Source organism: Polaromonas sp. YR568 (assembly GCF_943371715.1).
Lineage (GTDB): Bacteria > Pseudomonadota > Gammaproteobacteria > Burkholderiales > Burkholderiaceae_C > Polaromonas.
The window spans coordinates 1-49,232 of sequence record NZ_CALRVW010000028.1 but is presented as its reverse complement, the minus strand read 5'-3'; the positions used below and the strand labels follow the sequence as shown (position 1 = coordinate 49,232).

Here is a 49,232-nt window from a genome sequence, read left to right as displayed (position 1 = left end):
TGTAGCCGCCGGATTTTTGCCAATGTTCCCACTTTGATCACTCCTTGATCCCCCTGCCTAAAAGTTAAGCAGGGAACTGTATTCAAGGGGTCAAAATTCGATGAAAAAACTCAGATCAAAGGGGTCAAAATTACTCGAAAATCAACAGTCAATGACTTCTCCTACTGCTAAATACGCACCGATTCCCGCCATCCATGTGCCTGCCAGCAAGCAAAAGGCAGCCAGCCAACCCGGACCGGGCTGACGCAGAAGCTGGAAGAAAACCTCCAGGCTCATGATTGCCCGGGGACTCCGATAGAAGGCCTTCCGATACTCATTGAGTAGCGCCAAGCCCGCTCCTGCAACCGCGAAGCCAGCCAAGAGGAACAAGAGCGCCCGAAACATGCTGGTTAACGTTGAAGGCAACCGGACCACAACAATTGCGGCACCGCCGCCCTGTGCGATTGTGGGTCCGTGTTGGCCGACCAGTTAGAAGGCGATTTCCGCCAATCCCGCTTCATCATGGTTTTGAGTAGGTCATTATTTGCTTGTACATGACGTAGCCATTTTGGTTAAACGGCTCAGGACGGCATTGTGTCGAACCCCCAAGAAGGGTCCGTCGGACGATGCCACCTTTAAAGGAATAAGACGTCCATTCCGCAAGAATTCGTTCAGTCTTTGGAGCAACAAATTGACTATGCATGAAGTCTACTGGGCTAAGCGGATGGATCGGCTCGTATACACCATGGTGGTCCCATCGGACCAGAGAGTCAGCCAAGCGTACCAGTGCAAGGTGCTCTCTCCAACGCTCACCTGGGTAGTTCATTCCCAGTCGCCACGCTCCGTCTTCGGAATAAAGTTCGTTTCCTACGGGAAGTGTCCCGTGAAGTTTGACAGCACTCCTCTGGCAGAGATACGAGTACTGCCCTAGGCCGAACGCCTCATCCAAAAAGGGCAGAAAGAAGATTGCTGCAGCCGTCAGTGCCACTGGAATTGATTTCGGCGAAAGAGCCTTCGCCAGCTTCGCTGACGCAGCGACCCATAACACGATCGCTAGGAGGGCAAGGAGACCAGCCATCGATTGCGTTCTAACGTTGGAGGCAACCGGGCCACAACCATTGCGGCGAAGCCGCAGCCTGCAGTTGTGGGTCCGTGTTGGCCGACCTGTTAAGGCTCACGCCTTGCTCCTACGGCCAGTTCGCTTAAGCGCATAGACCAGCAAGAAGCCAACGCCCACTGCCGCAGCGGGAAACGCAAGCGGAACAACAAAGAAAATAGAGGTCAATCCGCTGCCCTTGCCCGTGATCAGTTCGGCGAGGCCCAGCAAAAGAAATGCTAGGGCGGGAAGGCTGATGAGCGCCAAGCCTGCTCGAAGTAAGCCATTTTCCGGTTTTGTCGGCGGCGGTGCATCCAGCGGCTTCCAACTCCCACTGCCCTCAAAGCTTGCATTGCATTTCGGGCAATCTAGCGCCAGCACATCACATTCCCCTCCGCAACTTGGACAATACGACATTTGAGCCTTAACGCCGGAGCTGAGCCGACTGCAGCGGCCAGCCGTTGCGGGTCGGATCGAGCGACACGTTAGCTCTCATCGCTCCCACTCCACGCGCCTCGCCCAAAGCCGTTCGACTCCCTCACAAGCACCCTTCGGAACATCCTCACGCTTAATCTCCAATTCGCCCTCGCACAAAGAAGAATAGCTGAGATACGCCGCCGTGAGATTGCCGACAACTTCATAACCCGATGCCTCAGCGAATATGACTTTCGAGCGCGCAACACGTTCGCTATAGCGATACTCGCCGACGACAACGATTAGTACCAGTGTCAGAGTGAGAAAGCCCGCCAATAGGTGCGAAGGCCGAACCATGAGAGCTAACGTTGAAAATGTGCGGCGCTCGCGTAGCGAGTGTCCGTACGATTGATTCGTTCTGGCGCGGCTCGCAACACCTCTTGGCGCTTGAACTGTTGCATACCACTACGCCTCTTTTTGGCCATCAGCCCACATAGCTGTGACACTGCGTCCGGACCAAAAGCTCGCTTTTGTCCATGCGCTGTGTTGCAGCTATGCAAGCTACCAGAAAATCGCCGTTTTATACATTCCCATCTCATCTGCTAGCGCCACTATTCCAGCCGTCGATCGGAACGTAATTTAGACCGCAAAACCTGCGGTTTAACTTGGCGTCTGAGGTTTAACTTGGCCATATAAATCTCCCGAAACCCTCTTGTTTATTGGGCTAACGGTAAATATACTGTATTTTCATACAGGTATAAATGCTTCCATAAAACCCGGCAACCCACCGCTGCAATCGACCCGCTTGCTCGACCAGGTCAGGGAGCGAATTCGCTATCTTCACTATAGCTTCAGCACCGAGAAGCTCTATGTGTACTGGGTGCGTTTTTTCATCCGCTGGCATGGTTTGAAGCATCCGCGCGACATGGGGGCGAAGGAGGTTGAGGACTTTCTGACTATGTTGGCCACGGAACGCAAGGTTTCAGCATCCACACACAACCAGGCCTTGAGCGCGTTGCTGTTTTTATATCGGGAGGTGCTTGGCGTCGATCTGCCCTGGCTCGACAACATCAATCGACCGACCCGCGCGCGGCGGATTCCTTCAGTGCTGACCAAGGACGAAGTTGCCGGTTTGCTGGCAGCGATGGATGGAGAGTGCGCCCTGCTGGCGCGCTTGCTCTACGGCACGGGCATGCGGCTGATGGAGAGTATACGTTTGCGCGTCAAGGATGTTGACTTTGAGCGTCATGTGATCATCGTGCGTGAAGCCAAGGGCAACAAGGACCGCGTGGTGATGCTTCCGCGCTCACTGGCCCCTGCGCTGCGGCTACAAATGCTTGCCGCACGCGCCACCTGGGAGGCCGACCGGCAGGCCCAAGGTGCGGGCGTGCAAGTGCCTGACGCATTGAGCGTGAAATACCCCAGACTTGGCCAGAGCTGGGGTTGGTTCTGGATGTTTCCTTCATCCACGCTGTCCACCGACCCGCGCAGCGGGATTGAGCGCCGCCATCATCTGTATGAAGAGCGATTGCAGCACAGCCTGAAGCAGGCGGTCAAGCTTGCCGGCATCGTCAGGCCGGTATCGGTGCACACGCTTCGCCACAGCTTCGCCACCCATCTCCTGCAGTCGGGCACCGACATCCGCACGGTGCAGGAGCTGCTGGGTCACTCTGATGTGAGCACCACCATGATTTACACCCACGTGCTGAAGATTGAGGCCGGGCAGACAATGAGTCCGCTGGATTCGATCACTGGTGAGCAAGGAATGTCTGCTTTGCGGTGAGGTAGACGTTGGTCTGCTTTTGGCCGCACGCTGCCCCATAGTCCAACGTCCGGAGCGGTCATGAGAACTCGCATCAACGCTCATGGCTAGTGTTGGCGCGGTAACTGAGCCAGCCAGCCGTCATTGGCCGGCCGTCGCTCCGGTCCTTGGGATGGCTTCGGCCCTCCGACACAGGCACTTCATCAAAATCAAATGGACTCAGACCAGCAATGCACGCCACGTTCACACCGTATTGGCTCGGGACGGAGCGCCGGGAGTGAAAGGTATAGATGCCGCACACCGAGCAAAAGTAATGCTTCGCCTGTCCGGTATTGAACTGGTAGAGCGTCAGCTTGTCCGCGCCCTGCACGATATGTATATCGTCCAGGTTGGCTGAGACCGCCACGGCGCCACGCATGCTGCAGTACGAGCAGTTGCATCGGCGCACGCTACGCAGTCCATCGGTCAGAACCAGACGAAAGCGTATGGCACCACAGTGGCAAGCCGCTTCTAGTTCGCGGCGTTCGTCAAAGTCAGAGGGGGTCAAAACTTTACTCCTTCTAAAGGGGGTTCCAGCCCATATCCTTCGCAACTCTGCATGGTGTTGTGGCGCCAATCGATCGGCTTCCACCGGATTTCGTAGAGCTCTGAATGTCCGGTTCTGGCCGATTGTTGTTGCTATTTAGCCGTCGGAAGCTCGTACCGCGCAAATGAGGTGGCCCCTTTCTGAACGACGCTGTGCAGAGCGAAGCCGAAGTCCTCATAGAGGTTCCGCAGCCCTTGTCGGTCCGCGACGCAGTCCAGCCGAAGGTAGGCTCGTTCGAGCTGTTGGGCACGAACTCCGGCATAAGTCAGGAGCTCAGTCGATACCCCTTTCTTTACCCACGCTCGACGAATGGCGAGCTTGTGAATGAACGCCGAGGTGCCTGGCAGGACCTCAGGCCAGAAATAGGCGTCCTCCAACTCCAACTTCATGACGCCAACCATCTGCTCGCCGTCATGAGCGACGTGGAAGAGTCCTGCGGTAGTGTCCTGTAAGACACGTCCCTGGCCAATTTCGGCTCCGGACCAAAGCGCTCTCCCACCGTCGGCGAGCCACCGGGCCGCGTCCTGCAGGACGGAAGCAATCATGGGAGCATCTGAGGGGCGCGCTTCCTGGATGTTCATCTTGGCAAAGAGAGGTATATGTCAACGGTTGAGCGACCGAACTGGAGGTCCGATGTTGGCCGGATTTTGCCTCATTGACGAACGTCCGTAAATGGCCGACAGCAGAAGTCTAGCCTCCGGGCACGTGAGCTGACCTCGGCCAATTCGGCGTGGGCTTGCTTGCGGCTTAATGAACCCGCAGCACCTCAAACTGCTGTCGGCTCGGAGCGACCTGTATCCACACCTCATCACCCTCGCATTTACCCAGCATGGCCCTGCCCAAAGGGGCGTCGCTGCTGATGACCTGAACGAGCTGAGCGCCGCTGACCAACTTCATGCTGCCCCCATCCGGCCCGAGAAAGAGCTGTTGCTGCTTGTCGTCGGAATCGACTAGGCAGACCAGCGCGCCGAGCTGTATGCCTTTGCTGGAGTCGTAGGGGCGCGGGCGGAATTGGCGCCAATTGGCCATCGCCTGGCGGATGCTTTCGGCGCGCCGCGCTTGGCCGGTGGCCAGGTATGCGGCTTCGAGTCCCAATGTGTCGTATTTGTTTTCGGCGATGTTTTCTTCGTGAGTCGCCATTTCATGGGCCGCCCGCATTGCCTGTTCTGCCTGCAGCAGGTCTTCGGCGAGCCGTTCCAGCACCTGCTGCTGCAGCAAGAATTTATCCATGATGAAAGGTAGGTATCTCGAAAAAGCGGGGGGGCAGGTCTTGATTATGAAGGGCTCCAGCAGCCTTAGACGCTTCTGTTGGCTGCAGGTTAACTTCAGCTACGCGTTGAATCATGTAGCGCTCATGGTTGCAAATTGGTTTAGGGTTGGCCGAAACGCTCATTGTTCGATAGCTTATCGTTCATCGATTTGTGCGTACCTGCTTCTTGCGATGCGCTCTTGACTCACACTGAATCCGTTATGCGCGTGCCGCGGATGTCTGCTTTCGCCCGAACTGAGCGGCATCGGCGACCGTCCGGCCTTGGCCGCACGCTGCCCCCATAGTCCAACGTCCGGAGCGGTCATGAGAACAACCACCAAAGGCATTGAACGTTTTAGGCCTCCAGCCCATCATTGGTGAGCGCAAGCAGCTATCAAATAAATAGCGACACCCCACACACCGCGAACCAAAAGCCAGCCAACCCTGCCCAGCCCGTTTCATTTTGGCTCCCAGGGTGTCCTCGCCCCTGGCCAATAAACGCTAAATGCCGTAGGGGAGCTTGGAGGCCATCATCTTCCTGCGGTCCAGCTTGCGCCCGTCAACAATGAAGGTTCCGTCGCCCACAGCATGAACCGTGCGCTTCTCCTTGCGCGTGGTATCGATCCAGGCGGCGACTGCCTCCAGGACAACAATGTTGTGCTTTTTGACGATGTCGATGACCTTGCACTCGATGTTGGCGAGGCACTCCTTGATCAGGGGCGCCTTGACGACCTTGCCCGGCACAGCGGTGAGCTTGAATTTGCCAAACTTGTCGGTGTCTTTCCCGGAGCAGGTCCCGATGCCAACCACCTTGTCCAGCATGTCCACCGTGGGAATGGCAATAACGCACTCCCGGTTTTTTCGCAACGCTGCGTAAGAGTGATTCCACTCCCCCGTGGTGATGGCGAATACCGGCGTGAAGTCCATCACCATGGTCCATGAGATGGTCATGATGTTGTCCTTCTGCCCATCATGGGTCGTCACCAGCACCACAGGCCCTGGTTCGATCAGGGTGAAGGTCTTGCCCAGTTCCAGTTCATGCATGAGGCACCTCCTGATATTCGTTTGACCGGCGGTTGGGTAGCGCGCTTGTCGTCATTGAAGACGCGCCCTACTCCGCCGGCACCTGCACCGGCTGGTTCATCTGGTCTTTCAGCGCCACGCCCGAGCGCTGTTGAACACGCATCTGGTTCAGCAGCCAGGCGATCTTGGCCGCTGCGGCCTGTGGGGCCAGGCCCTGGGGCCGGATGTTGGAGACGCAGTTGCGGTCGGCGTCGCTGGTGGCCGCGCCGGGCGCCCAGGTGATGTAGGCGCCCAGGCTGTCGGGTGACGACAGGCCTGGCCGCTCGCCGATCAGCACCAGCACCGCCTCGGCCTGCAGGGCGCGCGCCACCCCGTCGCCGGCGGCGACGCGGCCGTGGTGCAGCACCACCACCGGCGCCAGCGCCCAGCCCTGCGCCTGCAGCAGCGGCAGTAACGCCTCGAGCACCGGCAGGGCATGGCGCTGCGTGGCCTGCGCGGACAGGCCGTCGGCGAACACCACGGCCAGGCCGCCGCGTGACGGGCTGGCTTGCAGCAGCGCCAGCGAGCCGGCATCGAGCTGGCGCCCAAGGTCGGGCCGCATCAGGTAGGTGCGCCGGTCAGGTGCGGCACTGCGGCAGACCAGCGCGGGCTGGGCCAGCAGCAGCGACAGGCCGGCCTGCAAGGCACCGGCATCCAGCGCGGCGCCCACCGCATCGCGCGCCCGGGCGTGGGCCAGGCGAAAGTCCAGCAGTGCCGGGGTGGCCAGCGAGGCGCCAGTGCGCGGCAGGCCGATGCGCGCGGCCGTCAGCGGGCGCAGCGCCGCCCACAGCTCGGCCACGCCGGCAGGCGCATCAAGTTCGGCCGGAAGCTGGGGCTTGTCGTTCATGGCTTGGTGCTGTTGCCCAGCAGTTGCCGGAAAGGCAGCGGCACGCCGCCCGGCCGCACGCGGCCCTGGCCGTCCACCAGGCCCTGCGCGGCCAGCCACTGCTCGAACTCGGGTGCGGGCCGCTTGCCCAGCAAATCGCGCATGGCCAGCGCGTCATGGAAAGAGGTGCTCTGGTAGCCCAGCATGATGTCGTCGGCGCCGGGCACCCCCATGACAAAGTTGACGCCTGAGGCCACCAGCAGCGCCAGCAGCGCGTCCATGTCGTCCTGGTCGGCCTCCGCGTGGTTGGTGTAGCAAACGTCGCAGCCCATGGGCAGGCCCAGCAGCTTGCCGCAGAACTGGTCTTCCAGCGCGGCGCGGGTGATCTGTTTGCCGTCGTACAGGTATTCGGGGCCGATGAAGCCGACCACGGTGTTCACAAGGAAGGGCTTGAAGTGGCGCGCCACGGCGTAGGCGCGCGCCTCCATGGTCTGCTGGTCCGCGCCGTGGTGCTGCCCGGCCGACAGCGCGCTGCCCTGCCCGGTTTCGAAATACATGAGGTTGCTGCCGACCGTGCCGCGCGCCAGCGACTGCGCGGCGTCGTGCGCCTCCTGCAGCAGGGCCAGGTTGATGCCGAAGCTGCGGTTGGCGCCCTCGCTCCCGGCGATGGACTGGAACACCAGGTCCACCGGCGTGCCGCGGGCGATCAGGTCCAGCGTGGTGGTGACATGCGCGAGCACGCAGCTTTGCGTGGGAATGGCGAGCTTGCTGCGCACGTCGTCAAGCAGGCACAGCAGCGCGTGGGCGCTGTCGGGGCTGTCGGTGGCGGGGTTGATGCCGATCATCGCGTCGCCGGCACCCAGCAGCAGGCCGTCGAGGATGCTGGCCGCGATGCCGCGCACGTCGTCGGTCGGGTGGTTCGGCTGCAGCCGCACCGAAAAGCGCCCGGGCAGACCAACGGTGTTGCGAAAACGCGTGACCACGCTGCATTTGGCGGCGACGATCATCAAGTCCTGCAGGCGCATGAGTTTGCTGACGGCGGCCACCATCTCGGGCGTCAGGCCGGGCGCCAGGGCGCTCAAGACGGCGGTATCGGTGCTGTCGGCCAGCAGCCAGTCGCGCAGGCCACCCACGGTGAGGTGCGCGACCGGCGCAAAGGCTGCCGCATCATGCGTGTCGATGATGAGGCGGGTGACCTCGTCGGTTTCATAGGGCACGAGGGCGTGGCTGAGAAAGTCTTTCAGCGGTACATCGGCCAGCGCAAACTGCGCCGCCACCCGCTGCTCGGCCGAGGTGGCCGCCAGCCCGGCCAGCACGTCGCCGCTGCGCAGCGGCGAGGCACACGCCAGCAGCGTGGCGAGGTCGCTGAAGACATGGGTTTCTTGACCAACCGGCATACGGTACATCGCTGTGGGCCCAGGTTGCGGCGCTCGCACCGGTGCGGCCGGTGCGCTTGTCGCCAACCTCTATCGTAGGGGAAGCGGGCCGTGCCGTGCGGCAGAACGCGCGGCTTTGCAGGCCCGCCTCACCGCCCCAACTACGGCGGCGCGAAGTTCATGCATGTTTTATGCTTGTAGCCCTTGTTGTACCTGCGCCAGTAGCTATCAAATACATAGCTATTCAATGCACCCTGTCGGGTGCGAACCCTCAAATCTGCACCCGCGTCCCCAGCTCGATCACGCAGTTGTTGGGCAGGCGGAAGAAGGTGGCCACGCTGCCTGCGTTGCGCGACATGATGGCAAACAGGGCTTCGCGCCAGTGCGCCATGCCGGCGCCCCGGGTCGGCACCACAATTTCCCGGCTCAGGAAGTAGGACGTTTCGAACAGGTTGATGGGCAGCCCCTGGGCCTGGCAGAGTTCCAGCGCCTTGGGGATATCGGGTGTGTTGATGAAACCGTAGTTCACCTGCACCCGCCAGAAGCCCGGCACCAGCGGCGTGACCTGGACCCGCTCCTCGAAAGGAATCCACGGTACATCGTGGAACACCACGGTCAGGATCAGGTTGCGCTCGTGCAGCACCTGGTTGTGCTTGAGGTTGTGCATCAGGGCCTGCGGCACGGTGTCCGGGTTGGCCACGGCATACACCGCCGTGCGCGGGATGCGGCGCCCCTTGTCAGCGGCCAGGGCCGTGATGAAGGGCAGCAGTTCGGGGTCGTCGCGGCGCATGCTTTCCAGCAGCAACTCCCGGCCACGTCGCCAGGTCGCCATGACAACAAAGATGGCCGCGCCCAGCACCAGCGGGAACCAGCCGCCCTGCCAGAACTTGAGCGAGCAGGAAATGACCAGCAGCAGGTCGAGCGCCAGAAACACGCCGGTGGCCGCAAGCGCCACGGGCAGCGGGTAGCCCCAGGCATGGCGCACCACAAAAAAGGTCAGCACGGTGGTGACCAGCATGGTCACCGTCACCGCGATGCCATAGGCCGAGGCCAGCGCCGACGAACTGCCAAAGCCCACGACGGCCAGCAGCACCGCCACCAGCAGCAGCCAGTTGACCTCGGGCATGTAGATCTGGCCCGCCTCTTTGACCGAGGTGTGCTGCACCTGCATGCGCGGCAACAGCCCCAGCTGCATGGCCTGTTTGGTCATGGAATAGGCGCCCGAGATCACCGCCTGGGAGGCGATCACCGTGGCGAGGGTGGCCAGCACCACGGCCGGGATCAGCCAGCTTTGCGGGAACAGGTGATAAAACGGGTTCTCCAGCGCGGATGGGTCGCGCATCAGCAGCGCGCCCTGCCCCATGTAGTTGATGGTCAGGGCCGGCAACACCAGGCCCATCCATGCGAACTGGATGGGCCGCTTGCCGAAGTGCCCCATGTCGGCGTACAGCGCCTCGGCGCCGGTGAAGGCCAGCACGATGGCGCCAAACGCCACAAACATGTGCCAGCCCTGAGCACGCAGGAAAGCGAACGCCTGCAGGGGGTTGAGCGCGGCCAGAATGGCGGGTTGCTGGATGATCTGCAACAGGCCGGTGAAAGCCAGCACACCAAACCACAGGACGATGATGGGCCCGAACAGCTTGCCCACCGTGCCCGTGCCGTAACGCTGCATGGCAAACAGGCTGATCAGCACTGCGATGGAAACGGGCAGCACATAGGGCTTGAGCACCGGCGTCACCACCTCCAGCCCTTCGACTGCGCTGAGCACCGAAATGGCCGGCGTGATCACGCTGTCGCCGTAAAACAGGGCCGCCCCCAACACACCGGCCAGCAGCAGGATCACGCGCCGCCGCGGGGTTTTGCCGGCCGCCTTGGCCGCCAGTGCCGTCAACGCCATGATGCCGCCCTCGCCGCGGTTGTCGGCGCGCAGGATCAGCAGCACGTATTTGAGCGTGACAACCAGCATCAGGCCCCAGAAGATCACCGACGTGGCGCCGATGAGATGCGCCGCGTCCAGCGTTATGCCGGTGGCGGGGCTGAAAATTTCCTTCATGGTATACAGCGGGCTGGTGCCGATGTCGCCGTACACCACACCCATGGCACCCAGGGTGAGTGCCGCCATGCTTTCGCGACCGGAAGTCTTGGTCATAAACCATCCATCAACAGTGAACAAGGCTTCACTGTCACCGCCTTGGCATCAGGAACGCATAAGTGCGCAGCGGGTCAAGCAGTCGCCAGGCGGTAACCCACGCCGGTTTCGGTCAGCAGATGGCGTGGCTCGGCCGAGTCGCGCTCTATCTTGGCCCGAAGCTGGCCCATGTAGAGCCGCAGATAGTGCGTGTGCTCGGTGAACTCGGGCCCCCAGACATCGGCCAGCAACTGCCGGTGCGTGACCACCCGGCCGGCGCTGCGCACCAGCCGCGCCAGCAACTTGTATTCGGTCGGCGTCAGGTGCACGGGCTGGCCGTCGCGCAACGCCACATGCGACTGCAGGTCGATGTGCAGGTCGTCCAGCACATGCTCGGTCACCGCGGCGGCCAGGGCTGTGCCGCGATGCCGCAGTGCCACCCGGATGCGCGCCAGCAGTTCGCCGACGCTGAAGGGTTTGGTCAGGTAGTCGTCGGCGCCGGCATCGAGCAGCTGGATCTTCTGTGCCTCCTGGTGGCGCGCCGACACCACGATGATGGGGATGGCCTTGTGCCTGCGCACCTCACGCACCAACTCGACCCCGTCGCCGTCGGGCAGACCCAGATCCAGCACGATCACATCGGGCGGATGGTGGCGCAGCATGGCCCCTGCCTCGCTCAGTGACACGGCGGTCTGCACCTCGAAGCCCTCCACCGACAGCGACGATTGCATCAGCGCGCGTATTTCACGGTCGTCCTCGACCACCAGCACACGCAGGCTCATGGCTGCCCTCCCTGCGGCGGCTGCGCCTCGATCGGCAGAGCCAGCGAGAAACAGCTGCCGCCCCCCTGGCGGCGCCTGAGCGTCAGGCGCCCGCCATGCGCCTGGGCAATCGCGCGGCACACTGCCAGGCCGAGCCCGGCGCCACGCGGGCCCGCCTGGTCGCCACGGGCATAGGGTTCAAAAATACTGGCCTGCGCGGCATCGGGGATACCTGCACCGCGGTCCTTGACCGAGACCACGAGCTCTCCCCCCTCGACACTCACGGTCAGGTCAATCGCACCCTCGCTGTACTTGAGCGCGTTGTCGAGCAGGTTGCCAAGCAGTTGCGCAAGCAGCACCGGATCGGCCTTGACCAGCGGCAACCCTTCGGGCACCCGGGACCGGATGCGGCGACCCGGGTCGCGCTGGCGCACCCGCGCCAGCACCGCGCCGACAATTTCTTCCATGGACTCCCAGTCGCGCCGGAGTTCCTGCGCCGAACTGCTCAGGCGCACGAGCTGCAGGGTGTTCTCGGTCACCGCGGACAGGTAGGACGCCTCGCCGGCAATGCTGGCCAGCAGGCGGTCCTGCTCGGCCGGGCTGAGCTTGTCGCGTTGCGTCTGCAATGACGAGGCGGCACCCACAATCGCGGCCAGCGGCGTGCGCAAGTCATGCGAGATCGCCGCCAGAAAGGTGCTCTGCAGTTGCTGCTGCTGCGCCTCGCCTTGCGCAGCCAGCATGGACGCGGTCAGGCGCAGGCGCCACACCGCCTGCGCCAGCAGCGAACACAGCGCCTGCGCATGCTGGCGGCCGTCTTCGTCCCTGGCCAGGGCCGGCTGCACGCAGGCGGCACCAATGACGCGGCCTTTTTCGCCCAGCGGCAGGTACCAGGCATTCAGACCCGGCCAGCGCCCGGTGCCCGGCCCCAGCACCGCCGCGTCGGCCATGCATTGCCGCATGCCATCGCGCACGGAAGCACTCAGTCCGTCGGCGTGTTCCAGCTCGTTGCCGGCAGTTGCGAGTACCAGAAAACAGGGTCCGGCAAAGGCGTTGTCCAGGGTCGCCCGACCCACCGCCAGCACTTCTTCCTCGGAGTGGACACTGGCAAGCGCCGTGGCCAGTGCCTGCAACTGGCGTGCGCGGCTTTCGTTCAGGCGGGCGATCTGCGTCTCGCGGCGCAGCCCGGTGGCCAGCCGGCTGATGACCAGGGCGAGCACCAGCATGGTGGCCAGCGCAATCAGGTTCTCCCGGTTGTCGACCACAAACGTCCAGCGCGGCGGCACAAAAAAGAAATTCAGCGCCGTGACCGCGCCCACCGCGCAGACCGCTGATTCGATCCAGCCCAGCCGGTAGGACGCAATCACCACCGCCAGCACATACACCATGGCCAGGCTGGTCAGCGTCACGTAGCGGTCCAGCACCAGCCCGACCGCGGTGGCCGCCGCCAGAAGCAGGACCACGACCAGCCAGCTGCGGCCCGTAGGGCTGCCGTTTTGCGATGTCCCCGAGGTATTCATGCTGCAGCCAGCGTACCACCTGCCGCATCAGGATTGCATCAGGAACGCGCTGCGCGCTGTGCCGTGCAGGTTTGAGGTAACTGGATTTTCTGCAAAACCGGGCCCTGTGTAGGGTCGGCGTGAAGCTACGCGACTACCGCGTCTGGCCGGAAGAAGCACAGCAGCTGTGCTCCAACGTCCAGATCGTCGCGCCGATACAGAGCAACAACCTGACATCGTCTTCGTAGGACAGGCTCGCCTTGTCCAGGCGGTCGATCATGGTCGCAATATGGGAAACCGCATCTTGCGGCGAGGCTGCCCCACCCATGCGGGCCATCTCGACGATCGCCAGCACCGCGTCGACCCGGTTCATGCCCGGGAGTTTTTTGCGGAAATCTTCAGGATCCAGGGGTGTCATTTTTCCGGCCGTATCAAGCAGACACTGACAGGTGCGCCTTCGGTTCGAGGCTCGGTTCGAGGCGTCGCAACTCACGCTCGGTGCATTTCAGTTCGTAGCGCCGGGCAAGCACAATGGGTGGCTCAACCCGGCAAATGCGGTCGATGGTGGTGGCAGCGGTAGAAGATGGATGGGTCATGAAGAGCCCTTTCAAGGGGTCGATTTCATTGTGGTCAGTCGACGCGCTGCAGACCAGGGCCGTTGGGCCCAACCAGTGTAAGGAATTGTGCCGTTTCGTCCGCCTGTCCCCCCGACATGACGGGCTCCAGGGGCGGCGGAAGACAAGCTACAGGCTTTCTGGGTCCCCACAAGAACGTCGCCCCAGGCCGGGAATGGATTCAGCCCAGATCCGGTCCTGGTGGACTCCGCCTGTCCGGCCGCCGGACAACGGGGCCGAACGCCGGACTTTGTCGTGCGGATGCCGCGTTTCAGCCTGCCAGCTTCCACATTTCCCCACACGCCGGGTCCAAACGGGAAGGACGTGGCTATATTGCTGCCATGACCACTGCAAGCCGACACCAGGGCAACCTCATCAGCCGCATCTTCCGGCGCGGCCGGGAAGAACGCCTCGCACAAGCGGCGGGCGGCCTCACCTTCACGATGGTGGTGTCCATGGTGCCGCTGCTGGCGGTGAGTTTTGCCGTGTTCGCGCGGACCCCGTTCCTGCGCGCGGCCGGGGAAGCGATTCGCGAGCACCTGCTGCGCGGCCTGCTGCCGGCCGACATCGCCAGGACGGTGCTCAAGCACCTGGCGCAGTTCGCGGGCAACGCCAGCGGGCTCACGCAGGTGGGCTTTGCGGTCCTGCTGGTGTCGGCCTTGAGCCTGCTGCTGAGCGTGGAAAACACGCTGAACAGGATCTGGCGGGTGAAGAAGCCGCGCACGGTGCTGCGCCGGCTGGCCCTGTACGCGGGCATGTTGCTCACCGGTCCGGTGATCATCGGCGCGAGCTTGTGGGCCGCGTCCTATCTTCTGGCGGCCTCCAGCGGACTGGTGGGCCCGCGACCCGCCTGGGTGCCGCATGCCCTGAACCTGGGGCCCGTCGTGTTGAGCGTGGCCGGCTTCGCCTGCCTGTTCCGCTTCGTGCCGCACACCGTGGTGCGGTGGCGCGATGCGGTCGCGGGCGGCCTGCTCGCCGGCATCGCATTTGAAGTGGGCAAACACGGCTTCGCGATTTATCTCGCCAACGTGCCCACCTACCGCACGATCTACGGCGCCTTCGCGCCCTTGCTGGCTTTTCTGGTGTGGGTGTATTACTCGTGGCTCGTCACGCTGGCCGCAGCGCTGGTCAGCGCCAACCTGCCGGGTGCCGGCGCTCCACCGGCACGGCGGCTGGCACGCGCGTAGCAGGACGGGTGCCACACGGGGCCCTGCCCTGCGCTGGCCAGCGCTGCGCGATGACGGCCTGAAGGCCGGCAGCTTTACCGCTCGGTCTGCGCCGCTTTGGGCAAGCCGGCATCGGGCTCGAAGAAAGACCAGCGCAGATCCGGAAAGCGGGCCTGCATCCGCTCTTCCACATCGTCGATGGCGGCCACCAGCGCATCGGCACTGGGGACGGCGGTCATTTTCGCCTTGACCGCGACGGCGATCTCGTTCCCGAGCTGAAAGGTGATCAGGTTCACGATGCGCTCCACTTCGGGCTGGCTGGCCACAAACTCGGCGATGGCGGTGCGCATCTCCGGTGACGCGGACTCGCCGGTGATGAGGCTTTTGACCTCGATGGTGACGGCGAACGAGACGCCGATCAGCAGCAGGCCCACCGCAATCGAGCCCAGGGCATCAAAAATCGGGTTGCCGGTGAGCGCGGTCAGCAACAGCGCGACAAAGGCCAGGCTCAGGCCGGCCAGGGCCGCGATGTCCTCGCCGGCAATCACCAGCAGTTCCGATTGCCGCGTTTCGCGGAACCAGCGCCACAGCGTCTTTTTTCCCCGCTCTTCCGCCAGGGCCTGCAAGGCGCCGCGCAGACTCACGGCTTCGAGGACCATGGCCACCAGCAGCACGCCCAGGGAAGGCAGCAGGTACTTCACAGGCTCCGGGTGCAGCAGCGATTGGCTCCCGTGCCAGACCGAAAACAGCCCACCGATGCTGAAGAGCAGCACACCAACCATCATGGACCAGAAGTAGACGACGCGGCCGTAACCCATGGGGTGGTCCAGCGTCGGTGCCTGCTTCGCCTGGCGCATGCCGACGAGCAACAGCACCTGGTTGGCGCAATCCGCAAAGCTGTGCAGGGCCTCGGCCAGCATAGCGCCGCTGCCGGTGAAAAATGCGGCCACCGCCTTGGCCAGCGCGATGCCGCCGTTGGCGCCCAGCGCGTAGAGAACGGCCTTGAGGGACCCGGCGTTTTTGGACATGGAAACTTTCCTGTGAATCTGCGCAGTGGGGCCTGGCCCCCGGCAGCGACCTCCGGGGATAACAAGATGGCTGCCCAGTGAGGGCGGCGTTCGCAGGTCGCGCAAAAGGGGGGCTTGCACCCGGCGTCGCTCCGTGATGTCAAGCATTTCTGGCCTGCAGCCCTTTATCCACAAGCACCAGCAGCTATCGAATAAATAGCAACAAGGAGGCGGCTTCAGCGCGCCAGGTAGCCGCCATCGACCGGGTAATAGGACCCGGTCACAAACGACGCCTTGTCCGAGGACAGCCAGGCGACCAGTTCGGCCACTTCTTCCGCGCGGCCCAGGCGGCCGATCGGATGGGCGCCGACCAGCATGGCGTTGATGGCGGGGTCTTCTTCCAGCCCGCTGATCATGGGGGTGTGGATGAAACCCGGTCCGACGGCGTTGACCCGCACGCCGTGGGCGCTGTATTCCAGCGCGGCCGCTTTTGTCAGACCTACCACGCCATGCTTGGCGGCTGTATAGGCCGGAGCGCCGGCAAAACCGACGTTGCCGAGGATCGAGGCGACGTTGATGATGGAGCCACCGCCGCCCTTGAGCATGGCGGCGATCTGGTACTTCATGCCGTAAAACACGCCCGACAGGTTGATGTTGATGACCTGGGCCCAGCCGTCCAGCGGGTAGTCGGCGGTGGGAGCCTGCGGGCCGCCTATGCCGGCGTTGTTGCAGGCAATGTCGAGCCGGCCGTGCAGCGCCATGGTGCGCGCCACCAGCGCCTCGCCGTCCTGCGGCTTGCCGACGTCGGCTGCCACGAACATCGCGTCGCCGCCCAGCGCCCGCACCAGCGATGCGGTTTCCTCGCCGGCCTGTTCGTTGACGTCCGACACCACCACCCGGGCGCCCTCGCGCGCCCAGACCAGCGCAATGGCGCGGCCAATGCCTGACGACGCGCCGGTGACCAGGGCTACCTTGTTTTTCAGCATGAGTTGATCCTTTATGTGTTGCGCGGCCCCGTGCCGCCACCCTGCAGCCTGACAACCCGGACGCTGCGCCCGGTGAAGCTGCAGTATCCATTGTGGGCGGCCCCCCGGCAACACGCTTGATCTATGACAAGCCGCGCAAAGGCCCTCCGGCTTTCTCGCCCGAGCCCGCGCGGCCGTGCCGACTAAACTCCCCTCATGGCTACTTCCTCTCCCTCCGACGCGCCCAAGGGCTCGCCGCGCTCCCTCTCCGGCCTGGTGCCCTTTCTGCGCCCTTACCGCGGCCGCATCGGCGTGGCGATCTTCTTTCTGGTGATGGCGGCGGTGGCCACGCTGGTGTTTCCGCTGGCGCTGCGCGGCCTGATCGACGGCGGCCTCGGGGCGGGCGACAAGGGGGCGCAGCTGATGGCGCTGCGCACCCATTTTTTCGAGCTGTTTGCGGTGGCGGCGGCGCTGGGCCTGTTTTCAGCCGGGCGCTTTTACATGGTGAGCTGGCTCGGCGAGCGTGTGACGGCCGACCTGCGCAACGCGGTGTATTCGCACGTGGTGCGGCAAAGCCCCGAGTTTTTTGAAACCACGCAGACCGGCGAGGTGCTCTCGCGCCTGACCGGCGACACGACGCTGGTACAGACGGTGGTTGGCTCGTCCCTGAGCATGGGCCTGCGCAATGCCGTGATGGGCATAGGCGCGCTGGGCATGCTGGTCTGGACCAACCCGCGTATCATGATTCAAGTGGCATTGATCATCGTGCTGGTCGTGCTGCCTGCGATGTGGTTCGGCCGGCGCGTGCGCAAGCTCTCGCGCGCCAGCCAGGACCGGGTGGCCGACTCCAGCGCCATCGCCGCGGAGGTGCTCAATGCGATTCCCGTGGTTCAAAGCTACACCGCTGAAGAGCGCGAGGCACGCCGCTTCGACGCGTCGACCCAACAAGCCTTCCACACCGCTGTGCGGCGCAGCCGGGCTCGCGCCCTGCTCATTGCCTTCATCATCATTGGCAATGCAGCGCTGCTCCTGTGGGGTCTGTACCAGGGTACGCAGGCCGTCCTGGCCGGGAAGATCAGCGCCGGGCACCTCGGCCAGACCGTGGTGTACGTGATTATCCTGGCCGGCGCTGTAGCCGTGCTGGGCGAGGTCTATGGCGACCTGTTGCGCGCCGCTGGCGCCACCGAACGGCTGATGGAGCTGCTGGAAACCCGCTCCCCCGTGACATCACCATCCAATCCGGTTCCAGCCCCCGTGGTACGCGCGGGAAGCGCTATCAAATTCGAAGCGGTGACCTTTCACTACCCGTCGCGTCCGACACAGGCGGCGCTGAGCGACTTCTCCCTGAGCGTGGCGCCCGGCGAAACCGTGGCCATCGTGGGTCCCAGCGGCGCCGGCAAAAGCACGGTGTTCCAGCTGCTGCTGCGTTTTTACGACCCGGCCTCAGGCCGCATCGAACTTGATGGCGTGCGTACCGCCGACCTGTCGCTGCACGACCTGCGCCAGCGCATCGGCATCGTGCCGCAGGACGCGGTGATTTTCTCGACCAGCGCACTGGAAAACATCCGCTACGGCAAGCCCGGCGCGAGTGACGACGACGTCCGTGCGGCGGCGCAGGCGGCCTTTGCGCATGAGTTCATCATGGCGCTGCCGCAAGCCTATGACACCTTTCTGGGCGAACGCGGCGTGCGCCTGTCGGGCGGGCAGCGCCAGCGGATTGCGATTGCACGCGCCATGCTCAAGAACCCGCCGCTGCTGCTGCTGGACGAAGCCACCAGTGCCCTCGACGCCGAAAGCGAACGCATGGTGCAGGCGGCGCTGGAGTCGGCCATGCAGGGCCGTACCACGCTGGTGGTGGCGCACCGCCTGGCCACCGTGCAGAAGGCCGACCGCATCCTGGTGCTGGACCACGGCCGCCTGGTGGAGCAAGGCACCCACGCCGAATTGGTGAGCCGCGGCGGCATCTATGCGCGGCTGGCCGCGCTGCAGTTCAACGCCTGAGCCCAGGCGTTTCCGCGGGCACGGCGCCGGCGCACCATGCTGCGGGAGCATGGCTTTTCAGCCCCAAACCATAGTTATGCGTTTCATGCATAACAATTCATAAACCCGGCCTTGGACAGTTGGTCACGGCAAGCCTAAGCTCTGCGCATTCATCGTCCACCAGGAGTTTTTGATGTCGCAAGCTTCCCCCGCCGTCACCCCCGTACTGTCACACCCCCTGCCCTCCTACCTGCAGGCCGACAAACTCGGCCCCTGGGGCAATTACCTGCAACAGGTGGACCGCGTGATTCCACACCTGGGCAGCCTGGCGCGCTGGGCGGAGACACTCAAGCGGCCCAAACGCATCCTGATTGTCGACGTGCCCATCCACATGGACGACGGCACGGTGGCGCACTTTGAAGGTTACCGCGTGCAGCACAACGTCTCGCGCGGTCCGGGCAAGGGCGGCGTGCGTTTTCACCAGGACGTGACGCTGTCGGAAGTGATGGCGCTGTCGGCCTGGATGTCGATCAAGAACGCCGCGGTCAACGTGCCTTACGGCGGCGCCAAGGGCGGCATCCGCGTGGACCCGAAGAAGCTGTCGCGCGGCGAACTCGAGCGCATGACGCGCCGCTACACCAGCGAAATCGGCATCATCATCGGCCCGAACAAGGACATCCCCGCGCCCGACGTCAACACCAATGAGCAGATCATGGCGTGGATGATGGACACCTACTCGATGAACACCGGTTCGACCTCCACCGGGGTGGTCACCGGCAAGCCGGTGGACCTGGGTGGCTCGCTGGGCCGGCGCGAAGCCACCGGCCGCGGTGTGTTCACGGTGGGAGCCGAAGCGGCCAAACACATCGGCCTGGACATCGCGACTGCCCGCGTGGCGGTGCAGGGTTTTGGCAATGTGGGCGGCGTGGCCGGCAAGCTGTTCGCCGAAGCCGGCGCGCGCATCGTCGCGGTGCAGGACCACGGCGGCACGATTTACCGTGAAGCCGGGCTCGATGTGCCTTCGCTGCTCAAACACGTGGCGGAAACCGGCAGTGTGGCCGGCTTTGCGCAGGCCGAGAAAATTGCCGACGACACCTTCTGGGAAGTCGACTGCGAGATTCTGATCCCGGCCGCGCTGGAGCAGCAGATCACCAAGGACAACGCCGGGCGCATCAAGGCGCGCATGATCATCGAAGGCGCGAACGGGCCGACCACCCCGGAAGCCGACGACATCCTGCAGGAACGCAATGTGCTGGTGCTGCCCGACGTGATTGCCAACGCCGGCGGCGTGACCGTCAGTTACTTCGAATGGGTGCAGGATTTCTCCAGTTTCTTCTGGGACGAGGCCGAAATCAATGCCCGCCTGGTGCGCATCATGAAGGAAGCCTTTGCCGGTGTCTGGCAGGTAGCGCAGGACCACAAGGTCAGCCTCCGCACGGCAACCTTCATCGTCGCCTGCAAACGCATTCTGCACACGCGCGAGCTGCGCGGTTTGTACCCCTGAAGCCCGCGGGCCGGACGCCACCACGAACGGCCATGCTGCCGCGTTCGAAATGCAAGTCGGGGCCGCGGAACCGGCTTTGCCGGGCCGCAGGCGCAGCGGCCCCCTCGGGGGGCAGGGAGCTACGCGCAGCGAGCGACCGTGGGGGCCAACAACTTCACTGAAGCGTTTCCTTGGCCAAGGCCGGTAGAGGCAGCGGCATCACCTCGATACCCTCTTCCAGCAGCTCGACCGCTTCGGCACGGCTGGCCTGGCCGCGGATGCTACGCTGCTCCGTGTCGCCGTAATGCATGGCGCGCGCCTCGTCGGCGAACCGCTCACCGACGTCCTCGGTGTTGGCCATCACGTGGCGCAAGGCCTTCAGGAATTCGGCCTGCACGGCCGGGCTGCCGGCGCCAGCCATCACCTCATGCACCGGGTTGCCGGCCGGTGCGGCCGCGGGCACCGACAGTTCACGCGAAGGTGAAGCTGCTGCCGGCTCGGGGCCGGTGGCGCCCAGATTAAGCCGGGGCGCGCTGGGCATTTTCCGCACCGACGGGTCGGCACACAGCGGGCAGCTCACCAGGCCACGTGCCAGCTGACCCTGAAAGTCATCTTCCGACGCAAACCAGCCTTCAAAGGCGTGCTGATGCGAACACTGGAGGTTGAGGACTTTCATGGGCTGATTATCAGGCTCCAGCGCGGGAAGCACCGGTCTGCCAGTCCAGCGACCATGCGCCCGACAGGACGTTTTGCAGCCACAGCGCGCCCGCCAGGGTCTTGCCGTCGGTGACACGACCGTCGCGGCACCACTGCAGCAGTTCGGCCGGTGTGGCGGTGAACACGTCGAGAAACTCGCCTGCGTCGAGCTTGCGCGCGCCCAAGGTCAGGTCCCTGGCGAACCAGATGTCGATGAACTCGGTCGAGTAGGAAATCACCGGGTGCATGACGCCGGCGTGGGCCCAGGACGTCGCGCTGTAACCGGTCTCCTCCAGCAACTCGCGCTGCGCACAGGCCAGCGGTTCCTCGCCGGCATCGAGCTTGCCGGCTGGAAACTCCAGCATCACGGCCTGCACCGGGTAGCGGTATTGACGTTCCAGCACCAGGCGGCCGTCGCCGAGCTGGGCAATGACCATGACCGCGCCCGGATGGCGCACATATTCGCGCGAGGCTTCACTTCCGTCCGGCAGGCGGACCGTGTCGCGAAAAGCGTGGAGGAAATGGCCGTGCAACAGCTCCTGGCTGCCGACCTTGTGCTCGATCAGATGGCTGTCGGCCGGACCAGGGGGCACTGCGGGATGCTCAGGCATGGCGGAGGACCGGGCAGGCGCCGCGCTCAACGGTGTTTGAACAGGTAGCGAAACACGAAGCCCGGAAAGGCGAAGGTGATGAACAGCGTGGCCGTGATCGCGTAGAACTCCCAGCCCTGCGGCGCAATCTGGCCGGCGCGCTGCTCCAGCAGCAAGGCGATACCGCCCACCACGAAGTACCAGAACACCATTTCCGCAAGGCGTATGGCCAGGTTCTTCGGGTTCTTCAGCCGGTACACCAGCAACAGGCGGTTGCTGATGAAAGGCAGGTTGGCCGCCAGCAGGGCCAGCGCCACCACCAGCCAGACCGAGACAGTCTGGTTCATGTCCCGAGGGACTTCACGACGCCGGCAATCGCCTGCTGGCACAGCGTCATCAGGCCGCCCGGCATGACACCCAGCAACAACACCAGCGCGCCGTTGATGGACAGCACCACGCGGGCATCGGCCGGGGCCACGATGGCCGCGGGCATGCCGACGTTGGGGGCATCAAAATACATCACCTTGACGACACGCAGGTAATAGAAGGCGCCGACCAGCGACATCAACACCGCAAAAACCGCCAGCACGATGTAGCTGGTCTGCTGCGAGGCCATCAGGGCCTGCAACACGCCGAGCTTCGCATAAAAACCAACCACAGGTGGCACGCCGGCCAGCGAGAACATGCTGATGGCCATGACGCCGGCAAACAGCGGGCTGCGCTGGTTCAGGCCGGCCAGGTCGGTGATTTCCTCGGACTCGTGGCCGGTACGTGCCAGCAGCAGGATGATGCCGAACACCGCGAGCGTCGTCAGCACATAGGTGATGGCGTAGAACATGGCCGCGCCGTAGGCGTACTCGGCGTTGAGCGGCCTGCCGGGAACCACGGCGGCCAGCAGCGCCAGCAGCAGGAAACCCATTTGCGAGATGGTGGAAAACGCCAGCATGCGCTTCAGGTTGGTCTGCGCCACCGCCGCCAGATTGCCCACCAGCAGCGAACCGATGGCCATCAGCGCCAGCATCTGCTGCCAGTCGATGGCCAGCGGCAACAGGCCCTGCACCAGCAGGCGGATGCAGATGGCAAAGGCGGCAAACTGTGGCGCCGCACCGATCAGCAGCGTGATGGCCGTGGGCGCGCCCTGGTAAACGTCGGGCAGCCACATGTGAAACGGCACGGCGCCCAGCTTGAAGGCCAGGCCGGCCACGATGAAGACCAGGCCGAACACCAGCACCTGGTGGTTCACCTGGCGGCTGGCAATGGCCCGATACACCTCGTTGACGTCCAGCGAGCCGGTGGCGCCGTACATCATGGACAGGCCATAAAGCAGGAAGCCCGAGGCCATGGCGCTGAGCACAAAGTATTTCATCGCGGCTTCGGTGGCCGTCACGTTGTCACGGCGCAGCGCCACCAAGGCGTAGCTGGACAGCGTCATCAGTTCCAGGCCCATGTAGAGCACCAGGAAGTTGTTGCCGGAGATCATCACGAAGATGCCGAGCAGCGCAAACATGCCCAGCGTGAACAGCTCACCGCCGCGCAGCATGTCACGGTCTGCCGCATAACCCCGGCCATACACCAGCGTGACCATCATCGCGATCGAGGCGAAACACTTGAGCCAGTTGCCCATGGGATCGCTCACGACCATGTTGCCGAAGCCGTAGAACGTGTTGCCCTTGACGGCGTACACGGCCTCCAGTGCCGCCACGGCCGCCAGCGTCAGCAGGGTCAGCACATAGGTCAGGGTGCGCTGCGGGCTTTTCACGCCGAGGTCGACCAGAGCGATCACGCAGGCCATGACCAGGAGCATGATTTCCGGGTAGACCGATAGCCAACTGAGTTTGTCAATCATCTGGATTCTTTGAAATGGTTGCTTATTGCAGTTTGGAGGCCGCGACGTGTTTGAGCAGGTCGATGACCGAGCTGTCCATCACATCGGTGAAGGGCTTGGGATAGATACCCATGAACAACACGGCAATGGCCAGCAGGGCCAGCATCAGGAACTCACGGCTGTTGATGTCGGTCAGGCCCTTGACATCATCGTTGGCGACCGGACCGAGGTAGACGCGCTTGAACATCCACAGGGTGTAGGCCGCGCCGAAAATCAGCGCCGACGCGGCGGCCGCGCCAATCCAGAAGTTGAACTTGACCGCACCCAGAATGACCATCCATTCGCCGACAAATCCGGCGGTGGCCGGCAGGCCGCAGTTGGCCATCGCAAACAGCAGCGCAAACGCCGTGAACTTGGGCATGGTGCTGACCACGCCACCGTAACTCGCGATCTCGCGCGAATGCACACGGTCGTACAACACGCCGATACACAGGAACATGGCGGCGGAGACGAAGCCGTGCGCAATCATCTGCACAATGCCGCCGGACACACCGATGTCGTTGAAGATGAAAAAGCCCAGGGTGACAAAACCCATGTGCGCCACCGACGAGTACGCCACCAGTTTCTTCATGTCCCGCTGGACCATGGCCACCAGACCGACGTAGATCACGGCGATCAGCGACAGGGCAATCATGAGCCCGGCCCATTCGCGTGCGGCGTCGGGCGCAATAGGCAGCGAGAACCGCAGGAAACCATAAGCACCGAGCTTGAGCATGATGGCTGCCAGCACCGCCGAGCCGCCGGTGGGCGCCTCGACGTGCACGTCGGGCAGCCAGGTGTGGACCGGCCACATCGGCACCTTCACGGCAAACGCCGCCAGGAAAGCGAAGAACAGCAGCGTCTGCGCGGTCGCGCCCAGCGGCAGCTTGTACCAGACGGCGAGGTCAAAACTGCCGCCCGACTTGACGTACAGGAAGATCAGCGCGATCAGCATCAGCAGCGAGCCGAGCAGCGTGTACAGGAAGAACTTGAAGGCCGCGTAGATCTTCCGCGGCCCGCCCCAGACGCCGATGATCAGGTACATCGGGATCAGCGTGGCTTCGAAGAACACGTAAAACAGCATGCCATCGAGTGCCGCGAACACACCGATCATGAGGCCGCTGAGGATCAGGAAGGCGGCCATGTACTGGTTGACACGGCTGGTAATCGACTCCCAGCTTGCGATGATGACCACCACGTTGATGAAGGCCGTCAGCAGCACGAACCACAGCGAGATGCCGTCCACACCGAGGTGGTAGTTGACATTGAAACGCTCTATCCACGAGGCCTTCTCGACAAACTGCATGGCCGACGTGCCGATTTCAAAGCCGCCGTAAAGAGGAAGGGTCACAAGGAAACTGACGATGGCACCGATCAGCGCGATCCAGCGCACGCTGCGCGCCTGGTCGTCACGTCCGAGGGCCAGCAGGATGACGCCGAAAAAGATCGGCGTCCAGATGGCAAGGCTCAACAATCCCATTTTTATTCTTCTCCTTGTCGCTTATTTGCTGAGCAGTTCTTTGATCATCGGCCAGGTCGAGAAATAGCTGACCAGGATGAAAATACCGACGATCATGGCCAGCGCGTAGTGGTAGATGTAGCCGGTCTGCACCTTGCGTACCACCCCCGAGACCCAGCCGACCAGCTTCCAGGAGCCATTGACCAGCGCGCCGTCGATCAGCTTCTCGTCGCCGCCCTTCCACAGGCCAATGCCCAGGCCGCGTGCACCGCGTGCGAGAACGTTCTCATTGAACCAGTCCATGTAGTACTTGTTCTCGAGCAGCGTATAGAGGGGTTCGACGCGACGCTTGATGGCCGCCGGCAGGGCCGGGTTGATCATGTACATGTAATAAGCCGAAGCCACGCCGGCCAGTGCCAGCCAGAATGGAGCCGTCGTGAGGCCATGCAGGGCCATCTGCGCCGGGCCGTGGAACATTTTCGCCAGTTCGGCCATGGCCGGGTGTTTGGCCGCGTTGACGATGATGGCGTCTTTCAGGAAGTCGCCGAACAGCATGGCGTCAATGCTCATGAAGCCGATCACCACCGAAGGAATGGCCAGCAGGACCAGCGGCGCAGTCACCACCCAGGGCGACTCGTGCGGCACATGGGCGCCATGGTGTGCATCATGGCCGTGGTGCTCGTCGTGGTGCGCATCGGGGTTCTGGTCAAAACGCTCCTTGCCGTGGAACACCAGGAAATACATGCGGAAGGAATAAAAGGCCGTCACGAACACACCGGCGAGCACCGCAAAGTGCGCAAAACCGGCGCCCGGCAGGTTGCTGAAATGCACCGCTTCAATGATGCTGTCTTTTGAATAGAAGCCGGCAAACAGCGGCGTACCGATCAGGGCCAGGGAGCCGAGCAGCGCCGTGATCCAAGTGATGGGCATGTACTTGCGCAAGCCGCCCATCCAGCGAATGTCCTGGTTGTGGTGCACACCCATGATGACGGAACCCGCGGCCAGAAACAGCAGCGCCTTGAAGAAGGCATGGGTCATCAGGTGGAAGACCGCGACCGAGTAGGCTGAGGCGCCCAGCGCCACCGTCATGTAGCCCAGCTGGGACAAGGTGGAATAGGCCACGACGCGTTTGATGTCGTTCTGGATGATGCCCAGAAAACCCATGAACAGTGCCGTGATGGCGCCGATCACCATGATGAAGCTCAGCGCGGTATCGCTCAGTTCAAACAGTGGTGACATGCGGGCCACCATGAAGATGCCGGCCGTGACCATGGTCGCGGCGTGGATCAGCGCGGAAATGGGCGTCGGGCCTTCCATGGAGTCGGGCAGCCAGACATGCAGCGGGAACTGGGCCGACTTGCCCATGGCGCCAATGAACAGGCAGATGCAGATCACAGTGATCAGCATCCAGTCGGTGCCCGGGAAACCGAGCTTGGCGATATCGCCCGATTTAGCGAACACCTCGGTGTAGTTGAGCGAGCCGGCGTAGGCCGCGAGCAGGCCAATCCCGAGAATGAAGCCGAAGTCACCGACCCGGTTGACCAGGAAGGCCTTCATGTTTGCGAAAATCGCCGTCGGCTTGTTGAACCAGAACCCGATCAGCAGGTAGGACACCAGGCCCACGGCCTCCCAGCCGAAGAACAGCTGCAGCAGGTTGTTGCTCATCACCAGCATCAGCATGGAGAAGGTGAACAGCGAGATGTAGGCGAAAAAGCGGTTGTAGCCTTCGTCTTCTTCCATGTAGCCGATGGTGTAGATGTGCACCATCAGCGAGACAAAGGTCACGACACACATCATCATGGCGGTCAGACCATCCACGAGGAAGCCGATTTCCATCTTCAGGCCACCCACGACCATCCAGGTGTAAAGCGTTTCATTGAAACGCGCGCCGTCCATCGCGACACTCTTGAGTGTCATGGCCGAGATGATGAAGGCCACCAGCACGCCGACGATGGTCAGCGTGTGCGACAGGCGCCGGCCTATCCAGTTGCCACCGAACGTGGTGCCGAAAATACCGGCCAGCAGCGAGCCTGCCAGGGGTGCCAGGGGAACGGCCAGCAGGGTGGCGGCGGAGAGGGTCTGACTCATGTTGTTGTTAACCCTTGAGCGTGTTGAGTTCGTCCACGTTGATGCTGGCCTTGTTGCGGAACAGCAGAACGAGGATGGCCAGGCCGATGGCCGATTCGGCGGCCGCGACGGTCAGGATGAAAAACACGAACACCTGGCCGGCCAGGTCGTTGAGGTAATACGAGAAGGCCACGAAGTTCATGTTGACGGCCAGCAGCATGAGCTCGATCGCCATCAGGATGATGATCAGGTTTTTCCGGTTCAGGAAAATGCCGATGACCGACAGCGCGAACAGCATCGCGCCCAGTGTCAGGAAGTGTCCCAGCGTGAGCATCATGCCTTTTCCTCCGGTGCGGCAACCACAGGGGCCGCCTGCGTGGCCTTGATCTTGACCAGGCTGATACGATCGCCGCGCTTGACGCGGATCTGGTCGGCCGGGTTGGTGTTTTTGGAGTCCTTGCGCGCACGCAGGGTCAGCGCAATGGCGGCAATGATGGCCACCAGCAGAATCACCGCCGCGATTTCAAGCGGATACAGGTACTCGGAATACAGCAGCTTGCCGATCTCTTTGGTGTTGGAATACTGCGCGGCGGCCTGCCCTGCCACCACAGCCGTCTTGGGCGCCTCGCTCAGGCGGAAACCGCCCATCAGTACGGCCGACATTTCCAGCGCAATCAGCGCACCCACGCTGGCCGCCAGCGGAAAGTGCTTCCAGAAACCCTTGCGCACCCCTTCCATGTTGATGTCCAGCATCATCACGACAAAGAGGAAAAGCACCATCACCGCACCGACATACACCAGCACCAGCGTGATGGCCAGGAATTCGGCCCTGAGCAGAATCCACAGGGCCGACGCCTGGAAGAAGGCCAGCACCAGGTACAGGGCGGCATGCACAGGATTGCGCGCCGTGATTACCCGGAATGCGGCAAACAGCAGCACCAGGGCGAAGAGATAAAAGAGACCTGTTTTAGCGTCCATGTTCTGCTAATCTTTCTTGAGCCAACAGCCGCGAGGCGGTGTCAGCGGTACTTGGCATCCGCGGCGCGGTTGGCAGCGATTTCTTTTTCGTAACGGTCACCGACAGCCAGCAGCATGTCCTTGGTGAAATAGAGGTCGCCGCGTTTTTCGCCGTGGTATTCGAAGATGTGGGTCTCGACGATGGAGTCCACCGGGCAGCTTTCCTCGCAGAAGCCGCAGAAGATGCACTTGGTCAGGTCGATGTCGTAACGCGAGGTACGGCGGCTGCCGTCTTCGCGCACATCCGATTCGATCGTGATGGCCATCGCCGGGCAGACGGCTTCGCACAGCTTGCAGGCAATGCAGCGCTCCTCGCCGTTTTCATAACGGCGCAGCGCGTGCAGGCCGCGAAAACGCGGGCTCAGCGGCGTTTTTTCTTCCGGGAACTGGACCGTAATCTTGCGCTTGAACATGTACTTGCCGGTCAGGGCCATGCCCTTGAACAGCTCGGTCAGCATGAAGCTGGAGACGAAGTCTTTGACGGAGGCAACTGCACTCATGATGATGTCCTGAGAGCTGGGCTAAGTGGGCGAACGTGGGGGCCGGGTTTTTCCGACGGGCCGCCCCTAGGAAAAACGAGCCCCCTCGGGGGGCAGAGAGCTACACGAAGTGAGCGAACGTGGGGGCTCATACTATTTCCAGAGGCTGTACGGGGTCTGCATCCAGGCCCCGATGACCACCAGCCAGACGAGGGTGACAGGGATGAAGATCTTCCAGCCCAGACGCATGATCTGGTCATAACGGAAGCGCGGGAAGGTGGCGCGCACCCAGAGGAACAGGGTGACGACCACAAAGGTCTTCAGGCCCAGCCAGATCCAGCCCGGCACCCAGTTGAAGAGTGCGCTGTCGATCGGCGACAGCCAGCCGCCGAGGAACAGGATCACGGTCAGGATGGATACCAGGATCATGTTGGCGTATTCGGCCAGGAAGAACATGGCGAAAGCCATGCCCGAATACTCGACCATGTGGCCGGCCACAATTTCCGACTCGCCCTCGACCACGTCAAACGGGTGACGGTTGGTCTCGGCCAGGCCGGCAATGAAAAACACCACAAAAATCGGCAGCAGCGGCAACCAGTTCCAGGACAGGAAGTTCAGGCCCTTGCTGGCCGCCATGCCGACGGACTGGCCCATCACGATATCGGTCATGTTCAGGCTGGCCGACACCATCAGCACCACCACCAGGCAGAAGCCCATGGCGATTTCGTAGCTGACCATCTGCGCCGACGCCCGCATGGCGCCCAGGAAAGCGTATTTGGAATTCGACGCCCAGCCGGCGATGATGACGCCGTACACCTCGAGTGAAGTGATGGCCATCAGGAACAGCAGGCCGGCGTTGATGTTGGCCAGTGCCACATCGGGACCGAAAGGCACGACCGCCCACGCCGCCAGCGCCGGCATGATGGTCATGATCGGACCGAGCACAAACAGGCCCTTGCTGGCCGCGGTCGGAATGATGATTTCCTTGGTCAGCAGCTTGAGCGCATCGGCGATGGGCTGCAACAGGCCGAAGGGGCCGACGCGGTTCGGGCCCAGGCGGATCTGGGTAAAACCGATCGCCTTGCGCTCCCACAGCGTCAGGTAGGCCACGCAAAGCATCAGTGGCACCAGCACCACAACAATCTTGATCAGGGCCCAGAGCACCGGCCAGACCGTGCCGGGCCAGATGCCGCCCATCAAACCCTGGCCGAAGCCGAAAATGCTGTCAATCATGCGGTGGCTCCTTCTACGTGCACGTGCGCGGCCTGCCGCGCATCGGCCGTCAGCTGCAGCGAGGTGGCGCGCCGGACCAGGCTGTCGAGCTGGTAAATGCTGGCCACGACAGGCGCCGCGCCGGCCACCGTCAGCTGGACCGCCGCCTGCGTCGTATTGCCAAGCCGCTGCGCCGGCACCATCGCACCGTCGGCACCGGGAATCTGCCCGAGCACATCCTGCGCGGACTCGAAATCAAAGCCAGGCAAGCCGAGCAGGTTGGCCAGCACGCGCAGCACCTTCCAGGCGGGGCGTGTTTCACCGAAGGGCTTGACCACGGCATGAAAGCTCTGCACGCGGCCTTCAGCGTTGACAAAGGTGCCGGGGGTTTCGGTGAACGGTGCAATCGGCAGCAACACGTCGCTGAAATCCATGTTCGCCTTGAACGGGCTCAGCGTCACCACCATGTGTGCGCCGTTGAGGGCGGCCTTGGAAGAAGCGCCGGCCGCCGAATCGAACTCAGGCTCGTTGTTGAGCAACAAGACGGCCTTGAGCTTGCCCGCCAGCATCTGGCCGGCGTCCAGCCCGCTGCCTGCCGGGAATGCACCAGCGAGCTGGGCGCCGACGGTGTTGGCCGCTTCCGTGAGGTAACCGACGGTCGCGCCGGTCTGCTCGCCAATCCAGTTGGCCAGGGCCAGGAGGCTGGCGGCGTTGGCATGGTGCGCGGCGGCATTGCCCAGCAGGATGGCCTTGCGCTCGCCGCCCTGCAGGGACTTGGCCACTGCCTTGGCGGCGTCCGTGGCCTGGCCGGCGGCCGGCGCCGCCATGCCCTTGTCCGCCGCAATCGCTGCGGCCACATCGGCCAGGGCCTGCGCCCAGGCACCCGGCTCGGCCAGAACGGCGTTGGCCACCGGCATGGCCCAGGCATCGGCAGAGACCAGCTCCGCTACGGAAGTGATAGCACTCAGCGCACAGCCCTTGCGGACGGACTGCCGAATTCGTTGCGCAAACAGCGGATGGTCCTTGCGCAGGTTGGAGCCCACGACCAGCACACGCTGCAGATTCGACAGCGATGCGATCGAGGTGCCCAGCCAGCGGACGGAGGACGACGGAGCAAATTCAGCGTTGCGCAGGCGGTAGTCGATGTTGTCGCTGCCCAGGCCGCGCATCAGCGAGGCTGCCAGGAATAATTCTTCGAGCGTGCTGTGCGGGCTGGCCAGCGTGCCCACGCTTTCGGCGCCATGGTCGGCCTTGATCTGCTTGAGCCCGTTGGCGACATATTCGAGCGCGGTCTGCCAGTCCACAGCCTTCCACTGCCCGCCCTGCTTGAGCATGGGGGTGGTCAGCCGCTCGTCGCTGTTCAGGGCTTCGTACGAGAAACGGTCGCGGTCCGCGATCCAGCATTCGTTGACGTCTTCGTTTTCAAGCGGCACAACGCGCATGACCCGGTTGTTCTTGACCTGGACAATCAGGTTGGCACCGGTCGAGTCGTGCGGGCTGACCGACTTGCGGCGAGACAGCTCCCAGGTGCGGGCGCTGTAGCGGAAAGGTTTGCTGGTCAGCGCGCCCACCGGGCAGATATCGATCATGTTGCCCGACAGCTCGGAGTCCACCGACATGCCGACAAAGGTTTCGATCTCGGCATGTTCACCGCGGTGCGACATGCCCAGCTCCATCACGCCGGCGACTTCCTGGCCGAAACGCACGCAGCGTGTGCAGTGGATGCAACGGCTCATCTCTTCCATCGAGATCAGCGGGCCCACGTCCTTGTGGAAAACCACGCGTTTTTCTTCTTCGTAGCGCGAACCGCTGCTGCCATAGCCGACCGCCAGGTCCTGCAGCTGGCATTCGCCGCCCTGGTCGCAGATCGGGCAATCGAGCGGGTGGTTGATCAGCAGGAACTCCATCACGCCCTTCTGGGCCTTGATGGCTTTGTCGCTCTTGGTGTGCACGATCATGCCCTGCGTCACGGGCGTGGCGCAGGCCGGCATCGGCTTGGGTGCCTTTTCCACATCAACCAGGCACATGCGGCAGTTGGCCGCAATGCTGAGTTTCTTGTGGTAGCAGAAATGGGGAATGTAGGTACCGGCTTTTTCGGCCGCATGCATCACCGTGCTGCCTTCGAGCACTTCCACTTTCTGACCGTCGAGTTGGATTTCAACCATGGTGATTTTGCTTTGAGGGAGGCGCTGTTATGCGTAAACCGGGACCAGGCAGGTCTTGTGAGTGATGTGGTGTTCGAACTCGGCGCGGAAGTGCTTGATCATGGCGCGCACCGGCATGGCCGCGGCGTCGCCGAGCGCGCAGATGGTGCGGCCCTGGATGTTGTCGGAGATCGAATTGAGCATGTCCAGATCGCTCTCGCGGCCGTGGCCGTGCTCGATGCGGTCCACCATGCGCCAGAGCCAGCCTGTGCCCTCGCGGCAGGGCGTGCACTGGCCGCAGCTTTCGTGCATGTAGAAGTAGGACAGGCGCAACAGGCTCTTGACCATGCAGCGGGTTTCGTCCATCACGATCACGGCGCCGGAGCCGAGCATGGAGCCGGCCTTGGCGATCGAGTCGTAGTCCATGTCGGTGGCCATCATGATGTCGGCCGGCAGCACCGGCATCGACGAGCCGCCGGGAATCACCGCCTTGAGCTTGCGCCCGCCGCGCATGCCGCCAGCAAGTTCCAGCAGCTTGGCAAACGGGGTGCCCATCGGGATTTCGTAGTTGCCCGGACGCTCGACGTCGCCGCTGATGGTGAAAATCTTGGTGCCGCCGTTGTTGGGTTTGCCGCAGTCCAGGTAGGCCTGGCCACCGTTGCGGATGATCCAGGGCACCGCTGCGAAGGTTTCCGTGTTGTTGATGGTGGTCGGTTTGCCATACAGGCCGAAGCTGGCGGGAAACGGCGGCTTGAAACGCGGTTGGCCTTTTTTGCCCTCCAGCGATTCGAGCAAGGCGGTTTCCTCGCCGCAGATGTAGGCGCCAAAACCATGGGCCGCATGCAGCTGGAAGCTGTAATTGCTTCCCAGGATGTTGTCGCCCAGCAGGCCGGCGGCACGCGCCTCTTCCAGCGCCTCTTCAAACCGCTTGTAAGTGGTGAAGATTTCGCCGTGGATGTAGTTGTAGCCCACATTGATGCCCATCGCGTAGGCGGCGATCGCCATGCCTTCGATGACAATGTGCGGGTTGTACTGCATGATGTCGCGGTCTTTGGCCGTGCCCGGCTCACCTTCGTCCGAATTGCAGACCAGGTATTTCTGGCCCGGAAACTGGCGCGGCATGAAACTCCATTTCAGGCCGGTCGGAAAACCCGCGCCGCCACGGCCGCGCAGGCCGCTGCCTTTGACCTCGGCGATCACCTGGTCCTGCGTCAGGCCTTCGCCGCCGTCTTTGCCGAGGATCCTGCGCAGGGCCTGGTAGCCGCCGCGTGCTTCGTAGTCTTTCAGGCGCCAGTTGCTGCCATCAAGGCCCGCCATGATTTGCGGATCGATATGGCGTCCGTGGAACGAAGTCTGGACGCCGGTGGCCTCAAACTGGGAAAGGATGCTGGAAGCAGACATTATTTTGCCTCGGCAGATTTAAGGCCATCGATCAGCTGGTCGAGCTTGTCGTTGCTCATGAAGCTGCACATGTGCAGGTCGTTGACCAGCATGACCGGCGAGTCGGCGCAGGCGCCCAGGCATTCGGACTGCTGCAGGGTGAACAGGCCGTCCGCGGTCGTGCCGCCCATGGTCACACCCAGTTTTTGCTCCAGATAAGCCAGCGCCTTGGTGCCTTCGCGCAGCTGGCACGGCAGGTTGGTACAGACGTTGATCTTGTACTTGCCCACCGGTTGCTGGTTGTACATGTTGTAGAAGGTCGTGACCTCGTGCACGGCAATCGGCGCCATGCCGAGGTAGGCGGCAACCAGCTTCTCGCTCTCGGCGCTCACGTAGCCCTGCTCTTCCTGCACGATGGCAAGGCAGGCCATGACGGCCGACTGCTTCTGGTCGGCCGGGTACTTGGCGACCTCGCGGGAAAAACGGTCCAGGGCCTGCGCTGACAGCGCAGACGTGCGCGTTGGGTTGGATTCAGAAGTCATAGATTTTCAGCGGTCAATTTCGCCAAACACAATGTCCATCGTGCCGATGACGGCGACCGCATCGGCAATCATGTGGCCACGGGCCATTTCATCCATCGCCGCCAGGTGCGGAAACCCGGGCGGACGGATCTTCAGGCGATACGGCTTGTTGGCACCGTCGCTGACGATGTAGATGCCGAACTCCCCCTTGGGGTGCTCCACGGCGGCATAGGCCTCGCCTTCGGGCACGTGCATGCCTTCGGTGAAGAGCTTGAAATGGTGGATCAGCTCTTCCATGTTGGACTTCATGGATTCGCGGTCGGGGGCAGCCACCTTGTGGTTGCTGGTGATGACCGGGCCAGGGTTCACGCGCAGCCAGTCCACACACTGCTTGATGATGCGGTTGGACTGGCGCATTTCCTCGATGCGGACCAGGTAGCGGTCGTAGCAGTCCCCGGTTTTGCCTACCGGGACGTCGAAGTCCATCTCGGCATAGACGTCGTAGGGCTGCTGCTTGCGCAGGTCCCAGGCGAAGCCGGAGCCGCGCAGCATGGGACCGGTGAAGCCCAGGTTCAGTGCGCGCTCGGGCGACACCACGCCGATGCCGACAGTGCGCTGTTTCCAGATGCGATTGTCGGTCAGCAGCGTTTCGTACTCGTCCACATAACCCGGAAACTTGTTGGCGAAATCGTCGATGAAGTCCAGCAGCGAACCCTGGCGGTTTTCGTTGAGCGCCTCGATCGCCTTGGCATTCTTGATCTTGCTGACCTTGTACTGGGACATGGTTTCTGGCAGGTCGCGGTACACGCCACCCGGCCGGAAATAGGCCGCATGCATGCGCGCGCCGGAGACGGCCTCGTACATGTCGAACAGCGCCTCGCGTTCGCGGAAGCAGTAAATCAGGATGTTCATCGCGCCGCAGTCGAAGCCGTGCGCACCCAGCCAGAGCAGGTGATTGAGCAGGCGCGTAATCTCGGAGAACATCACGCGGATGTACTGCGCACGCACCGGCACGTCCACACCGATGAGTTTCTCGATGGCCAGGCAGTAGGCGTGCTCGTTGGACATCATCGACACGTAGTCGAGGCGGTCCATATAGGGCAGCGACTGGATGTAGGTCTTGCTCTCGGCGAGTTTTTCGGTGGCGCGGTGCAGCAGGCCGATGTGCGGGTCGGCGCGCTGGATCACCTCGCCGTCGAGTTCGAGCACCAAGCGCAGCACACCGTGGGCGGCAGGATGCTGCGGCCCGAAATTGAGCGTGTAGTTTTTGATTTCAGCCATGGGGATATCTCTTGCCGCGCTGCTTACTGCAGTCCGCCGTAGTTGTCTTCACGGATCACGCGCGGGGTGGTTTCACGCGGTTCGATCGTCACCGGCTGGTAGATCACGCGTTTCTGCTCGGGGTCGTAACGCATCTCGACATGGCCCGTGGTCGGGAAGTCCTTGCGGAACGGATGGCCGATGAAGCCATAGTCGGTCAGGATGCGGCGCAGGTCGTTGTGGCCTTCAAAGATGATGCCGAACAGGTCGAAGGCCTCGCGCTCGAACCAGTTGGCCGAATTCCACACCTCGGTGAGCGAGGCCACGACCGGAAAATCGTCATCGTCGCAGAAGACCTTGAGCCGCACGCGCTGGTTCAGGCTGACCGACAGCAGGTGTGAGGCCACACAAAAACGACGGCCATCGTAACGGCCGTCGGCGTATTCGGAATAGTCGATGCCGCACAGGTCGATCAGTTGTTCGAACTGGCAGCCCGGGGTGTCGCGCAGTATCAGCGCAGCAGCCACATAGTCGGGCGCAGCCACGACAACCGTCAGTTCACCCAACGCAACGCTCACGCGTCTGGCTTTTGCACCGAGGGCGGCAGAAACAGTGCCTGCGAGTTGTTCAGCAGTAGCAGGATGCAGAGGACCCATCAAGCCCTCGCAATGGTGTTGGTGCGGCGGATTTTCTGCTGCAGCTGGATGATGCCGTACAGCAGGGCTTCGGCCGTCGGCGGGCAGCCCGGCACGTACACATCGACCGGCACGATGCGGTCGCAGCCGCGAACGACCGAATAACTGTAGTGGTAATAACCGCCACCGTTGGCGCACGACCCCATGGACAGCACCCAGCGTGGCTCGGACATCTGGTCGTACACCTTGCGCAAGGCTGGACCCATCTTGTTGCACAGCGTGCCGGCGACGATCATCAGGTCGGACTGGCGCGGGCTGGGACGGAACAACATGCCGAAGCGGTCGATGTCGTAACGCGCGGCGCCGGCGTGCATCATCTCGACGGCGCAGCAGGCCAGGCCGAAGGTCATGGGCCAGAGCGACCCGGTCTTGGCCCAGTTGACCACCGAGTCGTAACTCGTGGTCATGAAGCCTTCGTTGAAAACACCTTCTAGTGACATACCCGTCCCTTTGTGGCGGCTGCGCGTGCAACCGCTGAGTCTTGGTGAGCTATTCCCAGTCCAGGGCGCCTTTTTTCCACTCGTAGGCGAAGCCGACGACCAGAATGCCGAGGAAAATCATCATGGACCAGAAACCCACTGGACCGATTTCCTTGAGCGCGACGGCCCACGGAAACAGGAAAGCGATTTCAAGGTCGAAAAGAATGAACAGGATGGCGACGAGGTAATAACGCACATCGAACTTCATGCGGGCATCTTCAAACGCCTCGAAGCCGCATTCATAAGGGGAATTTTTTTCGCTGTCCGGCTTGTTCGGACCGAGCAGACGGCCCAGCACCTGGGGCACCACGCCGACAGCCACGCCCACCAGGATAAACAACAGGACGGGGAGGTATTGGTCGAGGTTCATCGTCGATTCAACTTCTGCAAGCCGCTTGTGCTGGATGCCAGTTTGCTGTTCAAGGCGCTGGGCCCTGCCTGCGCAGTACTGGCCAGTGCCTGTAGGTGGTGCGGACGGCGAGACTCGAACTCGCACAGCTTTCGCCACTACCCCCTCAAGATAGCGTGTCTACCAATTTCACCACGTCCGCGGTTTTTAGCTGTCCGGATTGCATGAGGAACCTTGCGGCTTTTGGCTTTCCGGGCAGTCTCAGAGTTTACCCTGAATTTGCACCGTTCCCTGAGCAGAACGGCACCTTTGTGGCGCTATTTCGTCGGGATTTGACCTGCACCGGAAGCAGCCGGCGCAGGTGGGACGGCAACCGCACCGGCTGTGGGCGCCGGCGTGGCCGTGCCGGGGATCTGGCCGGCCCCGGGAGCGACCGGCGCTGGCGCCGTGATGGCCGCACCTTCGAGCACGCTGGTGCCGGTCTGCGGACGCGCGTTGCCGAAGTAGGCAAGCGCCAGGGTACAAACAAAAAACACCGCCGCCAGGACCGCCGTCGTGCGCGACAGGAAGTTGGCACTGCCGCTCGCGCCAAACAGGCTGCCGGAACCGCCGCTGCCAAAAGCCGCCCCCATGTCGGCACCCTTGCCATGCTGCACAAGGATCAGGCCGATCATGCCCAGCGCGGTGATCATCTGGACCGCCAGAACAATGGTTAACAAAACGTTCATGTTTACTCCTAATTAAATAGCGTGGTCCGCCCGTCAGACGGCGGCTGCAGCAATAATCGTCAAAAAATCGGGGGCCTTGAGCGACGCGCCGCCGATCAGGCCGCCGTCGATGTCGGGCTGGCTCAGCAGCGTTGCGGCATTGGCCGCATTCATGCTTCCGCCATACAGAATTTTCACGCGCGCGGACTGGTCCGTGGCCGCCTTGAGCTGGGCCCTGAGCACCGCATGCACGGCCTGCGCCTGCTCTGGTGTCGCGGTCCTGCCGGTGCCGATCGCCCAGACGGGTTCATAGGCCACGACGATTTCGCTGATGCAGTGGCCATTGGCATGAATCACGGCCGCCAGCTGGCGTTTGACAACGCTTTCCGTCTGCCCTGCTTCGCGCTCTGCCAGCGTCTCGCCGACACAGACAATCGGCGTGATGCCCACGGCCAGCGCCTGTTGTGCCTTCTCGGCCACCAGCACATCGGTTTCGAAGTGGTACTGGCGGCGCTCCGAATGGCCGACGATGGCGTAACGGCAGCCGAAGTCCTTCAGCATGGTCGCGCTGACTTCACCGGTGTAGGCCCCGGAGGCCTTGGCCGAGACGTCCTGCGCACCCAGATCAATGGCAGCCAATGCCGGCAAGGTCTGGGCCAGCGCCTGGAACTGCGCCAGATACGGCGCGGGAACACACACCGCCACCGCACACCCCGGCTGCGCCGGCAAACCGGCCGCCAGTGCCTGCAGCAAGGCTTCATTGGCAGCCAGGCTGCCGTTCATTTTCCAGTTTCCTGCGATGAGTTTTTTCATGGGCTGGGTGCCTGCCAGGTCAAAACAATTTTCCCGATGTGCTGATTCGACTCCATCAGCCCATGGGCTTTGGCCGCGTCGGCCGCGACAAAGGTGCTGTGAATCACCGGCTTGATCGCGCCGCTGGCAATCAGCGGCCAGACCTTGTCCCGCAGTGCCGCGGCAATCGCGGCCTTGAACTCGATCGAACGCGGCCGCAGGGTCGAACCGGTGACGGTCAGGCGTTTGCGCAGCACCAGACCGGCATTGAACTCGGCCTTGAGGCCGCCCTGCACGGCAATGATCACCAGGCGGCCGTCTTCGGCGAGGCACTCGACCTCACGCGCCACGTAGCTGCCGGCAACCATGTCGAGAATGACATTGACGCCCTGACCTGCCGTGAGTTTTTTGACCTCTTCGGCAAAGTCGCTGGTTTTGTAGTTGATCGCGTGGTCGGCCCCGAGGGCCAGGCAGGCGGCGCACTTATCGTCGCTGCCGGCCGTGACCAGCACCGTGGCGCCCAGCGCCTTGGCCATCTGGATGGCTGTCACGCCGATGCCACTGGACCCGCCCTGGATCAAAAGGGTTTCGCCCTTTTGCAGGCGCACCCGGTCAAAGACATTGCTCCAGACGGTAAAAAATGTTTCGGGCAGCGAAGCCGCCTCGATATCGCTGAGGCCCGCCGGTACCGGCAGACACTGGCCCACCGGCGCCACGCACAGTTCGGCGTAACCGCCGCCCGCCACCAGCGCGCAGACCCGGTCGCCCACTTTCAGGCCGGCCTGCGCCATGGCCGCGGCGTCGCCGTCCACCACCACGCCAGCCACTTCCAGCCCCGGAATATCGGACGCCCCGGGCGGCACCGGGTAGTTGCCGGTGCGTTGCAGGACGTCGGGGCGGTTAACCCCGCTGGCACTGACGCGGATCAGCAACTCGCCTGCGCCGGCCACCGGCGCGGGCCGTTCGCCCAGACGCAGGACGTCGGGGGGACCGAAGGAGGTGATTTCGACTGCTTTCATCAGGTACATGCTCATTGCTGGCCGCAGCGCCCGTCAGACGGGCGCATGCAGCTACCAATCAGATAGCAGTTCAGCCCTGGTCCTGGCCTGGGGCCGGACGGTCGAGCAGCGCCTTCATGGACAGCTTGACGCGGCCTTTTTCGTCGGTCTCGAGAACCTTGACCTTGACGATCTGGCCTTCGCTCAGGTAGTCAGTGACGCGTTCGACACGTTCGTGGGCGATCTGGCTGATGTGCAGCAGGCCGTCCTTGCCGGGCAGCAGGTTGACCAGGGCACCGAAGTCCAGGATCTTGGTGATCGCGCCTTCGTAGACCTTGCCGATTTCGACTTCGGCGGTGATCTCGGCGATGCGGCGTTTGGCTTCGTCGGCCTTGGCACTGTCGTTCGACGCGATCGTGATGGTGCCGTCTTCCTCGATGTTGATCTGCGTGCCGGTTTCTTCGGTCAGCGCACGGATGACGGCGCCGCCCTTGCCGATCACGTCACGGATTTTCTCGGGGTTGATCTTCATGACATACAGGCGCGGTGCGAAGTCGGAAACCTCGGCCTTGGCTTCGCCCATGGCTTCCTGCATCTTGCCGAGGATGTGCATGCGGGCTTCCTTGGCCTGCGCCAGCGCGACCTGCATGATTTCTTTCGTGATGCCCTGGATCTTGATGTCCATCTGCAGCGCGGTGATGCCGGCGGTGGTACCGGCCACCTTGAAGTCCATGTCGCCCAGATGATCTTCGTCACCCAGGATGTCGGTCAGCACCGCAAAGCGGTTGTCTTCCTTGATCAGGCCCATGGCGATGCCGGCCACGTGGGCCTTCATCGGCACGCCGGCGTCCATCAGCGACAGGCAGCCGCCGCAGACGGAAGCCATCGACGAGGAGCCGTTGGACTCGGTGATCTCGCTGACGACACGCATGGTGTACGGAAATTCTTCCTTGGTCGGCAGCACGGCGATCAGCGCGCGCTTGGCGAGGCGGCCGTGGCCGATTTCGCGACGTTTCGGGCTGCCCACACGGCCGGTTTCGCCGGTGGCGAACGGAGGCATGTTGTAGTGCAGCATGAAACGGTCTTCATAGTCGCCCGACAAGGCGTCGATGCGCTGTGCATCGCGCTCGGTGCCCAGCGTGGTGATCACCAGCGCCTGGGTCTCGCCACGCGTGAACAGAGCCGAACCGTGGGTACGGGGCAGCACGCTGTTGCGGATTTCGATGGGGCGCACGGTGCGCGTGTCGCGGCCGTCGATGCGCGGGTCGCCGGCCAGGATCTGGCTGCGCACGATCTTGGCTTCGATGTCGAACAGCATGCCGTCCACGGCCACACTGTCGAATTCGACGCCTTCGGCCTTCAGGCCCATCTTGGTCCAGGTGGTCACTTCGCGCGTGGCGTGGGTGCGGGCCTGTTTGTTGCGGATCTGATAGGCCTTGGCGAGCTTTTCTTCGGCCAGTGCCACCACCTTGGCGATCAGCACCTCGTCCTTGGCTGGCGCACGCCAGTCCCAGACCGGCTTGCCGGCATCACGAACGAGTTCGTGGATCGCATTGATCGCGATGTTGCCCTGCTCATGGCCAAACACGATGGCGCCGAGCATGATTTCTTCGGACAGCTGCTGGGCTTCGGACTCGACCATCAGCACGGCGGCTTCGGTGCCCGCCACAACCAGGTCCATCTTCGAGTCTTTCAGCTGGGTCTTGCCGGGGTTCAGCACGTACTGGCCGTCGATGTAGGCAACGCGGGCGGCGCCGATCGGGCCGTTGAACGGAATGCCGGAAATCGACAGGGCGGCGCTCGAGGCGATCAGCGCGGGAATGTCGCCTTCAACTTCGGGGTTCAGTGACAGCACATGGATCACGACCTGCACTTCGTTGAAGAAGCCTTCAGGAAACAGCGGACGGATCGGGCGATCGATCAGACGCGAGGTCAGCGTTTCAAATTCGCTGGGACGGCCTTCACGCTTGAAGAAGCTGCCCGGAATGCGGCCGGCAGCATAGGTTTTTTCGAGATAGTCGACCGTCAGGGGGAAGAAATCCTGGCCGGGCTTGGCATCGGCCTTGGCGACCACGGTGGCCAGCACCACGGTGCCGTCCATGTCCACGATCACGGCGCCGCCGGACTGGCGGGCAATTTCGCCGGTTTCCATCGTGACCTTGTGCTGGCCCCACTGGAAGGATTTGGTGACTTTGTTGAAAATGCTCATGTTTATCTCCACTAGATTCAAGCACTTGAGGCAGTGCGGGAAGCCCGGAGTGGCGGCTGGCAGAACACGATGCCATTCCACAAAATGCCTGGGCTCCCAGGTCTTTTCTTGTGGAATGACACAGCGCGTGATCGTTTTGCCTTGCTCCGAAGTCAATCATTGGCGCCGATGGCGCTTCTGAAATTGTTTTTTTCGTTTTTAAAGTGCAAAACGCCTGAGCTAGTGAACTAACTCAGGCGCCTTGCAGTCATTTTTAGCGCTTATTTGCGCAGGCCAAGCTTGGCGATCAACGCAACATAACGGGCTGCGTCCTTGGACTTCAGGTAGTCCAGCAGCTTGCGGCGGCGGCTCACCATGCGCAGCAGGCCACGGCGACCGTGGTGATCCTTGGCGTGGGTCTTGAAATGGGGCATCAGTTCATTGATGCGGCCGGTCAGCAGGGCCACTTGAACTTCAGGGCTGCCGGTGTCGCCGGCGGCGCGTGCGTTGGCCTGAACGATGTCGGCCTTGATGGATTTCGCGATCATGGGTTTTCCTTGATGTAACTTGCGAGCGGTACAGTGTTCCCGACGTGGGAGTTGACCGTGGCCGCCGTGTTCTGCGAAGTGCTGGTTCACGAATGAAAAAGCACGCTTTTGGGCAGAGCCTTGGATTATAGCCCAGTCTCCGGGCCGGCTCAGGCGCCCGGCAGCCAGCGGGCCAGGCGCTCCACACCCTGCCCCAGCCTGGCGACGTCCCGGCTCGCAAAACACCAGCGCAGCCAGCCCTGGGCCTCGGGCGCCGGGTTGACCATGAAGGCATTGCCGGGGGCCAGTCCGAGGCCGGCCTCCACCACCAGGCGTTTGGCAGTGGCCAGTGAATCGCCGAAGCGCGCCTGATCCGACAGCCTGAAAAACGCATACATGCCACCGCGGGCCGGGGCCACTTCCACGCCCGGCAGGGCCTGCAACAGCGGCACCAGCGTGTCGCGGCAGGTTTTCAGGTGTGCCACCAGCTGCGGCGTGACGTCATCGGTCCTTGCCAGTGCCACCAAGGCGGCCCGCTGGACGAACACCGGAGCGCAGGAAGTATTGAACTCCACCAGCTTGCCCATGTGCGGCGTCATGCCAGGCGGCATCACCAGCCAGCCCAGGCGCCAGCCGGTCATCAAAAAGCTCTTGGAGAAGCTGTGCACGATCACCAGCCGGTCGTCCGGCGCCGCGATATCGAGGAAACTCGGCGCGCAGCCATTTTGCGTGGATTCGAAATAAAGCCGCTCGTACACCTCGTCGGCCAGAATCCAGGTGCCGGTGCGGCGGCAGTGCGCGAGCAGGGTTTCCTGCTCGGCGCGGCTCAGGGTCCAGCCGGTCGGGTTGTTCGGTGCGTTGACAATCAACAGCCGGGTCCGAGGCGTAATGGCCGCCAGCAACTCGTCCATATCGAGCTGCCACTGGCCCGCCACCGGCCGCAGGCTCACGCAGCGCAGCTTCGCGCCCATGATCAGCGGCTGCGCGGTGAGGTTGGGCCAGACCGGTGTGACCGCCACCACCTCATCGCCGGCATCCACCAGCGCCTGCATGGCCAGCATCAGGGCGTTCACGCCACCCGAGGTGACGGCAATGCGGTCCGCAACAATCGCTGCCGCGCCGGCGCAGCGCAAGCCGGTGGCGTAACGCGCAATCGCTTCGCGCAGCTCCGGCAGGCCCAGGTTGTGCGCATAAAAAGTTTCGCCCTCTTGCAGCGAGGCGATGGCGGCGTCGCGGATGAAGGCGGGCGTGACCTCGTCACTTTCACCAAACCAGAACTTGAGCACATCGCTGCGCCCCATGCCGGCATTGGCCACCTGGCGGATCATCGACTCTTCGAGGTCTAAAACGGCTTGTCTCATGCGTGTCTTTCAGCGGAAGGGGGCGTTGGCGTGCGGTTCAGGGCCGCTGCATCCTGCAGTTGTGCGCCTGTTCGGAGCGCGCTGCAGCGATGGTCTTGATCACGCGAAAACCATAACCCGAGCCCTCCACATCGAACCGGACACCCGGCGCACCCTGCTTGTCCATCACGGCCACCAGCAGCGGCTGCTGGAACTGGTGGTCGGCGCTGCGCATCACGCCCTTGTGGCCGGCAAACAGCACCGTCGCCTTTTCCAGCTGCGCGGCGACGGCGGTTGACTCCACCGTGCGGGCTTTTTCGATGCTCTGCGCCAGGGCTTCGACCATCAGCTGCATGCGCATGTGCACATAGTCGTCCTGGGGTTTCGGGAAACGCTGGCGGAAGGACTGGTAAAACGCCTCCGACGGGGCGCCCGCCTCGTTGGGAAACCAGTCGGCCACGGCGATGACCTTGCCGACGCCGGCATCACCGAGCGCAGCGGGCACGCCCAGCGCATTACCGTAAAACGTGTAGAAGCTGCCTTCAAAACCCACATCCCTCGCGGCCTTGACCAGCAGGGTCAGGTCGTTCCCCCAGTTACCGGTGAGCACGGCCTGTGCGCCACTGGCCTTGATCTTGGCGGCATACGGAAGAAAGTCCTTGACGCGGCCCATCGGGTGCAACTCGTCGCCGACGATCTGCACATCGGGGCGCTGGGCACCCAGCTGACGGCGGGCTTCGCGCAGCACGGCCTGGCCGAAGCTGTAGTCCTGCCCGATCAGGTAGATGCTTTTGACCGCCTTGTCGTCCTTGAGCACATCCATCAATGCGGCCATGCGCATGTCGGCGTGGGCATCGAAGCGGAAGTGCCAGTAGCTGCATTTTTCATTGGTCAGCACCGGATCTACCGCAGAATAATTCAGGTACAGCACGCGTTGTGCCGGCTGGCGCTCATTGTGCTTGTTGATCGCATCAATCAGCACCGCCGCCGTCGACGACGAGTTGCCCTGGGTCACCAGCGTGATGCCGTCATCGAGAGCGGAGCGCAGGGACGACAGGGCCTCCTCGTTCTGGCCCTTGCTGTCGTAGCGCTCGAACACCAGCGGCCGATTGCCGCCAGGCAGCTTGAGGCCGCCGCGCGCATTGACGCGCTCCGCCGCCCACACCAGGTTGCGGAAGACGGCTTCGCCGGTATTGGCAAACGGCCCGGACAGGCTCTCGATCAGTGCAACGCGCACCGGGGCGGGCGCCGCCACGGGCTGCTGTGCAGAGGCATTGGCCGACCACAGGCAGACGCCCGCGCCTAGGGCCAGTACGGCACGTTTCAAGATCCGATGACTGAAAAAATACATTCTGGAATTTCCTTGAAATACGCCTTGGCACGCTTACCTGCTGTGCATGCGGCGATCACGATTGGGAGCCGCGAAGTGTAAGGGGAAAATTTTCCCGCCCAACCCAAAGGAGTCCTCATGTTTTATTCACTTGCCGGCCGGCCTGCACGCAGCTTTCAGCGTCCCGCCTCGTCACTGGTCAGCAACGGCGCCCTCGATAAATTCCTGAATGACACCCTGGGCTCCCTGTCCGACAGCCGCCCTGCCCAATCGGCGTCGGTGGAAGACGGCGACAAGGCGTATTCACTGCAACTGGACGTTCCGGGCCTGGCCAGGGAACAGCTGGAGATCGGCATCGAAGGCGATGTGGTGCGTATTGCCAGCAAGGCCGATGCCGCACGCAAGGTCAAGGCGGCTTACCGTTTTCCGGTCGAAATCGACGCTGCGGCCAGCACCGCGAAACTGGAAAACGGTGTGTTGACCTTGACGCTGGGCAAAAAGGTCCCGGTCAGCAACGTAGCCCAGTTGACGATTCAGTAGAACAGGCCCCCAAGCTCGCTCGCTGTGCGCAACCCCCTGCCCCGCCGGCAAACCCGGGTCAGGCGGTGATTTCCGCCAGACCCCAGCGCGGCTTCACGTCAAAGGTGTAGCCGCGCTGCAGGTTTTCCAGGCCTGCCTGTAGCCGCATGCCGGCAGCCAGCGCGATCATGGCGCCGTTGTCGGTGCACAAATGCATTTCCGGGTAATGCACCCGGATTCCCTTTTTGCTGCAGGCCGCGTTGAGTTGTTCACGCAGCAAGGCATTGGCCCCCACGCCACCGGCCACCACCAGCCGTTTCAAGCCGGTCTGCTCCAGCGCTTTCAACGATTTTTTGACCAGCACTTCCACTATCGCCGCCTGCGTCGAGGCCGCCAGGTCGGCGCGGGCCTGCTCGCCCATGGGCTCGCCGAGTTTTTTGGCCTGCGTCAGCACCGCGGTTTTCAGGCCGGAAAATGAAAAATCGAGGTCGCCGCTGTGCAGCAGCGGCCGGGGCAACTTGAAGGCCTGGGCGTCGCCGCCCAGCGCCAGCCTGGCCAGGTGCGGCCCGCCGGGGTAAGGCAGGCCCAGCAACTTGGCCGACTTGTCAAAGGCCTCACCGGCCGCGTCATCAATGGTCTCGCCCAGCAGTTCGTAGCTTCCCACCCTGTCCACCCGCATCAGCTGGGTATGGCCGCCCGACACCAGTAGCGCTACAAATGAAAACTGCGGCGGGTCGGCGCTCAGAAAAGGCGAGAGCAGGTGCCCCTCGAGGTGATGCACACCCATCACCGGCTTGCCCAGCGCCGCCGCCAGTGAACAGGCCACGCCGGCGCCCACCAGCAGCGCACCGGCCAGGCCCGGGCCACGTGTGTAGGCCACCACGTCCACGTCGGCCAGCGAACGCTGCGCCTGGCCCAGCACCTCGCTGATCAGCGGCAGCACCCGCCGGATGTGGTCGCGGCTGGCCAGCTCGGGCACCACGCCGCCATAGGCCTGGTGCATGTCGATCTGGCTATGCAGCGCGTGCGCCAGCAAGACCGGCACGCCCTGGCCCGAGGCGTCGACAAGCGCCACGCCGGTTTCGTCACAACTCGATTCAATTCCCAGTACAAGCATGGCATCCAGTGTAAAGCGCGGGGTGCCCATCACCCCGGGGCGGAGCCAGAAACGGTCCGGGGCATGAATGTTGCAGGACAATGTCCCACCGTTCTACCCTTGACTGAAACGATGAAATCCGGATTGAGCTTTCTGATTGCCGCCAGGCGCTGTGAAATCAACGACCTCGAGCAACTCACGCGCACCAGCGCACTGGTCAACGTGATCGGGCGGCTGGTCCACGCCCTGCAGAAGGAACGCGGCATTTCGAATGTTTTTCTGGGCTCGCAGGGCGCCCGGTTCGCCGCCCAGCTGCCCCGCCAGGTACTCGATTGCCTGCAGGTCGAGGACGAGTTGCGCGCCAGTTTCGACCACCTCGACACCGATGCCGGCCACCTGAACAACGGCGCGCGGCTGTTCAGCCGCATTGCCTTTGTCCTGCATGAGCTCGACGCCCTGCCCGCCCTGCGGGCCCGCATCGGTGCGCAGGACGTGGCCGCGGCCGAGGTCACCAGCGCATTTGTCAAGCTGATCGCCGGCCTGCTGGCTGTGGTTTTTGAAGCGGCCGACAGTGCCACCAACCCCGAGATTTCGCGGCTGCTGGTGGCCATGTTCAACTTCATGCAGGGCAAGGAATTTGCCGGTCAGGAACGGGCTTTCGGCGCGGCCACCTTCGCTTCAGGCCAGACCGACGCCCAGCGCCAGCAACAATGGCTGCACCTGATCCAGTCGCAGGAACGCTGCGTACAGGTGTTCAACGATTTTTCGACCCCTGCGCTGCGCGAACTCTGGCAAACCAGCCAGCGTACCGCCACGCTGGCAGACCTTGAACGCCTGCGCCGCATCGCCTGCTCGGTGGCGGCCGGTGCCCTCGACCCCAACCTGAGCCAGACCTGGTTCGACTGCTGCACCCACCGCATCGACGCCATGAAGGCCGTTGAGGACCAGCTGGCGGCCGAGCTGCTGCAACTGTGCGAACAGAAGATCGCGCAGGCCCGCGCCGAACTGCGCGACCACCAGATGATCCTCGCCGCGCTCACGGCGCAAGGCGGCAGCCTGGTGGCAGGAACGGGTCAGGCCGGTCCTGCGGCCACGTCTTATGGGCCCCACCTGGACCGATCCATCCTCGAGCTCGTCCAGGACCAGGCGAACCGGCTGCAGGCCATGAGCGACGAGCTCGAGACCGCGCGCGCCTCCCTCAACGAGCGAAAACTCATCGAACGCGCCAAGGGCCTGCTGATGGCGCACCGCAAGCTCAGCGAAGAAGAGGCCTACAAGATGCTCCGGCAAACCGCCATGAACCAGAACCGCCGCCTGACCGACGTGGCCGAAGCCGTGCTGGCCATGGCGGACTACCTGGCCACCGGAACGCCCTGATTCAGCACAAGGCCTGTGCCGCCTGAGGGCATCCGCACCAGGATGGCGCACCCCGGCTGAGCGGGTTCTGCGCTGCAGGCATCGCTGCGGCAAACCTTTTTTCAGAGGCAAACAGCAGCCCGCCCCCTCCATCTGAATCATCTGGCACGGTTGCTGCTTGGTTCATGGCATGAAGGGGCCAACGGCGGTCCATTTCAAAAGTCATCCACGGCTTCACAGGACAACGGCGTCCATTTCCAGCCTGCTTGTGCAGGCCCGAAATGGGCGCCGTTTTGTTTTTCCGCTTTGACCTTCTGCGCTTTGTTTTTTTCAGTCTTCTGTTTTGTCACTCAAGGAGTTCCACATGACGCAAACTTCCGCCGCTCCAGGCAAGCCGACACGCCGCGACTTCATCCGCCAAGCCGGTGCACTGGGCGGCGCCGCCACCTTCGGCATCGGCAACCCCGGCGCCTGGGCGGCCGGCTCCGATGCGCCCGAGAAGAAGGAAGTCAAGATCGGCTTCATTCCCCTGACCGACTGCGCCAGCGTGGTGATGGCTTCCGTCATGGGTTTTGACAAGAAACACGGCGTCACCATCATTCCCAGCAAGGAAGCCAGCTGGCCCGGCGTGCGCGACAAGCTGGTCAACGGCGAGCTCGACTTTGCCCATGTGCTGTACGGCCTGATCTACGGCGTGCACATGGGAACCGCCGGCCCCAAGAAAGACATGGCCGTGCTGATGAACCTGAACCACAACGGCCAGGCCATCACCCTGTCCAAGAAAATCGCCGACAAGGGCGCCGTGGACGGCGCCGGCCTGGCCAAGCTGATGGCCACCGACAAGCGTGAATACACCTTCGCACAGACCTTTCCCACCGGCACCCACGCGATGTGGCTGTACTACTGGCTGGCCGCCAACGGCATCAACCCGATGAAGGACGCCAAGGTCATCACCGTGCCGCCGCCACAGATGGTGGCCAACATGCGCATCGGCAACATGGACGGTTTCTGCGTGGGCGAACCCTGGAACCACCGCGCCATCATCGACGGCATCGGCGTGACCGCCACAACCACCCAGGACATCTGGAAAGACCATCCTGAAAAGGTGCTGGGAACGACGGCCGACTTCGCCAAAAAATACCCGAATACGGCGCGCGCCGTCACGGCCGCCATCCTCGAGGCCGGCAAATGGATAGACGCCAGCCTGTCCAACAAGAACAAGATGGCTGAAACCATCGCCGAAAAAAGCTATGTCAACACCAGCGTCGACGCGATCAACCAGCGCATCCTGGGCCGTTACCAGAACGGCATGGGCAAGACCTGGGACGACCCGAACTACATGAAGTTCTTCAACGACGGCGCGGTCAACTTCCCCTACCTGTCCGACGGCATGTGGTTTCTGACGCAGCACAAGCGCTGGGGCCTGATCAAGGACCACCCCGACTACCTCGGCATTGCCAAACAGATCAACCAGATCGACATCTACAAGGATGCCGCCGCGGCCGCGAAGGTCAGCGTGCCCAAGGACGTGATGCGCAGCCACAAGCTGGTGGACGGCACGGTCTGGGACGGCAAGGACCCGAAAAAGTACGCGGACAGCTTCAAGATTCGCGCCTAGTCGCGCCGCCTGAAGCACCCATTGAATCCAAAGCCAGGAGGTCACACCATGGTCAGTGCCGTATTCCACAGCCCGCTCGAAGCTGCCACGCCGGCAGCCCGCAGCGGCGACAAACCCAGGGAGCCGTCAGCTACACATTTGATAGCTGACAGCGCCCATACCACGGGCGCTACAGCCCAAAACAACATGAAAACTACCGTGCCAGCCGCCGCCCCAGCGAAACCACCGCGGGACGCCTCCGTGCTCTGGCTGGGCATTCTGCCGCCGCTGCTCGGCATGGGTTTGCTGGTGCTGGTCTGGGAACTGGTGTCCATGGGCACCGGCGCCAGCATTCCCTCACCGAAAGACACCTTCATCCAGGCCATCGAAATCTTCAAGGACCCGTTCTACAGCAAGGGTCCGAACGACCAGGGCGTGGGCTGGAACGTGCTGTCCTCGCTCAAGCGCGTGGCCATGGGCTTCGGCCTGGCGGCCGTGGTGGGCATTCCGGTGGGCTTCATGATTGGCCGCTTCACCTTCCTGAGCCGCATGTTCAACCCCCTGATCAGCCTGCTGCGCCCGGTGTCACCGCTGGCCTGGCTGCCAATCGGCCTGCTGGT

Annotated in this window: 47 protein-coding genes, 1 tRNA gene and 1 pseudogene; 8 read left to right on the top strand and 41 right to left on the bottom strand. The window is 63.0% G+C overall.

From position 1 onward, the window contains the following. Positions 1-1,153: 1,153 nt before the first annotated feature. The gene (locus AAG813_RS16995; RefSeq protein WP_341916936.1) at positions 1,154-1,456 is read right to left on the bottom strand and encodes a hypothetical protein; all 303 of its coding nucleotides are present in this window, start codon (positions 1,454-1,456) and stop codon (positions 1,154-1,156) included. 802 nt (positions 1,457-2,258) lie between these two features. Here AAG813_RS16995 and AAG813_RS16990 point away from each other — a divergent pair. After that, the gene (locus AAG813_RS16990; protein WP_341916940.1) at positions 2,259-3,272 is read left to right on the top strand and encodes an integron integrase; all 1,014 of its coding nucleotides are present in this window, start codon (positions 2,259-2,261) and stop codon (positions 3,270-3,272) included. 73 nt (positions 3,273-3,345) lie between these two features. On the opposite strand, the gene AAG813_RS16985 is transcribed toward AAG813_RS16990, so the two are convergent. The 11 genes from AAG813_RS16985 to AAG813_RS16935 form a co-directional block, all read right to left on the bottom strand. Beyond that, positions 3,346-3,798 carry a GFA family protein gene (locus tag AAG813_RS16985; protein WP_341916933.1) on the bottom strand — a complete coding sequence of 151 codons (453 nt, stop codon included), beginning with the start codon at positions 3,796-3,798 and terminating at the stop codon, positions 3,346-3,348. Positions 3,799-3,929: 131 nt separating this feature from the next. Continuing rightward, the gene (locus AAG813_RS16980) at positions 3,930-4,418 is read right to left on the bottom strand and encodes a GNAT family N-acetyltransferase (protein WP_341916931.1); all 489 of its coding nucleotides are present in this window, start codon (positions 4,416-4,418) and stop codon (positions 3,930-3,932) included. Positions 4,419-4,584: 166 nt separating this feature from the next. Continuing rightward, a complete protein-coding gene (locus AAG813_RS16975; RefSeq protein WP_341916929.1) occupies positions 4,585-5,067 on the bottom strand; it encodes a GreA/GreB family elongation factor in 483 nt (160 codons plus the stop codon). 520 nt (positions 5,068-5,587) lie between these two features. After that, on the bottom strand, positions 5,588-6,130 hold the full coding sequence (locus tag AAG813_RS16970; protein ID WP_341916927.1) for a flavin reductase family protein: 543 nt from the start codon (positions 6,128-6,130) through the stop codon (positions 5,588-5,590). Positions 6,131-6,197: 67 nt separating this feature from the next. Then, the gene (gene eutC, locus AAG813_RS16965; protein ID WP_341916925.1) at positions 6,198-6,995 is read right to left on the bottom strand and encodes an ethanolamine ammonia-lyase subunit EutC; all 798 of its coding nucleotides are present in this window, start codon (positions 6,993-6,995) and stop codon (positions 6,198-6,200) included. Next, positions 6,992-8,371, bottom strand: coding sequence for an ethanolamine ammonia-lyase subunit EutB (locus AAG813_RS16960; RefSeq protein ID WP_341916924.1), 1,380 nt, complete (start codon positions 8,369-8,371; stop codon positions 6,992-6,994). The genes eutC and AAG813_RS16960 overlap by 4 nt, the downstream gene beginning before the upstream one ends. Before the next feature lie 250 nt (positions 8,372-8,621). Next, the gene (locus tag AAG813_RS16955) at positions 8,622-10,499 is read right to left on the bottom strand and encodes a potassium transporter Kup (RefSeq protein ID WP_341916922.1); all 1,878 of its coding nucleotides are present in this window, start codon (positions 10,497-10,499) and stop codon (positions 8,622-8,624) included. Between the two features lie 74 nt (positions 10,500-10,573). After that, complete coding sequence (locus AAG813_RS16950) at positions 10,574-11,260, bottom strand: response regulator (protein WP_341916920.1); 687 nt, start codon at positions 11,258-11,260, stop codon at positions 10,574-10,576. After that, a complete protein-coding gene (locus AAG813_RS16945) occupies positions 11,257-12,756 on the bottom strand; it encodes a DUF4118 domain-containing protein (RefSeq protein WP_341916918.1) in 1,500 nt (499 codons plus the stop codon). Before AAG813_RS16945 ends, AAG813_RS16950 begins: the two co-directional genes overlap by 4 nt. Before the next feature lie 133 nt (positions 12,757-12,889). Continuing rightward, entirely contained in the window at positions 12,890-13,153 is a 264-nt protein-coding gene (locus tag AAG813_RS16940; protein WP_341916917.1) for a hypothetical protein, read from the bottom strand. 13 nt (positions 13,154-13,166) lie between these two features. Beyond that, a complete protein-coding gene (locus tag AAG813_RS16935; RefSeq protein WP_341916915.1) occupies positions 13,167-13,346 on the bottom strand; it encodes a hypothetical protein in 180 nt (59 codons plus the stop codon). Positions 13,347-13,690: 344 nt separating this feature from the next. Between AAG813_RS16935 and AAG813_RS16930 the strand changes: the two genes are divergently transcribed. Beyond that, a complete protein-coding gene (locus AAG813_RS16930) occupies positions 13,691-14,536 on the top strand; it encodes a YhjD/YihY/BrkB family envelope integrity protein (RefSeq protein ID WP_341916914.1) in 846 nt (281 codons plus the stop codon). A 74-nt stretch (positions 14,537-14,610) separates the two neighbouring features. Here the strand turns inward: AAG813_RS16930 and AAG813_RS16925 are convergent, their stop codons facing one another. Then, positions 14,611-15,543 (bottom strand): cation diffusion facilitator family transporter, encoded by a 933-nt coding sequence (locus tag AAG813_RS16925; RefSeq protein ID WP_341916913.1) that lies wholly within the window; start codon positions 15,541-15,543, stop codon positions 14,611-14,613. A 215-nt stretch (positions 15,544-15,758) separates the two neighbouring features. Continuing rightward, positions 15,759-16,508, bottom strand: a complete 750-nt coding sequence (locus tag AAG813_RS16920) for an SDR family oxidoreductase (RefSeq protein ID WP_341916912.1) — start codon at positions 16,506-16,508, stop codon at positions 15,759-15,761. Between the two features lie 195 nt (positions 16,509-16,703). On the opposite strand from AAG813_RS16920, the gene AAG813_RS16915 reads away from it, so the two are divergent. Continuing rightward, positions 16,704-18,488, top strand: coding sequence for an ABC transporter transmembrane domain-containing protein (locus AAG813_RS16915; protein ID WP_341916910.1), 1,785 nt, complete (start codon positions 16,704-16,706; stop codon positions 18,486-18,488). A 172-nt stretch (positions 18,489-18,660) separates the two neighbouring features. Then, positions 18,661-19,971, top strand: a complete 1,311-nt coding sequence (locus AAG813_RS16910) for a Glu/Leu/Phe/Val dehydrogenase (RefSeq protein ID WP_341916908.1) — start codon at positions 18,661-18,663, stop codon at positions 19,969-19,971. A gap of 154 nt (positions 19,972-20,125) precedes the next feature. Here the strand turns inward: AAG813_RS16910 and AAG813_RS16905 are convergent, their stop codons facing one another. From AAG813_RS16905 to AAG813_RS16785, 25 genes are all read right to left on the bottom strand, one after another. Then, complete coding sequence (locus AAG813_RS16905) at positions 20,126-20,626, bottom strand: DUF1178 family protein (protein WP_341916906.1); 501 nt, start codon at positions 20,624-20,626, stop codon at positions 20,126-20,128. A 10-nt stretch (positions 20,627-20,636) separates the two neighbouring features. Continuing rightward, positions 20,637-21,257, bottom strand: coding sequence for an NUDIX hydrolase (locus AAG813_RS16900; RefSeq protein WP_341916905.1), 621 nt, complete (start codon positions 21,255-21,257; stop codon positions 20,637-20,639). 26 nt (positions 21,258-21,283) lie between these two features. After that, positions 21,284-21,583, bottom strand: coding sequence for a DUF2818 family protein (locus AAG813_RS16895; RefSeq protein ID WP_341916903.1), 300 nt, complete (start codon positions 21,581-21,583; stop codon positions 21,284-21,286). Continuing rightward, positions 21,580-23,082 carry an NADH-quinone oxidoreductase subunit NuoN gene (gene nuoN / locus AAG813_RS16890; protein WP_341916901.1) on the bottom strand — a complete coding sequence of 501 codons (1,503 nt, stop codon included), beginning with the start codon at positions 23,080-23,082 and terminating at the stop codon, positions 21,580-21,582. Before nuoN ends, AAG813_RS16895 begins: the two co-directional genes overlap by 4 nt. A gap of 22 nt (positions 23,083-23,104) precedes the next feature. Continuing rightward, complete coding sequence (locus AAG813_RS16885; protein WP_341916900.1) at positions 23,105-24,580, bottom strand: NADH-quinone oxidoreductase subunit M; 1,476 nt, start codon at positions 24,578-24,580, stop codon at positions 23,105-23,107. A 21-nt stretch (positions 24,581-24,601) separates the two neighbouring features. Then, entirely contained in the window at positions 24,602-26,647 is a 2,046-nt protein-coding gene (nuoL, locus tag AAG813_RS16880) for an NADH-quinone oxidoreductase subunit L (protein WP_341916899.1), read from the bottom strand. A gap of 7 nt (positions 26,648-26,654) precedes the next feature. After that, on the bottom strand, positions 26,655-26,963 hold the full coding sequence (nuoK, locus tag AAG813_RS16875) for an NADH-quinone oxidoreductase subunit NuoK (RefSeq protein WP_096665916.1): 309 nt from the start codon (positions 26,961-26,963) through the stop codon (positions 26,655-26,657). Then, positions 26,960-27,604: an NADH-quinone oxidoreductase subunit J gene (locus AAG813_RS16870; RefSeq protein ID WP_341916897.1), complete on the bottom strand. Its 645-nt coding sequence runs from the start codon at positions 27,602-27,604 to the stop codon at positions 26,960-26,962. The genes nuoK and AAG813_RS16870 overlap by 4 nt, the downstream gene beginning before the upstream one ends. Before the next feature lie 41 nt (positions 27,605-27,645). After that, a complete protein-coding gene (gene nuoI / locus AAG813_RS16865) occupies positions 27,646-28,143 on the bottom strand; it encodes an NADH-quinone oxidoreductase subunit NuoI (RefSeq protein WP_300518437.1) in 498 nt (165 codons plus the stop codon). A 132-nt stretch (positions 28,144-28,275) separates the two neighbouring features. Next, positions 28,276-29,355 carry an NADH-quinone oxidoreductase subunit NuoH gene (nuoH, locus tag AAG813_RS16860; RefSeq protein WP_341916894.1) on the bottom strand — a complete coding sequence of 360 codons (1,080 nt, stop codon included), beginning with the start codon at positions 29,353-29,355 and terminating at the stop codon, positions 28,276-28,278. After that, the gene (nuoG, locus tag AAG813_RS16855; RefSeq protein WP_341916893.1) at positions 29,352-31,499 is read right to left on the bottom strand and encodes an NADH-quinone oxidoreductase subunit NuoG; all 2,148 of its coding nucleotides are present in this window, start codon (positions 31,497-31,499) and stop codon (positions 29,352-29,354) included. The genes nuoH and nuoG overlap by 4 nt, the downstream gene beginning before the upstream one ends. Before the next feature lie 27 nt (positions 31,500-31,526). Next, a complete protein-coding gene (gene nuoF / locus AAG813_RS16850) occupies positions 31,527-32,882 on the bottom strand; it encodes an NADH-quinone oxidoreductase subunit NuoF (protein ID WP_341916938.1) in 1,356 nt (451 codons plus the stop codon). Further along, positions 32,879-33,400 carry an NADH-quinone oxidoreductase subunit NuoE gene (gene nuoE, locus AAG813_RS16845; protein ID WP_341916892.1) on the bottom strand — a complete coding sequence of 174 codons (522 nt, stop codon included), beginning with the start codon at positions 33,398-33,400 and terminating at the stop codon, positions 32,879-32,881. The genes nuoF and nuoE overlap by 4 nt, the downstream gene beginning before the upstream one ends. A 6-nt stretch (positions 33,401-33,406) precedes the next feature. Then, a complete protein-coding gene (locus tag AAG813_RS16840; protein ID WP_341916891.1) occupies positions 33,407-34,660 on the bottom strand; it encodes an NADH-quinone oxidoreductase subunit D in 1,254 nt (417 codons plus the stop codon). Positions 34,661-34,683: 23 nt separating this feature from the next. Beyond that, on the bottom strand, positions 34,684-35,295 hold the full coding sequence (locus AAG813_RS16835; protein WP_341916889.1) for an NADH-quinone oxidoreductase subunit C: 612 nt from the start codon (positions 35,293-35,295) through the stop codon (positions 34,684-34,686). Continuing rightward, positions 35,295-35,774 (bottom strand): NADH-quinone oxidoreductase subunit B, encoded by a 480-nt coding sequence (locus AAG813_RS16830; RefSeq protein ID WP_096665943.1) that lies wholly within the window; start codon positions 35,772-35,774, stop codon positions 35,295-35,297. Before AAG813_RS16830 ends, AAG813_RS16835 begins: the two co-directional genes overlap by 1 nt. A gap of 49 nt (positions 35,775-35,823) precedes the next feature. Continuing rightward, complete coding sequence (locus AAG813_RS16825; RefSeq protein ID WP_293594538.1) at positions 35,824-36,183, bottom strand: NADH-quinone oxidoreductase subunit A; 360 nt, start codon at positions 36,181-36,183, stop codon at positions 35,824-35,826. A 96-nt stretch (positions 36,184-36,279) separates the two neighbouring features. Further along, a tRNA-Leu gene (locus tag AAG813_RS16820) sits at positions 36,280-36,364 on the bottom strand. 115 nt (positions 36,365-36,479) lie between these two features. Next, positions 36,480-36,890, bottom strand: coding sequence for a preprotein translocase subunit SecG (gene secG / locus AAG813_RS16815; protein ID WP_341916887.1), 411 nt, complete (start codon positions 36,888-36,890; stop codon positions 36,480-36,482). A gap of 33 nt (positions 36,891-36,923) precedes the next feature. Then, a complete protein-coding gene (gene tpiA / locus AAG813_RS16810) occupies positions 36,924-37,682 on the bottom strand; it encodes a triose-phosphate isomerase (RefSeq protein WP_341916885.1) in 759 nt (252 codons plus the stop codon). After that, positions 37,679-38,680 carry an NAD(P)H-quinone oxidoreductase gene (locus AAG813_RS16805; protein ID WP_341916883.1) on the bottom strand — a complete coding sequence of 334 codons (1,002 nt, stop codon included), beginning with the start codon at positions 38,678-38,680 and terminating at the stop codon, positions 37,679-37,681. Before AAG813_RS16805 ends, tpiA begins: the two co-directional genes overlap by 4 nt. Positions 38,681-38,750: 70 nt before the next feature. Further along, positions 38,751-40,868, bottom strand: coding sequence for a polyribonucleotide nucleotidyltransferase (gene pnp / locus AAG813_RS16800; RefSeq protein ID WP_341916882.1), 2,118 nt, complete (start codon positions 40,866-40,868; stop codon positions 38,751-38,753). A 260-nt stretch (positions 40,869-41,128) separates the two neighbouring features. Beyond that, positions 41,129-41,395: a 30S ribosomal protein S15 gene (gene rpsO / locus AAG813_RS16795; RefSeq protein ID WP_096665963.1), complete on the bottom strand. Its 267-nt coding sequence runs from the start codon at positions 41,393-41,395 to the stop codon at positions 41,129-41,131. Between the two features lie 149 nt (positions 41,396-41,544). Continuing rightward, complete coding sequence (locus AAG813_RS16790) at positions 41,545-42,735, bottom strand: pyridoxal phosphate-dependent aminotransferase (RefSeq protein ID WP_341916878.1); 1,191 nt, start codon at positions 42,733-42,735, stop codon at positions 41,545-41,547. Positions 42,736-42,772: 37 nt separating this feature from the next. Further along, the gene (locus tag AAG813_RS16785; protein ID WP_341916876.1) at positions 42,773-44,065 is read right to left on the bottom strand and encodes a branched-chain amino acid ABC transporter substrate-binding protein; all 1,293 of its coding nucleotides are present in this window, start codon (positions 44,063-44,065) and stop codon (positions 42,773-42,775) included. A 117-nt stretch (positions 44,066-44,182) separates the two neighbouring features. Here AAG813_RS16785 and AAG813_RS16780 point away from each other — a divergent pair, with 117 nt between their 5' ends. Further along, positions 44,183-44,584, top strand: coding sequence for an Hsp20/alpha crystallin family protein (locus tag AAG813_RS16780; protein ID WP_341916874.1), 402 nt, complete (start codon positions 44,183-44,185; stop codon positions 44,582-44,584). A gap of 58 nt (positions 44,585-44,642) precedes the next feature. Here AAG813_RS16780 and tsaD read toward each other — a convergent pair whose 3' ends face one another. Continuing rightward, positions 44,643-45,680, bottom strand: coding sequence for a tRNA (adenosine(37)-N6)-threonylcarbamoyltransferase complex transferase subunit TsaD (gene tsaD / locus AAG813_RS16775; RefSeq protein WP_341916871.1), 1,038 nt, complete (start codon positions 45,678-45,680; stop codon positions 44,643-44,645). Positions 45,681-45,791: 111 nt separating this feature from the next. On the opposite strand from tsaD, the gene AAG813_RS16770 reads away from it, so the two are divergent. Then, positions 45,792-47,036, top strand: a complete 1,245-nt coding sequence (locus AAG813_RS16770; RefSeq protein WP_341916868.1) for a nitrate- and nitrite sensing domain-containing protein — start codon at positions 45,792-45,794, stop codon at positions 47,034-47,036. Positions 47,037-47,230: 194 nt separating this feature from the next. Here the strand turns inward: AAG813_RS16770 and AAG813_RS16765 are convergent, their stop codons facing one another. Beyond that, positions 47,231-47,365: a hypothetical protein gene (locus tag AAG813_RS16765; RefSeq protein ID WP_341916866.1), complete on the bottom strand. Its 135-nt coding sequence runs from the start codon at positions 47,363-47,365 to the stop codon at positions 47,231-47,233. A 14-nt stretch (positions 47,366-47,379) separates the two neighbouring features. On the opposite strand from AAG813_RS16765, the gene AAG813_RS16760 reads away from it, so the two are divergent. Both AAG813_RS16760 and AAG813_RS16755 read left to right on the top strand, forming a co-directional pair. Then, a complete protein-coding gene (locus tag AAG813_RS16760) occupies positions 47,380-48,633 on the top strand; it encodes a CmpA/NrtA family ABC transporter substrate-binding protein (RefSeq protein WP_341916865.1) in 1,254 nt (417 codons plus the stop codon). A gap of 48 nt (positions 48,634-48,681) precedes the next feature. Further along, positions 48,682-49,232, top strand: a pseudogene (locus AAG813_RS16755) (nitrate ABC transporter, permease protein); the annotation flags it as partial.

What these genes read in the sequence shown, in the direction of transcription:
- AAG813_RS16975 (WP_341916929.1), bottom strand. Translation starts at nt 5,067, where the DNA reads ATGGATAAATTCTTGCTGCAGCAGCAGGTGCTGGAACGGCTCGCCGAA.
- eutC (WP_341916925.1), bottom strand. Translation starts at nt 6,995, where the DNA reads ATGAACGACAAGCCCCAGCTTCCGGCCGAACTTGATGCGCCTGCCGGC.
- AAG813_RS16805 (WP_341916883.1), bottom strand. Translation starts at nt 38,680, where the DNA reads ATGAAAGCAGTCGAAATCACCTCCTTCGGTCCCCCCGACGTCCTGCGT.
- AAG813_RS16870 (WP_341916897.1), bottom strand. Translation starts at nt 27,604, where the DNA reads ATGGACGCTAAAACAGGTCTCTTTTATCTCTTCGCCCTGGTGCTGCTG.
- AAG813_RS16780 (WP_341916874.1), top strand. Translation starts at nt 44,183, where the DNA reads ATGTTTTATTCACTTGCCGGCCGGCCTGCACGCAGCTTTCAGCGTCCC.
- nuoN (WP_341916901.1), bottom strand. Translation starts at nt 23,082, where the DNA reads ATGATTGACAAACTCAGTTGGCTATCGGTCTACCCGGAAATCATGCTC.
- AAG813_RS16940 (WP_341916917.1), bottom strand. Translation starts at nt 13,153, where the DNA reads ATGACACCCCTGGATCCTGAAGATTTCCGCAAAAAACTCCCGGGCATG.
- AAG813_RS16950 (WP_341916920.1), bottom strand. Translation starts at nt 11,260, where the DNA reads ATGAGCCTGCGTGTGCTGGTGGTCGAGGACGACCGTGAAATACGCGCG.
- AAG813_RS16905 (WP_341916906.1), bottom strand. Translation starts at nt 20,626, where the DNA reads ATGAAAGTCCTCAACCTCCAGTGTTCGCATCAGCACGCCTTTGAAGGC.
- AAG813_RS16835 (WP_341916889.1), bottom strand. Translation starts at nt 35,295, where the DNA reads ATGGGTCCTCTGCATCCTGCTACTGCTGAACAACTCGCAGGCACTGTT.
- AAG813_RS16955 (WP_341916922.1), bottom strand. Translation starts at nt 10,499, where the DNA reads ATGACCAAGACTTCCGGTCGCGAAAGCATGGCGGCACTCACCCTGGGT.
- AAG813_RS16960 (WP_341916924.1), bottom strand. Translation starts at nt 8,371, where the DNA reads ATGCCGGTTGGTCAAGAAACCCATGTCTTCAGCGACCTCGCCACGCTG.
- tsaD (WP_341916871.1), bottom strand. Translation starts at nt 45,680, where the DNA reads ATGCTTGTACTGGGAATTGAATCGAGTTGTGACGAAACCGGCGTGGCG.
- secG (WP_341916887.1), bottom strand. Translation starts at nt 36,890, where the DNA reads ATGAACGTTTTGTTAACCATTGTTCTGGCGGTCCAGATGATCACCGCG.
- nuoK (WP_096665916.1), bottom strand. Translation starts at nt 26,963, where the DNA reads ATGATGCTCACGCTGGGACACTTCCTGACACTGGGCGCGATGCTGTTC.
- AAG813_RS16930 (WP_341916914.1), top strand. Translation starts at nt 13,691, where the DNA reads ATGACCACTGCAAGCCGACACCAGGGCAACCTCATCAGCCGCATCTTC.
- nuoG (WP_341916893.1), bottom strand. Translation starts at nt 31,499, where the DNA reads ATGGTTGAAATCCAACTCGACGGTCAGAAAGTGGAAGTGCTCGAAGGC.
- AAG813_RS16900 (WP_341916905.1), bottom strand. Translation starts at nt 21,257, where the DNA reads ATGCCTGAGCATCCCGCAGTGCCCCCTGGTCCGGCCGACAGCCATCTG.
- nuoI (WP_300518437.1), bottom strand. Translation starts at nt 28,143, where the DNA reads ATGAGTGCAGTTGCCTCCGTCAAAGACTTCGTCTCCAGCTTCATGCTG.
- AAG813_RS16840 (WP_341916891.1), bottom strand. Translation starts at nt 34,660, where the DNA reads ATGGCTGAAATCAAAAACTACACGCTCAATTTCGGGCCGCAGCATCCT.
- AAG813_RS16830 (WP_096665943.1), bottom strand. Translation starts at nt 35,774, where the DNA reads ATGTCACTAGAAGGTGTTTTCAACGAAGGCTTCATGACCACGAGTTAC.
- AAG813_RS16970 (WP_341916927.1), bottom strand. Translation starts at nt 6,130, where the DNA reads ATGCATGAACTGGAACTGGGCAAGACCTTCACCCTGATCGAACCAGGG.
- rpsO (WP_096665963.1), bottom strand. Translation starts at nt 41,395, where the DNA reads ATGATCGCGAAATCCATCAAGGCCGACATCGTTCAGGCCAACGCACGC.
- AAG813_RS16825 (WP_293594538.1), bottom strand. Translation starts at nt 36,183, where the DNA reads ATGAACCTCGACCAATACCTCCCCGTCCTGTTGTTTATCCTGGTGGGC.
- AAG813_RS16785 (WP_341916876.1), bottom strand. Translation starts at nt 44,065, where the DNA reads ATGTATTTTTTCAGTCATCGGATCTTGAAACGTGCCGTACTGGCCCTA.
- AAG813_RS16925 (WP_341916913.1), bottom strand. Translation starts at nt 15,543, where the DNA reads ATGTCCAAAAACGCCGGGTCCCTCAAGGCCGTTCTCTACGCGCTGGGC.
- nuoH (WP_341916894.1), bottom strand. Translation starts at nt 29,355, where the DNA reads ATGATTGACAGCATTTTCGGCTTCGGCCAGGGTTTGATGGGCGGCATC.
- nuoL (WP_341916899.1), bottom strand. Translation starts at nt 26,647, where the DNA reads ATGAGTCAGACCCTCTCCGCCGCCACCCTGCTGGCCGTTCCCCTGGCA.
- AAG813_RS16945 (WP_341916918.1), bottom strand. Translation starts at nt 12,756, where the DNA reads ATGAATACCTCGGGGACATCGCAAAACGGCAGCCCTACGGGCCGCAGC.
- nuoE (WP_341916892.1), bottom strand. Translation starts at nt 33,400, where the DNA reads ATGACTTCTGAATCCAACCCAACGCGCACGTCTGCGCTGTCAGCGCAG.
- pnp (WP_341916882.1), bottom strand. Translation starts at nt 40,868, where the DNA reads ATGAGCATTTTCAACAAAGTCACCAAATCCTTCCAGTGGGGCCAGCAC.
- AAG813_RS16770 (WP_341916868.1), top strand. Translation starts at nt 45,792, where the DNA reads ATGAAATCCGGATTGAGCTTTCTGATTGCCGCCAGGCGCTGTGAAATC.
- AAG813_RS16895 (WP_341916903.1), bottom strand. Translation starts at nt 21,583, where the DNA reads ATGAACCAGACTGTCTCGGTCTGGCTGGTGGTGGCGCTGGCCCTGCTG.
- AAG813_RS16920 (WP_341916912.1), bottom strand. Translation starts at nt 16,508, where the DNA reads ATGCTGAAAAACAAGGTAGCCCTGGTCACCGGCGCGTCGTCAGGCATT.
- AAG813_RS16915 (WP_341916910.1), top strand. Translation starts at nt 16,704, where the DNA reads ATGGCTACTTCCTCTCCCTCCGACGCGCCCAAGGGCTCGCCGCGCTCC.
- tpiA (WP_341916885.1), bottom strand. Translation starts at nt 37,682, where the DNA reads ATGAAAAAACTCATCGCAGGAAACTGGAAAATGAACGGCAGCCTGGCT.
- AAG813_RS16885 (WP_341916900.1), bottom strand. Translation starts at nt 24,580, where the DNA reads ATGGGATTGTTGAGCCTTGCCATCTGGACGCCGATCTTTTTCGGCGTC.
- AAG813_RS16910 (WP_341916908.1), top strand. Translation starts at nt 18,661, where the DNA reads ATGTCGCAAGCTTCCCCCGCCGTCACCCCCGTACTGTCACACCCCCTG.
- AAG813_RS16790 (WP_341916878.1), bottom strand. Translation starts at nt 42,735, where the DNA reads ATGAGACAAGCCGTTTTAGACCTCGAAGAGTCGATGATCCGCCAGGTG.
- AAG813_RS16760 (WP_341916865.1), top strand. Translation starts at nt 47,380, where the DNA reads ATGACGCAAACTTCCGCCGCTCCAGGCAAGCCGACACGCCGCGACTTC.
- AAG813_RS16980 (WP_341916931.1), bottom strand. Translation starts at nt 4,418, where the DNA reads ATGAACATCCAGGAAGCGCGCCCCTCAGATGCTCCCATGATTGCTTCC.